General features: G+C 51.8%; 55 protein-coding genes, 2 tRNA genes and 1 riboswitch. Of the genes, 34 read left to right on the forward strand and 23 right to left on the reverse strand.

From position 1 onward, the window contains the following. The first annotated feature begins 5 nt into the window (after positions 1-5). Together NOS26_RS04830 and pta are read left to right on the forward strand one after the other, a co-directional pair. Positions 6-81 (forward strand) — tRNA-Val (locus NOS26_RS04830). A gap of 396 nt (positions 82-477) precedes the next feature. Beyond that, a complete protein-coding gene (gene pta, locus NOS26_RS04835; protein WP_014015634.1) occupies positions 478-1,515 on the forward strand; it encodes a phosphate acetyltransferase in 1,038 nt (345 codons plus the stop codon). A gap of 290 nt (positions 1,516-1,805) precedes the next feature. Here the strand turns inward: pta and NOS26_RS04840 are convergent, their stop codons facing one another. After that, positions 1,806-2,234, reverse strand: a complete 429-nt coding sequence (locus NOS26_RS04840) for a hypothetical protein (RefSeq protein WP_014015635.1) — start codon at positions 2,232-2,234, stop codon at positions 1,806-1,808. Between the two features lie 240 nt (positions 2,235-2,474). On the opposite strand from NOS26_RS04840, the gene NOS26_RS04845 reads away from it, so the two are divergent. Continuing rightward, positions 2,475-3,863 carry an NAD(P)/FAD-dependent oxidoreductase gene (locus tag NOS26_RS04845; RefSeq protein ID WP_014015636.1) on the forward strand — a complete coding sequence of 463 codons (1,389 nt, stop codon included), beginning with the start codon at positions 2,475-2,477 and terminating at the stop codon, positions 3,861-3,863. Between the two features lie 4 nt (positions 3,864-3,867). On the opposite strand, the gene NOS26_RS04850 is transcribed toward NOS26_RS04845, so the two are convergent. From NOS26_RS04850 to NOS26_RS04860, 3 genes are all read right to left on the reverse strand, one after another. Beyond that, a complete protein-coding gene (locus tag NOS26_RS04850) occupies positions 3,868-4,566 on the reverse strand; it encodes a response regulator transcription factor (RefSeq protein ID WP_014015637.1) in 699 nt (232 codons plus the stop codon). Next, positions 4,544-6,043 (reverse strand): HAMP domain-containing sensor histidine kinase, encoded by a 1,500-nt coding sequence (locus tag NOS26_RS04855; protein ID WP_014015638.1) that lies wholly within the window; start codon positions 6,041-6,043, stop codon positions 4,544-4,546. The genes NOS26_RS04850 and NOS26_RS04855 overlap by 23 nt, the downstream gene beginning before the upstream one ends. A 172-nt stretch (positions 6,044-6,215) precedes the next feature. Then, positions 6,216-6,932, reverse strand: a complete 717-nt coding sequence (locus NOS26_RS04860; protein ID WP_255917353.1) for a hypothetical protein — start codon at positions 6,930-6,932, stop codon at positions 6,216-6,218. Positions 6,933-7,169: 237 nt separating this feature from the next. Here NOS26_RS04860 and selD point away from each other — a divergent pair, with 237 nt between their 5' ends. After that, positions 7,170-8,207, forward strand: a complete 1,038-nt coding sequence (selD, locus tag NOS26_RS04865) for a selenide, water dikinase SelD (protein ID WP_080596482.1) — start codon at positions 7,170-7,172, stop codon at positions 8,205-8,207. Positions 8,208-8,310: 103 nt separating this feature from the next. Here selD and NOS26_RS04870 read toward each other — a convergent pair whose 3' ends face one another. After that, a complete protein-coding gene (locus NOS26_RS04870) occupies positions 8,311-9,276 on the reverse strand; it encodes a LysR family transcriptional regulator (RefSeq protein WP_014015641.1) in 966 nt (321 codons plus the stop codon). A 156-nt stretch (positions 9,277-9,432) separates the two neighbouring features. Here NOS26_RS04870 and NOS26_RS04875 point away from each other — a divergent pair, with 156 nt between their 5' ends. The 13 genes from NOS26_RS04875 (at position 9,433) to selA (ending at position 23,699) form a co-directional block, all read left to right on the forward strand. Beyond that, on the forward strand, positions 9,433-10,461 hold the full coding sequence (locus tag NOS26_RS04875; RefSeq protein ID WP_014015642.1) for a hydroxyacid dehydrogenase: 1,029 nt from the start codon (positions 9,433-9,435) through the stop codon (positions 10,459-10,461). A gap of 34 nt (positions 10,462-10,495) precedes the next feature. Further along, positions 10,496-11,908 (forward strand): DASS family sodium-coupled anion symporter, encoded by a 1,413-nt coding sequence (locus NOS26_RS04880; RefSeq protein ID WP_014015643.1) that lies wholly within the window; start codon positions 10,496-10,498, stop codon positions 11,906-11,908. 15 nt (positions 11,909-11,923) lie between these two features. Continuing rightward, complete coding sequence (locus NOS26_RS04885) at positions 11,924-13,072, forward strand: amidohydrolase family protein (protein ID WP_014015644.1); 1,149 nt, start codon at positions 11,924-11,926, stop codon at positions 13,070-13,072. 61 nt (positions 13,073-13,133) lie between these two features. After that, entirely contained in the window at positions 13,134-13,823 is a 690-nt protein-coding gene (locus NOS26_RS04890; RefSeq protein ID WP_014015645.1) for an RraA family protein, read from the forward strand. Positions 13,824-14,075: 252 nt separating this feature from the next. Further along, entirely contained in the window at positions 14,076-15,104 is a 1,029-nt protein-coding gene (locus NOS26_RS04895) for a hydroxyacid dehydrogenase (RefSeq protein WP_014015646.1), read from the forward strand. Between the two features lie 130 nt (positions 15,105-15,234). After that, complete coding sequence (locus tag NOS26_RS04900; RefSeq protein ID WP_014015647.1) at positions 15,235-16,539, forward strand: MFS transporter; 1,305 nt, start codon at positions 15,235-15,237, stop codon at positions 16,537-16,539. A gap of 295 nt (positions 16,540-16,834) precedes the next feature. Further along, complete coding sequence (gene purB / locus NOS26_RS04905) at positions 16,835-18,127, forward strand: adenylosuccinate lyase (protein ID WP_014015648.1); 1,293 nt, start codon at positions 16,835-16,837, stop codon at positions 18,125-18,127. A 131-nt stretch (positions 18,128-18,258) separates the two neighbouring features. Further along, a complete protein-coding gene (locus NOS26_RS04910; RefSeq protein WP_022498350.1) occupies positions 18,259-19,401 on the forward strand; it encodes an aminotransferase class V-fold PLP-dependent enzyme in 1,143 nt (380 codons plus the stop codon). 105 nt (positions 19,402-19,506) lie between these two features. Next, a complete protein-coding gene (trxA, locus tag NOS26_RS04915) occupies positions 19,507-19,827 on the forward strand; it encodes a thioredoxin (protein ID WP_014015650.1) in 321 nt (106 codons plus the stop codon). 25 nt (positions 19,828-19,852) lie between these two features. Beyond that, the gene (locus NOS26_RS04920) at positions 19,853-20,110 is read left to right on the forward strand and encodes a TIGR03905 family TSCPD domain-containing protein (protein WP_014015651.1); all 258 of its coding nucleotides are present in this window, start codon (positions 19,853-19,855) and stop codon (positions 20,108-20,110) included. Continuing rightward, the gene (locus tag NOS26_RS04925) at positions 20,110-20,382 is read left to right on the forward strand and encodes a DUF3343 domain-containing protein (RefSeq protein WP_014015652.1); all 273 of its coding nucleotides are present in this window, start codon (positions 20,110-20,112) and stop codon (positions 20,380-20,382) included. The genes NOS26_RS04920 and NOS26_RS04925 overlap by 1 nt, the downstream gene beginning before the upstream one ends. A 4-nt stretch (positions 20,383-20,386) precedes the next feature. Further along, entirely contained in the window at positions 20,387-22,309 is a 1,923-nt protein-coding gene (gene selB, locus NOS26_RS04930) for a selenocysteine-specific translation elongation factor (protein WP_014015653.1), read from the forward strand. Beyond that, entirely contained in the window at positions 22,302-23,699 is a 1,398-nt protein-coding gene (gene selA / locus NOS26_RS04935; RefSeq protein WP_014015654.1) for an L-seryl-tRNA(Sec) selenium transferase, read from the forward strand. Before selB ends, selA begins: the two co-directional genes overlap by 8 nt. Positions 23,700-23,853: 154 nt before the next feature. Here selA and NOS26_RS04940 read toward each other — a convergent pair whose 3' ends face one another. Together NOS26_RS04940 and NOS26_RS04945 are read right to left on the reverse strand one after the other, a co-directional pair. After that, positions 23,854-24,867 carry a LacI family DNA-binding transcriptional regulator gene (locus NOS26_RS04940; protein ID WP_014015655.1) on the reverse strand — a complete coding sequence of 338 codons (1,014 nt, stop codon included), beginning with the start codon at positions 24,865-24,867 and terminating at the stop codon, positions 23,854-23,856. A gap of 202 nt (positions 24,868-25,069) precedes the next feature. Then, positions 25,070-26,296, reverse strand: a complete 1,227-nt coding sequence (locus NOS26_RS04945) for an RNA-guided endonuclease TnpB family protein (protein ID WP_014015656.1) — start codon at positions 26,294-26,296, stop codon at positions 25,070-25,072. A 241-nt stretch (positions 26,297-26,537) separates the two neighbouring features. On the opposite strand from NOS26_RS04945, the gene NOS26_RS04950 reads away from it, so the two are divergent. The 3 genes from NOS26_RS04950 (at position 26,538) to NOS26_RS04960 (ending at position 29,162) form a co-directional block, all read left to right on the forward strand. Further along, the gene (locus NOS26_RS04950) at positions 26,538-27,599 is read left to right on the forward strand and encodes a nicotinate-nucleotide--dimethylbenzimidazole phosphoribosyltransferase (protein WP_014015657.1); all 1,062 of its coding nucleotides are present in this window, start codon (positions 26,538-26,540) and stop codon (positions 27,597-27,599) included. Next, complete coding sequence (locus NOS26_RS04955; protein ID WP_014015658.1) at positions 27,592-27,786, forward strand: type II toxin-antitoxin system RelB/DinJ family antitoxin; 195 nt, start codon at positions 27,592-27,594, stop codon at positions 27,784-27,786. Before NOS26_RS04950 ends, NOS26_RS04955 begins: the two co-directional genes overlap by 8 nt. 365 nt (positions 27,787-28,151) lie before the next feature. After that, positions 28,152-29,162 carry an NADH:flavin oxidoreductase gene (locus NOS26_RS04960; RefSeq protein ID WP_014015659.1) on the forward strand — a complete coding sequence of 337 codons (1,011 nt, stop codon included), beginning with the start codon at positions 28,152-28,154 and terminating at the stop codon, positions 29,160-29,162. Here NOS26_RS04960 and NOS26_RS04965 read toward each other — a convergent pair. From NOS26_RS04965 to NOS26_RS04975, 3 genes are all read right to left on the reverse strand, one after another. Continuing rightward, positions 29,154-30,569: an ATP-binding protein gene (locus NOS26_RS04965; RefSeq protein ID WP_014015660.1), complete on the reverse strand. Its 1,416-nt coding sequence runs from the start codon at positions 30,567-30,569 to the stop codon at positions 29,154-29,156. The two genes, NOS26_RS04960 and NOS26_RS04965, sit on opposite strands and share 9 nt — an antisense overlap. A gap of 254 nt (positions 30,570-30,823) precedes the next feature. Beyond that, positions 30,824-31,945 carry a hypothetical protein gene (locus tag NOS26_RS04970; protein ID WP_014015661.1) on the reverse strand — a complete coding sequence of 374 codons (1,122 nt, stop codon included), beginning with the start codon at positions 31,943-31,945 and terminating at the stop codon, positions 30,824-30,826. Between the two features lie 27 nt (positions 31,946-31,972). Next, positions 31,973-32,893, reverse strand: coding sequence for an NYN domain-containing protein (locus NOS26_RS04975; RefSeq protein ID WP_014015662.1), 921 nt, complete (start codon positions 32,891-32,893; stop codon positions 31,973-31,975). A 132-nt stretch (positions 32,894-33,025) separates the two neighbouring features. Here NOS26_RS04975 and NOS26_RS04980 point away from each other — a divergent pair, with 132 nt between their 5' ends. Continuing rightward, positions 33,026-33,907, forward strand: a complete 882-nt coding sequence (locus NOS26_RS04980; RefSeq protein WP_014015663.1) for a DMT family transporter — start codon at positions 33,026-33,028, stop codon at positions 33,905-33,907. On the opposite strand, the gene NOS26_RS04985 is transcribed toward NOS26_RS04980, so the two are convergent. Genes NOS26_RS04985 through murQ form a run of 3 tightly spaced genes read right to left on the reverse strand, consistent with a single transcriptional unit; the run spans position 33,897 to position 37,266 of the window. Continuing rightward, a complete protein-coding gene (locus tag NOS26_RS04985; RefSeq protein ID WP_074787071.1) occupies positions 33,897-34,979 on the reverse strand; it encodes a DUF871 domain-containing protein in 1,083 nt (360 codons plus the stop codon). The genes NOS26_RS04980 and NOS26_RS04985 overlap by 11 nt on opposite strands. Further along, a complete protein-coding gene (locus NOS26_RS04990; protein WP_014015665.1) occupies positions 34,980-36,365 on the reverse strand; it encodes a PTS transporter subunit EIIC in 1,386 nt (461 codons plus the stop codon). Next, complete coding sequence (gene murQ / locus NOS26_RS04995) at positions 36,355-37,266, reverse strand: N-acetylmuramic acid 6-phosphate etherase (protein WP_255917354.1); 912 nt, start codon at positions 37,264-37,266, stop codon at positions 36,355-36,357. The genes NOS26_RS04990 and murQ overlap by 11 nt, the downstream gene beginning before the upstream one ends. A gap of 182 nt (positions 37,267-37,448) precedes the next feature. Here murQ and NOS26_RS05000 point away from each other — a divergent pair. From NOS26_RS05000 to gmhA, 4 genes are all read left to right on the forward strand, one after another. Beyond that, positions 37,449-37,525: transfer RNA gene (locus tag NOS26_RS05000), tRNA-Arg, on the forward strand. A gap of 58 nt (positions 37,526-37,583) precedes the next feature. After that, positions 37,584-38,942, forward strand: a complete 1,359-nt coding sequence (locus NOS26_RS05005; RefSeq protein WP_255917355.1) for an NAD(P)-dependent oxidoreductase — start codon at positions 37,584-37,586, stop codon at positions 38,940-38,942. Positions 38,943-38,952: 10 nt separating this feature from the next. Further along, the gene (locus tag NOS26_RS05010) at positions 38,953-39,519 is read left to right on the forward strand and encodes a carbonic anhydrase (RefSeq protein WP_169013319.1); all 567 of its coding nucleotides are present in this window, start codon (positions 38,953-38,955) and stop codon (positions 39,517-39,519) included. Between the two features lie 8 nt (positions 39,520-39,527). After that, positions 39,528-40,085 (forward strand): D-sedoheptulose 7-phosphate isomerase, encoded by a 558-nt coding sequence (gene gmhA / locus NOS26_RS05015; RefSeq protein ID WP_169013318.1) that lies wholly within the window; start codon positions 39,528-39,530, stop codon positions 40,083-40,085. On the opposite strand, the gene NOS26_RS05020 is transcribed toward gmhA, so the two are convergent. After that, positions 40,086-40,736, reverse strand: a complete 651-nt coding sequence (locus NOS26_RS05020; protein ID WP_255917356.1) for a tetratricopeptide repeat protein — start codon at positions 40,734-40,736, stop codon at positions 40,086-40,088. Between the two features lie 33 nt (positions 40,737-40,769). On the opposite strand from NOS26_RS05020, the gene NOS26_RS05025 reads away from it, so the two are divergent. Together NOS26_RS05025 and NOS26_RS05030 are read left to right on the forward strand one after the other, a co-directional pair. Next, entirely contained in the window at positions 40,770-41,168 is a 399-nt protein-coding gene (locus NOS26_RS05025) for a NusG domain II-containing protein (protein WP_014015671.1), read from the forward strand. Positions 41,169-41,177: 9 nt separating this feature from the next. Beyond that, on the forward strand, positions 41,178-41,702 hold the full coding sequence (locus NOS26_RS05030; protein ID WP_014015672.1) for a Gx transporter family protein: 525 nt from the start codon (positions 41,178-41,180) through the stop codon (positions 41,700-41,702). On the opposite strand, the gene NOS26_RS05035 is transcribed toward NOS26_RS05030, so the two are convergent. The 4 genes from NOS26_RS05035 to NOS26_RS05050 form a co-directional block, all read right to left on the reverse strand. After that, a complete protein-coding gene (locus NOS26_RS05035) occupies positions 41,699-42,298 on the reverse strand; it encodes a hypothetical protein (protein WP_014015673.1) in 600 nt (199 codons plus the stop codon). The genes NOS26_RS05030 and NOS26_RS05035 overlap by 4 nt on opposite strands. 17 nt (positions 42,299-42,315) lie before the next feature. After that, positions 42,316-43,293, reverse strand: coding sequence for an AEC family transporter (locus NOS26_RS05040; RefSeq protein ID WP_014015674.1), 978 nt, complete (start codon positions 43,291-43,293; stop codon positions 42,316-42,318). A gap of 10 nt (positions 43,294-43,303) precedes the next feature. Continuing rightward, on the reverse strand, positions 43,304-43,969 hold the full coding sequence (locus tag NOS26_RS05045; protein WP_014015675.1) for a 3'-5' exonuclease: 666 nt from the start codon (positions 43,967-43,969) through the stop codon (positions 43,304-43,306). 141 nt (positions 43,970-44,110) lie between these two features. Beyond that, positions 44,111-44,935, reverse strand: coding sequence for a MetQ/NlpA family ABC transporter substrate-binding protein (locus NOS26_RS05050; protein WP_014015676.1), 825 nt, complete (start codon positions 44,933-44,935; stop codon positions 44,111-44,113). Between the two features lie 88 nt (positions 44,936-45,023). Next, positions 45,024-45,122: riboswitch (SAM riboswitch) on the reverse strand. A 266-nt stretch (positions 45,123-45,388) separates the two neighbouring features. On the opposite strand from NOS26_RS05050, the gene NOS26_RS05055 reads away from it, so the two are divergent. After that, positions 45,389-46,537 carry an MFS transporter gene (locus NOS26_RS05055; RefSeq protein ID WP_255917357.1) on the forward strand — a complete coding sequence of 383 codons (1,149 nt, stop codon included), beginning with the start codon at positions 45,389-45,391 and terminating at the stop codon, positions 46,535-46,537. 98 nt (positions 46,538-46,635) lie between these two features. On the opposite strand, the gene NOS26_RS05060 is transcribed toward NOS26_RS05055, so the two are convergent. The 3 genes from NOS26_RS05060 to NOS26_RS05070 all read right to left on the reverse strand — a co-directional run bounded on the left by NOS26_RS05060 (position 46,636) and on the right by NOS26_RS05070 (position 49,891). Continuing rightward, positions 46,636-48,036 (reverse strand): FAD-binding oxidoreductase, encoded by a 1,401-nt coding sequence (locus tag NOS26_RS05060; RefSeq protein WP_014015678.1) that lies wholly within the window; start codon positions 48,034-48,036, stop codon positions 46,636-46,638. Positions 48,037-48,099: 63 nt separating this feature from the next. Further along, positions 48,100-48,528, reverse strand: a complete 429-nt coding sequence (locus tag NOS26_RS05065) for a hypothetical protein (protein ID WP_014015679.1) — start codon at positions 48,526-48,528, stop codon at positions 48,100-48,102. Positions 48,529-48,544: 16 nt separating this feature from the next. Continuing rightward, a complete protein-coding gene (locus NOS26_RS05070) occupies positions 48,545-49,891 on the reverse strand; it encodes an MFS transporter (RefSeq protein WP_255917358.1) in 1,347 nt (448 codons plus the stop codon). Between the two features lie 250 nt (positions 49,892-50,141). Here NOS26_RS05070 and NOS26_RS05075 point away from each other — a divergent pair, with 250 nt between their 5' ends. From NOS26_RS05075 to NOS26_RS05100, 6 genes are all read left to right on the forward strand, one after another. After that, a complete protein-coding gene (locus NOS26_RS05075) occupies positions 50,142-50,912 on the forward strand; it encodes an SDR family NAD(P)-dependent oxidoreductase (protein WP_072983650.1) in 771 nt (256 codons plus the stop codon). Positions 50,913-51,313: 401 nt separating this feature from the next. Beyond that, positions 51,314-52,306: a uroporphyrinogen decarboxylase family protein gene (locus NOS26_RS05080; protein WP_169013312.1), complete on the forward strand. Its 993-nt coding sequence runs from the start codon at positions 51,314-51,316 to the stop codon at positions 52,304-52,306. Positions 52,307-52,329: 23 nt separating this feature from the next. Continuing rightward, the gene (locus NOS26_RS05085) at positions 52,330-53,202 is read left to right on the forward strand and encodes a transporter substrate-binding domain-containing protein (RefSeq protein WP_072983654.1); all 873 of its coding nucleotides are present in this window, start codon (positions 52,330-52,332) and stop codon (positions 53,200-53,202) included. A gap of 20 nt (positions 53,203-53,222) precedes the next feature. Further along, positions 53,223-53,972 carry an amino acid ABC transporter permease gene (locus NOS26_RS05090; RefSeq protein WP_169013311.1) on the forward strand — a complete coding sequence of 250 codons (750 nt, stop codon included), beginning with the start codon at positions 53,223-53,225 and terminating at the stop codon, positions 53,970-53,972. After that, the gene (locus NOS26_RS05095; protein ID WP_072983658.1) at positions 53,962-54,666 is read left to right on the forward strand and encodes an amino acid ABC transporter permease; all 705 of its coding nucleotides are present in this window, start codon (positions 53,962-53,964) and stop codon (positions 54,664-54,666) included. The genes NOS26_RS05090 and NOS26_RS05095 overlap by 11 nt, the downstream gene beginning before the upstream one ends. A 6-nt stretch (positions 54,667-54,672) precedes the next feature. Continuing rightward, entirely contained in the window at positions 54,673-55,434 is a 762-nt protein-coding gene (locus NOS26_RS05100) for an amino acid ABC transporter ATP-binding protein (RefSeq protein ID WP_353885133.1), read from the forward strand. 64 nt (positions 55,435-55,498) lie between these two features. Here NOS26_RS05100 and NOS26_RS05105 read toward each other — a convergent pair whose 3' ends face one another. Together NOS26_RS05105 and NOS26_RS05110 are read right to left on the reverse strand one after the other, a co-directional pair. Next, positions 55,499-56,221 (reverse strand): HAD family hydrolase, encoded by a 723-nt coding sequence (locus tag NOS26_RS05105; RefSeq protein ID WP_255917360.1) that lies wholly within the window; start codon positions 56,219-56,221, stop codon positions 55,499-55,501. A gap of 29 nt (positions 56,222-56,250) precedes the next feature. Then, a complete protein-coding gene (locus NOS26_RS05110) occupies positions 56,251-57,177 on the reverse strand; it encodes a metal ABC transporter substrate-binding protein (RefSeq protein ID WP_027895411.1) in 927 nt (308 codons plus the stop codon). Positions 57,178-57,303 lie beyond the last annotated feature (126 nt).

Genomic DNA, 57,303 nt, shown 5'->3' on the forward strand with positions numbered 1-57,303 from the left:
ACCATGGGCGATTAGCTCAGCTGGGAGAGCGCCTGCCTTACAAGCAGGATGTCAGCAGTTCGATCCTGTTATCGCCCACCAGAAAAAAAGACCTGTCACTTTGTGACAGGTCTTTTTGCGTTGTTAGTTGTTAGTGGCTAGTGGCTCCCCTGTGAAGGGGAGCTGGCGCCGCAGGCGTCTGAGGGGTTCTGCCCATGACGAGTGATTTGCCGCCACGGATTGCGACCTGCGGCCTGCGGTCTGCGGGCCGCCCTTTGGGCGTCCCCTACAGTGAACAATATAAAATACGTATCACATTAGCCTGCGGATTGCACAATTTGCATAATCTATTTCTTCTGCTCATTTTATATATGCGTAATAATATGTTTGATTCCTATAAGTTTTGTATTATAATGGATGGTAGCGATAGGATATTTTCCTTAGCCTAAGGACATATTCCTAATTATTTTCTAAGAACTTACAAGGAGTGGTACCCAAATGAGATTTACAGAAGATTTGAAAGCCCGCGTTTCCAAAGCACAGAAAAAAATCGTCCTTCCGGAAACGAACAGCCGTCGTGTATTGAAAGCTGCTGAACGCGTTTTGGCTGATGGTTTTGCTAAAATCGTTCTCGTAGGTAAACTGGAACAGATTAAGAAAGATGCTGCTAAATTCCAGATCGATCTCACCGGTGTCGAAGTTGTCGACCCTGAAACTTACTATCGTATGGACGAACTTTGCGCTTACTTCGCAAAACGTCGTGAAAAGAAAGGCATGACCCTGGAAAAAGCTCGTGAAATCATGCTCAACAACTACACCTTCTTCGCAGCTGGCCTCGTTGCTCTCGGTGAAGCTGACGGCTGCGTATCCGGTGCTGCTACGACTTCTGCTGAAGTTATCCGCGCTGGCCTTCAGGTCATCGGCCCCCGTCCTGGCAACAAAACCGTATCTTCCGCTTTCATTCTCTTGACCAACACTCCGCAGTATGGTGATAACGGTATCCTCGTACTCGGTGACTGCGGCGTTATCCCCAACCCGACGTCGGAACAGCTCGCTGATATCGCTTGCATCTGCGTAGAACGTGCTCGTCGTACCGTTCAGATCCTCAATCCGAAAGTTGCTTTCCTTTCCTACTCCACCAAAGGTTCTGGCGCTGGCGAATCCGTCGACAACGTACGCCATGCTGTTGAAATCCTGAAAGAACGCAACGTCGACTTCGACTTCGACGGCGAACTCCAGGCTGACGCTGCTCTCGTACCGGAAGTTGGCGAACACAAAGCACCGGGCTCCAAAGTTGCCGGCCATGCTAACGTCCTCATCTTCCCGAACCTCGATGCTGCTAACATCGGTTACAAGATGGTTCAGCGTTTCGCTAACGCAACGGCTCTTGGCCCCTTGGTCCAGGGCTTGGATAAACCTATCCTCGACTTGTCCCGTGGCTGCTCGTCTGAAGACGTTGCTGACGTCGTCGCTGTATGCTGCTCCGATGCCATCACAGCTGACCTCTACAAAAAAGAACGTGCTCAGCAGCAGTAATTGCTGGCTGAATTAAAAAAGGGGCTGTCGCATTAAGCGAACAGCCCCTTTTGTAGTTCGTTTGGCGTGGTCCGTTTGCCGAAAATTCTCGCAGCTGCAAGAAAAATGATATCTGCATACAGCAGATTGTTAAAAATTTTAAACCTTCACGGCAAACGAGCCACGACCCACGGCAAACGACGTGAACCAAGGGATTGTGCATGATGGCAAAAGCCTTCGTGTGACAATCCCTTTTTGTAGTGAAAGGCGCCCCCTACAGCGATGAACGATGAACGACCAACGACGAACGATCATTTATACCGTACGCGGCGGTTGCCGACGACCATGGTCGGGCTCAGGGTGCGGTAGACCATGTAGGTGAAGAACATGAAGCCGAAGAGGAAGACCAAGGCGTATTCGTCTGTGAGCGGGGCGTCTTTGGTGAAGTACCAGGCACAGGCCAGGGTCAGGATGAGGCTGGCGTACATGGAAATGGTGACGCACCACGTCCGCTGGCCGCGGTCGCGCATCTTATAGAAATCGTGGAATTTGACGTACATGGCGATGGTCCAGGTGACGAGGACGACAGCCAGTACGATGGGGACGATCAAGGGAAGGGGCAGATATGAGGATACGAGAACGAGGAGCATAAGGGCAAAGGTGCTGAGGAAAATCCCTTCCTGGCGTTTCAAATCCTGGCTGGAATCATCAGGGACAGCCGGGCGGTTACGACGAGACATGAGTCATCATCCTTTCTATAGCATTATGTCTCATTATAGCATAGGTTGACTTTCTTTCAACATTATGATAGCGTGAGGAGGTAAGGGCCGCCGTACAAAGGTGTTCGTCATTAACGATGGGACCTTTACTCTCTTTGTTTGATGTTTGACGTTTGATGTTTGGGAATACGGTTTTTTAATTTAAAACCATTTACATCAAACATCAAACTTTTAACTTCAAACGTAAAAGGATGTGTGATTATGCATGCAGTAAAGACATATGATGTCATTATCATCGGGGCTGGTCCGGCCGGTATTTTTACGGCCCTGGAACTGGCCGATAAAGGATTTAAGATTCTCATGGTCGAAAAGGGGCAGGACATACGGGAGCGCATTGCGACGAGCCTGAACAAGAAGGCCCTGCCCAAAGACCGGATGCGCAATGTCGTCTGTGGCTGGGGTGGTGCCGGTGCCTTCAGTGACGGAAAATTGACGCTGACGACGGAATACGGCGGCAACCTCGACGACTACATGTCCAAGGCCGACCTCATGGACAAGATTCGTTACGTCGATGACGTCTACTGCCGTTTCGGCGGTGCCGGCCGTAAAGTCTATGGCGATGAAAACAAAGACCACATCCGCGACATCAAGCGCAAAGCTGCCGCAGCGGACCTGCGTTTCATCCCGGCCCGTATCCGCCATCTCGGGACCGACGTCAACGCTCAGATCCTGACTAACATGCGCGATTTCCTGGAAGGGAAAGTCGACATCATGGCCGATACGGCTGTAGACCATATCGTGGAAGAGAAAGGCGAAATCAAAGGCGTCCTCATCGATGACCAGTTCTATGCCTGCCGTTATCTGGTCAGTGCTCCCGGCCGGGAAGGGTCGGAATGGTTTGTCCATGAAGTCGAAAAGATGGGCCTCAAACTGACGTCCAATGCCGTCGACATCGGCGTCCGCGTAGAAATGCCGGCAGAAGTCCTGGAAACGATTACCGACGTCGTCTATGAATCGAAGCTCATCTATTTCAGCAAATCCTTTGACGACCGGATCCGCACGTTCTGCATGAATCCCTATGGCTTCGTCGTCGAAGAGAATAACGATGGCCTGCTCACGGTCAACGGCCACAGTTATGCCCACAAGAAGAGTGAAAATACGAACTTCGCCATCCTCGTCTCCAAGAAGTTCACGGAACCCTTCCATGAACCGATTAAATACGGGAAGTACATCGCCAATCTGGCCAACATCCTCGGCGGCGGCGTCATCGTCCAGCGCCTGGGCGACTTCCTCGATGGCCGCCGGTCGACGCCGGAACGGATCCAGCGGGGCCTCGTCCGGCCGACCATGCCCGATGCGACACCAGGTGATTTATCGCTGGTCCTGCCGTACCGCCATATGCTGGACATCAAGGAAATGCTGGAAGCCCTCGATGCCGTCGCTCCTGGGGCCAACTCGCGCCATACCTTGTTGTACGGCGTAGAAGCCAAGTTCTATTCCAACCGCCTGGAATTGAGCCACGTCCTGGAAACGAAGATTCCCAATTTCTTTGCCATCGGCGACGGCGCCGGCATCACCCGCGGCCTGGTACAGGCGTCGGCAGCAGGTGTAACTGTCGGTCAGGAAATTTTGCGGCGGGAAGAAACGTAATCTGTCATTCTTTGAACCGGTATCCGGCACCCCAGACGGTCTCGATGTAGATCGGCTTGGCCGGGTCCGGTTCTATTTTTTCGCGGATGCGGTTGATGTGGACCATGACCGTCGCCGTATCGCCTTCGGCGTCGAGGCCCCAGACGCGTTCGAACAGGCGGTCCCGGCTGAAGACCAGGCCGGGATGCTTGGCCAGAAAGACGAGGAGCTCAAATTCGCGGTTGGTCAGGGAGATTTCCTGGCCTTTGACGTAGACCCGGTGTTTGTCGACGTAGATTTCCAGGTCGCCGCTGCGGAGGACTTCGCCGTCGGCCGCTTTCTGCTGGGCCTTTCCCGTCAGCCGTTCGTAGCGCGTGATGTGAGCCTTGACGCGGGCGACGAGCTCTGTCGGGCTGAAGGGCTTGATGATGTAGTCATCGGCACCGAGGCCGAGGCCGCGTATCTTGTCCATGTCTTCCCTTTTCGCCGATACCATCAGGATGGGGACTTCCTTTTCTTCACGGATGCGGCGGCAGATGTGGAAGCCATCGGTCCCAGGCAGCATGATATCCAGCAGGATGAGGTCGAAATCCTCCTGTAAAGCCCGTTCCAGCCCTTTCGTCCCGTCCGTTTCGATGACGCTTTCGATGGCGCTGGCTTCGAGGAAATCCCGTTCCAGTTCAGCAATTTCTATATTATCTTCAATGATCAAGATGCGTTTCATGATAGGCCTCCTCTATTTGTGGCAAGGTGATGACGACCGTCAGGCCCCCGCCTGGCGTTTCTTCTGCATGGATCTGGCCGTGCAGGGTCGTAATGATTTGTTTGACAATGGCCAGACCCAGACCGCTGCCTTTTTTGACATCCGTCCTGGCAGCATCGGTCCGGTAAAAACTGTCGAATAGGCGGGGCAGGTCGGCTGCCGGGACACCGGGCCCGTCGTCGGCAACGGTCAGGACGACGGAATGCCCTGTTTCGGCCAGGCGCAGGTCCAGGTTCACTGTAGGGCACTGCTTGTATTTCAATGCATTCTCCAGCAGATTGTCCAGGACCCGCTGGAACTGCATCCTGTCGATGGCTGTCCGGGCCGGCCCGGATGGCGGCGTGTAATGCAGGATGAGGCCCCGCTCGGCCAGGCGGGCTGTATTTTCAGCGGTGAAGTCGGCGAAATAATCGCGCAGTGAAACTGGTTCCATGGTAAAGGAAACCTGGCCTAAGTCGAGCTTGGAAAAGAGGAACAGCCTGTCGACGAGTTTTTCCAGGGTGCAGGCGTTCTGGTAGATGAGTTCGACATAATGATGGCGCTTTTCGGCGGTTTTGGCGATGCCGACCAGTATCCCGCTGGCATAGCCTTTGAGCAGGGTCAGCGGCGTCGACAGGTCATGGGAAATGCCGGCGATGAGTTCCTTGCGGTTCTGCTCATACTTTTCCTGGGCCAGGCGGGCCGAGCGCAGCTGGCGGCGCATGTGGTCGAAGGCTTCGCAGGTCCGGCCGAGCTCATCGCGCGATGACAGGGTGAGTTCATAGTCGAGGTTGCCTTTTTCGATTTCGGCTGCCGCCGTCCGCAGTGCCGCCAAAGGCGTCAGTATCTGACGGGACAGGACGCGGGACACGATGAGGCCACAGGCAATGATGATGGCACTGGCTGTGCCGACGATGAAGAGGAGCAGGGTCTGGATGACGCTTTTGGCCATGCCTTCACGGATGCCGCTCTTGGCGATGAACGGCGTGTTGCCGGCAGCGATGACCGTTGTCCCGCTGTGGGGGGACGTATAGCGGAAGAAGAAGCCGTCGCCGTCCCAGGTCATGACCGTCTGCTGGCCATGGGCCTTCCACAAGACCCGGTCGGCCAGGCTGCGGAAGTCGATGCCCGGCGTGACATAAGCGACCTGGTCGTTGCGGATGATGGCCGTGGCAATGCCCAGCTCCTCCAGGACCTGGCAGTCTTCACGCATATCCTTGACCTTTAACGGCCCGGGCCGTTCGGCTTTGACGCGCAGGGAACTGACCGTATATTGGATGGACAGGGCCGGCCCTTTTTCCGGCCACAACGTCGTCAAGTCATTGTGAGGCGAAGAGAAACGGAGACCCGAGATGAGCAGGAAACCCAGGACCGTCAAGATGGCGATGGGAACAAAGACCATCGTGAAATTGGCAACGAGCAGGCGGTGCCGCAGTGAAATGTCACGTATACGCAGCATAAGCAGGACATCCTTTCATAGTGATAGTTTTATTATAGAGTGATTCGTGGCTAGTGGCTAGTAGTTCGTGGCTCGTGGTTAAATTTAAAACCATCCGCTAACCACTAACTGCTAGCCCCTAACCACTTAAAAGGGCTTGTCGCACGTGCGACAAGCCCTTTTGAAAGGAGGCCTATTCTTCTATTTCTGTATGGATGACGGAGCCGTTGGTGGCGTCTACTAAGACGTCGTAGCGGACGGAACTCGATGTGACGCGGACTTTATACATGGGGTGGAAAGCGCGTTGCGGCATAGCGCCCTGCGGCATAGCGCCCTGCGGCGGCTGGCCTTTCATGTCAGGCTGGCCCTGGGGCGGTGCCATGGGGGGGACGCCTTGTGTATCGGCCTGGCCATTCGGAGCGGCTTTGGCCGTAGCCCCGGCAGCGGCATCGGTTTTTTCTTCACCCGGACGGCCGGGCTTCATGCCTTCCGGTCCCTGCGGGCGTCCTGCTTCATGGTCTTTGCGGTCTCTCTCTTTTACTTTGTCTTTGCGGTCGCCTTTGCGGCCGTCTTTAGGACCGTGCTTGGCGCTATTCATATCGAAGAGGGCCACTTCTTTGAAATCCAGGTCGCTTTCGTCCTTGCCGATGGCCTGGGCTGCGGCGGCACAGGCTTGGTCTTCGCTGATGAGGGAGACGTTGCGTTGTTCGGCCTGGGCTTTGGTCATCTGGGCCATGGCTTCGACCCGTTCGGCGTGACGGGCTGTGTGCTGGCGGTACAGGTAGTAGTGGCCGCCTGCCGTCGCCAGTACGCAGACGACGCAGAAAGCAGCGGCGATTTTGGCATTGCGGGCCGTGCGGACTTTATGTTTGATCGAAATGAGTGTATCTTGCCATTTTTCCTGGGTCATGATAAATTCCTCCTGTCTTCAATCACTGATTCTTGACTACGAAGACAGTATAAGGGATAAATCTAAAATCGAGCTAAACCAGGCCGTAAGAATTACATAAATGTTGTATAATGAGTTTGTAGTTTGTAGTTTGTAGTTTGTAGTTTGTAGTTTGTAGTTTGCAGGCTGTAGGGGCGCCCATGTGGGGCGCCCGCCGAGTCCGCCATGTTTTATATAATAGAGAGTGAGGTATCGATCATGAACGATGAACGTTTGAAATTGACTCAAATGGCGTCCTGCTCCGGTTGAGGCGCTAAGTTAGGGCCAGGGACACTGGCTCAATTGTTGGACGGGCTTCCAACACATAAAGATGACCGCCTCCTCGTTGGCTATGATAAGAGCGACGACGCGTCGGTCTACCAGGTGAGCGATGATCTGGCTGTCGTCCAAACGGTCGATTTCTTTCCGCCTATCGTCGACGATCCTTATTTATTCGGTCAGATTGCAGCGGCCAATGCCCTGAGCGACGTCTACGCCATGGGGGCCGAGGCGAAACTGGCCATGAACATCATGTGCGTCAATTTGTCCATGGGCCGCGAAGCCATCCGGGCTATCCTCGAAGGGGGATACCAAAAGGCCTATGAAGGCGGGGTCATCATCACCGGCGGCCATACCATCGAAGATAAGGAGCCGAAGTACGGCCTGTCCGTGACCGGTTTCGTTCATCCGCAGAAATTATTGCGCAATTCGTCGGCCCGGCCTGGCGACGTCCTCATCCTGACCAAGCCCTTAGGCGTGGGTATCTTGATGACAGCTGCCCAGGGCGATTTCGTCGAAGCGCCGCTCCTGCAGCAGCTCTATGACCAGATGGCCCAGCTCAATAAGACGGCCCGGGACATCATGGTCCGCTATGACGTCCACAGCTGTACCGACGTTACGGGCTTCGGCCTGTTGGGCCATGCCTGTGAAATGGCCGATGGCAGCGGGACGACGATTCATTTTCAAGGCGATGCCATTCCCTATCATAAAGAGGCCCTGGACATGGCGGCCATGGGGCTGATCCCGGCCGGAGCGTACCGCAACCGTGATTTCGTCGCCGGCCGGATTGATACGGGCAGCGCCGATAAGCGCTTCATGGATGTCCTCTATGACCCACAGACTTCGGGCGGCCTGCTCATCGCTGTCGCCGAAAAAGACGCAGCGAAGCTGGAACGGGCCCTGAAAGACACGATTCCCTGTGCGGCCGTCGTCGGCTATGTGACCGGGCGGGAGAACTACTCCATCGTCATCGATTGAATCTCTTACGCTTATAGTAGCGGGAGAGATTGGAGAACATTGCTGTTTAAAGACATAGCGATGGATTTCACAGGTATCGAACCTGCAAAATCCATCGCTATACTTATTTTATGGCGGTTAATTCTTCAATGTTCATAGATTCAATCTTTTTACCATATTGTAATAACAAATCCTTGAAATATAGACAAGCCTTAGATAAATAGCGATCTTTATGGTAGATAACCTGAAGATTTTGAACGAAAGGAGTACCTTTTACAATTAACGGAAAGGCGTTGACTGGCTCAGTAAAATTTTCTTTCTGGTTAATGAGACTGGCGCGGGTTGCAAAAAATGCGGCGACACCGCTGGCCCCGACTGCCGTAGCGATTTGTATATACTGGCTGGTCATATAGGTAATGGGAGTAATGCCTGCATCTTTAAAGATGTTTTGAATGGTTTCGCCAAGACGGTTCTGTAAAATGCAGAATGGCAATTGGGCAAAATCAGCCAGGTTTGCGCCTTGGAGAGACTTCTTTTTGATTTTTTCGCTATCCTCGTGAAATGTTTTTTTCAGGAGACTATCGGTGATGCAAAGATATACCTGGTCCCGCATCATGTGTTGTTTGACGAGGTTCGGATTTTCTGATTGAGATAAAGCAATGGCCAGATCTAAATCGCCATCCAGAACGAGTTTTTCCAAAACGGTTGTCGTCGCTTCTTTTAATTCAAGTTCAATCAGCGGGTATTTGGTGGTGAAAATTGGTAATATATAAGGCAGGCAGGCGTTTGAACGTAAAATACTGGCTCCAAAATAAATGAGGCCTCGCTTTGAATGTTTTATGTCAGCCAGGATGTCTTGTAAGTTTTCATTTTCCCGGATTAATTGCTGTGCATAACGAAGTACAAATGACCCGGCATAGGTAAGGGAAAGTTTGGGGTGCCGATTAAGTAGTTTAACACCGTAGTATTCCTCTAAACGAATAATGTGGTTGCTCAATGTTTGCTGAGAGATGTGGATGCGTTCAGCTGTGCGGGTTATATGTAGATCTTTAGCTAATTCTGCAAAATAGTACAGACTGTCTATGTTCATGGATATCATCTCCGTTACAAAAATATTTTGTAAAAAATAATAAATTTAATAGTTTTACTTGTGGAAAGTTTTGAAATATAATCTAGTTGTAAGCAAGAGAACAGGAAATACAAAATATGAACTGATTATACTAATTCATCAAAGGAGAGATTCATTATGGCATGGAAAATTTTATTACCTCAGGAAATCATGGAAGAAGGAGCGCAGTTGTTGAAAGATGCTGGCCATACACTGATCCGTGGCAGAGGTTTTGAAACAGCGGACGTCTTGGCAGATATGAAGGAATATAAACCGGATGCGATGATCGTACGTATTACCCCGATTACCCGCGAAGTCATTGAAGCGAATCCGAATCTGAAAGTTATTGCCCGTCACGGTGCCGGCTTTGATGCATTGGATGTCAAAGCTTGCCATGATAATGGGGTACAGACTTTATATGCTCCTGTAGCGAACAGTACCTCTGTTGCTGAAACAGCCATCATGCTTATGTTTGAATGTAGCCGCAATGTCTTGAAACTGCGTAAGACCTGGGTTCAAGACTATTATAAAGCAAAACTGAAGATTCACAAAACAACTCTTAATGGCAAGACCTTAGGCATCATTGGTTGTGGCAATATCGGCAGCCGTGTAGCAAAGCGGGCTTTAGGGCTGGAAATGAACGTCTTGGCATACGACCCGTATAAACGGGCAGCTGAATTTCCGGAAGGTGTCGAAGTCGTACGCGACTTGAACCGGATTTTTAAGGAAAGTGATTATGTATCTGTGCATACGCCGAATACGCCGCTTACCCGTCAGATGATTAACAAGGAAACACTGGCTATGATGAAATCTTCAGCCTTCCTGATTAACACGGCTCGTGGCGCTTGTGTCAATGAAATGGATTTGTATCAGGCCTGCAAAAATGGAATTATCGCAGGCGCCGGACTCGACGCTATTGCCCATGAACCAGTTGATCCTAACAATCCACTGCTGACATTGGATAATGTCATCATTTATCCGCACATCGGCGGTAACTCTGTGGAAGCGGCCCACCGGGCTTCGTACTTCTCTGCGATGGGCATCGAAGAAGTATATGAAGGCAAAGAACCGACCTGGCCGATTCATGATATTGATTATACGACAGCACCGACATACATGGATATCCGTGTTCCCGATAAGAAACCGGTCGGCATGTTTGATTTTTAATAGAGACGATTAATTTCAGAAATGAGGATATATCATGGATAAAGTACGATTGTTAAAAATAGCAGCTATTGCAGCTGTCATGATAGGCATATGGAATGGTCCTGTGCCGACAGGGTTGGAAGCCGAAACATGGCATATTGTTGCTTTGTATCTTGGATTGTTGATGGGGCTGGTATTCCGGCCCTTCTCGGAACCGGTTGTCACGTTGATCATCGTTGGTCTGGCTTCGATGTTTATGAAAAGCTCGATTCTCCTGCGCGGCTATGGCAATGATATGGCTTGGTTCATCGCTACGGTTACTATCGTTTGTACAGCGTTCATCAAGACCGGGTTGGGAAAACGAATTGCTTATAATTTGCTGATCCGGGCTGGTAACTCTACATTGGGGCTGGGATATATCATGGTCATCACAGACTTGCTCTTGAGTCCGGCAACTGGCTCTAATTCTTCACGTACCAGCATTATTTATCCGATTTTTCAGAATATTGCCCAAGGCATCGGCTCGACAGCTGAAAAAGCACCGCGCAAATTGGGAGCGTTCCTTGAAGTTTTGATGTATGCCAGCTCGCAAACAACATCGGCCCTGTTCCTTACGGGGATGGCTACTAACGCTATTACTGTAGCTCTTATGAGCGAAATGCTTGGTATCAATATGACCTGGGGAACCTGGGTACTGGCTTCAGCCGTTCCTGTTGGCTTGATCCTTTTACTAGCGCCGCTTGTTATCTATAAAATTTACCCACCGGAAATGAAATCTCTTTCCGAAGTGAAACCGTTGGCTCTTAAAGGATTGCAGGAATTAGGTCCCATGTCAACAGCTGAAAAAACGTTGTTAGGCCTCTTTATCCTGGCTATCCTTGGATGGATGTTTGGTCCGATGATTCCGTTTGTTAACTTGAAGATGCAGTATGTAGGTTTTGTCTTCTTGGCCCTGGTCCTGATTACTAAAGTCCTGGACTGGAATGATGTTATCGCTGCTAAAGGGGCTTGGAATATCTTTATCTGGTATGGCGCCTTCTATGGTATTGCCGCTTCCCTTTCTTCTGCTGGTTTTTACACCTGGCTGGCTGATTATATTGGTGGCATCATTGACTTGTCCGTATATAGCGGTATGACCGTTACAGCTGTTCTTGTATTCGTCAGCCTGGCTGTTCGTTATTTCTTCGTATCGAATAGTGCGTTTGTTGCCTCTTTTTACCCAGTATTGTTCATCCTGACCCTGGGAACTCAGGCAAACCCGATGGTTGTTGGACTGCTGCTCGCTTTCTGCTCGCCCCTGGGTGCTCTTCTCACGCATTATGGCAATGGTGCCGGTTTGATTACCTTTGCCTCTGGTTATGTACCGCAGAAAGATTTCTGGCGGGTTGGCACGACGATGGTGGCTATGTCCTTGGTTATTTTGTTCGGCATTGGTGTACCGTATTGGAAACTGGTTGGTCTGTGGTAGAAAGGATGAAAATCTATGTTGGATTATTTGATTACGAATGGACATGTCATCGACCCGGCTAATGGGGTAGATGAAGTTAAAGATATTGCAGTATATAATGGCAAGATTACGCGTTACGAAAAAGGCGAAGAAGCTAAACATGTGATTGATGCTCAGGGGCGATATGTATTTCCCGGTTTAATTGACTCCCATGCCCATATGTTTGCTGAAGGTACGGAAATTGGGATTTATCCAGATTTAGCCTATTTGCCGACCGGTGTAACCGCCGCCGTAGATGCCTCCTGTGGCGTAGCGAATTACAATTTATTTCGCAAGACTATTATTGCCCGTAGTAAAGTAACGATTAAGAGCTTTTTGCAAGTTTGTTCTGCTGGCTTGGTCACGACAAGCTATCATGAAAATATCAATCCTAAATATTTCAATCCTGAAAAAATGGATCGCATTTACCATGAAAATGAAGATAATATATTAGGTCTGAAAATCCGGCAAAGCGAAGAACTGGCTCAGGGTTTGGGAATTGAACCGTTGAAAGAGACCGTCCGCATTGCGAATAAAATTGGCTGCCCTGTAGAGGTCCATTGTACGAATATTCCGGTCCCGACGAAAGAAGTATTAGATGTACTTCGTCCCGGTGATATTTTTGAACACGTCTACCAAGGAGCTAAAAATACAATTCTTGATGATAATGGAAAGCTCTATGACTGTGTCATAGAAGCCAGGAAACGAGGTATTATCTTCGATACTGCTGAAGGCCGCAAACATGGTGACTTCACGATTATGAGGAAAGCTATGGAACAAGGATTCATCGCGGATATGTGCAGTACGGACCTGGTTCTCGGCAGCATGTACAGACGTTCTATTTTTTCCCTTCCTAATCTGATGTCCCGTTATATTTGCATGGGCATCCCGATGCAGAAAGTCGTAGAAATGTCGACAGCTCGCCCGGCTAAACTGATGAAGATGGAAGGTGTTATCGGTTGCCTTTCTGAAGGAGCCCATGCAGATATTGCTATCTTTGACTGGATAGATTTGCATCAAACTTATTTAGATTGGAAAGGTGAAAAATTTGTTGGCACGAAGCAGTTGAAGCCAGAGATGACCATCAAAGATGGACAGATTGTATATTGTGCGCCTGATTACATCTACGAACCAGATCGTAAATAAGAAATCAATTCCGCATATTTAGAAAATATAATCAATTATTGGTATATAGGAGGAACTCATCATGTGTGTAGGTTTTCGTATTTTCACTAAAATCAATCGTCCTGAAAAAGAACTCATAGAAGCATTCAAAGGACTTCCGGCAGCCAATGTTGCCGATGTTATGAGCCGTTTCTTCTGTGTGAATTCGGCGATTAAATCGTTCAATAACAAACCGTTGCTGGGGACTGCTTTTACTGTTCGTGCCCGCATTGGTGATAACTTATTACTGCATAAAGCCATCGCAATGGCTCAGCCAGGCGACGTTATCATCGTTGATGGCGATGGTGATATCTCCAATGCCTTTTGTGGCGATATCATGATGACGGAATGCCAGTCTTTGGGTATTGCTGGGGTCATCATTGATGGCGCCGTACGCGATAAAGCTGATCTGGAAAAACTGGATATGCCCGTTTATGCTCGTGGCGTCATGCCGAAAGGTCCCTTCAAAGATGGACCGGGTGAAATCAATGTGCCCATTTCCTGTGGTGGTGTTGTCGTAAACCCCGGTGATATTGTCATTGGTGACGCTGATGGTGTCGTCATTGTGCCACCTAAACAGGCTAAGGAAATCGCCGCTAAAGCGTGGAAGAAGCATGAGACTGAAGCAGCTAGTCTGGAACAAATTGCGAATGGCCGACGTGATAAATCCTGGGTTGATAAAGCCCTGGAAGCTAAAGGCTGTGAAATTATTGATGACTACTACCGTGCCTAACCGTAATCTATACAACGGATGATACAAAAATACCGATGAGTAACATGATGTTGCTTGTCGGTATTTTTGTTTATGTTGTTCATGGAAATATAAAATTAGAAAACACGTGCTCACAAAAATATTTTGTAAAAAATAATAAAATTCATAGTTTTACTTGTATATGATTTTAAAATATAATGTAGTTGTAAACAAAAGACATGATATACATTACATATAATTATTACAATTGATTTATAAAAGGAGAGACGCATTATGGCATGGAAAATTTTATTACCTCAGGAAATCATGGAAGAAGGAGCGCAGTTGTTGAAAGATGCTGGCCATACACTGATCCGTGGCAGAGGTTTTGAAACAGCGGACGTCTTGGCAGATATGAAGGAATATAAACCGGATGCGATGATCGTACGTATTACCCCGATTACCCGCGAAGTCATTGAAGCGAATCCGAATCTGAAAGTTATTGCCCGTCACGGTGCCGGCTTTGATGCATTGGATGTCAAAGCTTGCCATGATAATGGGGTACAGACTTTATATGCTCCTGTAGCGAACAGTACCTCTGTTGCTGAAACAGCCATCATGCTTATGTTTGAATGTAGCCGCAATGTCTTGAAACTGCGTAAGACCTGGGTTCAAGACTATTATAAAGCAAAACTGAAGATTCACAAAACAACTCTTAATGGCAAGACCTTAGGCATCATTGGTTGTGGCAATATCGGCAGCCGTGTAGCAAAGCGGGCTTTAGGGCTGGAAATGAACGTCTTGGCATACGACCCGTATAAACGGGCAGCTGAATTTCCGGAAGGTGTCGAAGTCGTACGCGACTTGAACCGGATTTTTAAGGAAAGTGATTATGTATCTGTGCATACGCCGAATACGCCGCTTACCCGTCAGATGATTAACAAGGAAACACTGGCTATGATGAAATCTTCAGCCTTCCTGATTAACACGGCTCGTGGCGCTTGTGTCAATGAAATGGATTTGTATCAGGCCTGCAAAAATGGAATTATCGCAGGCGCCGGACTCGACGCTATTGCCCATGAACCAGTTGATCCTAACAATCCACTGCTGACACTGGATAATGTCATCATTTATCCGCACATCGGCGGTAACTCTGTGGAAGCGGCCCACCGGGCTTCGTACTTCTCTGCGATGGGCATCGAAGAAGTATATGAAGGCAAAGAACCGACCTGGCCGATTCATGATATTGATTATACGACAGCACCGACATACACGGATGTCCGTGTTCCTGATAAGAAACCGGTCGGCATGTTTGATTTTTAATAGGCAATCCTAACATTATTTTTATGAACGGGATTGAAAGTAAGGCCGAGGACAACCGCCTTTTTTCAACAGAACGTGAAGGAGAATTCCTGCAGAATGATGGAATTGTCCTGGAGAGGAGTGCATCATTATGCAGGATGCTTCTAAAATAAAAACATATCGTGTAAAATTAATTGCTGTATTGTTTGTTTGTATGGTTGTCATGGGGTTGGATCGCAGCAGCATAAGTGTGGCGGCCCCAGTTATCATGGACGAACTGGACATTGCTCCCACTCAGATGGGATTGTTGTTATCGGCTTTCTTTTGGTCCTATACAATCTGCAATATTCCGGCTGGCCGGTTAGCTGACCGATTTGGTGCGAAAAAAGTACTAGGTGGTGCTGCCGCTATCTGGTCAGTGGCGTCTGCCCTTACCGGGGGTATGCCCCATCTTATTGGCCTGATGATAGCCCGTATGGGAGTTGGCGTTGGCGAAGCCGGCGTTTTTCCCACGATGGCTAAAATTGCTGCTGAACAGTTCCCCGGTCGGGAAAGAGCAACGGCGACAGGATGTTATCTGGCCGGCGCCCGCTTAGGATATGCATTGACTCCCGTAGTCATCGGTTTCCTGATTGCTCAGTTCAACTGGCGTCTGGCTTTCATTGTTACGGGTGTTGGCAGCTTGTTATTTTGTCTGTTTTGGTTCTTCTGGTATGATGAAAATGAAGGTCGTGTTATTGGCAAATCTGTGGAAAGCAAGGTGCAGATGGAAAAGCAGCCAGTTCCTTGGCTGCAATTAGTAACAAACCGCACGATCCTCGGGTTATTTGTTGCCAAGTTTGGCGCCAATTACTTGTACTTCATGTTTTTGACATGGATTCCAGCTTATCTGGTCATGGAACGGGGCTTCTCTGTATTAGAAATGGGTTTTTACGCATCCCTTCCTTTTGTCGTAGCGTTTATTACACAACCTTTGACCGGTTTTATCTCAGACTTCATTATCCGCAAAGGATTTAGTAAGACCATTGCCCGTAAAGGCGTACTTGTAGCTGCGCAGGCATTATCAGCCACCATTATTGCGGTAGCGTTTGTTGAAGACCCGATGATTGCTATGCTGATCCTGACCATTAATATAGCGGCGGCTTCTACGATTGGCGGTATGATGCAGACTATGGCTAGTGAAGTTTCTCCCTTAGGCATGTCGGCAACGGTTACCGGCGCTATGAATACTGTCGGCGCTATCGCTGGCGTTTTAGCACCCACAGTAACAGGCCTCATCGTGGAAATGACAGGCTCCTTCCAAATGGCCCTGGTCGTGGCGGGCGGCTTGATTGCAATTGCTGCAGCAATTATCCTGTTTGTTATCCAGAAAATAGAACCAATTAAATTGAATATTAAGACTGTAAAAAAAAACAATCCTGAAAAAATAGGCTGTGAAATAACAGAATCTCGATAAGAAAAAGCCGCGTTCTCCAATGAGTGACGCGGTTTTTGCTAATTTCTCGATATAATATTTTAAAAATCCCCGGCACATCAGTGCAGCTAAGAAGGACTGCTTAATGTTGATGGCATTGGTCGACAGAATACAGAAAAATACATAGGGAGATTCCCATGCCGAAGAGGAAGGGAGCTTCTGGCGAAATTACGATAAAACTTGTAAAAACGGCTACCTTCGGCGCCTCAGATAGTGTATAATAAAACTGGTGAGTTTTTTTACCGTACTCATGTCAACTACAAAGGAGAGATCAACTGTGATTGAACGCTATACGAAACCGGAAATGGGTCATATTTGGACAGAATACAATGAATGGGATACGATGAAACAGGTCGAAATCCTGGCTAGTGAAGCACAGGCCGAACTGGGCAACATCCCGAAAGAAGCGGCTAAAGAAATTCGCGAAAAAGCTGCTTTTTCTGTCGACCGTATCCATGAAATCGAAGCGGAAACACACCATGACATTGCGGCTTTCGTCTCGACGCTTTCGGAAAACATCGGTGAAGCCGGCAAATATGTACACCTCGGCCTGACTTCGACAGACGTCAAAGATACGGCTCTTGGCTACATGCTCAAACAGGCTTCGGATATCCTCATCAAGGACTTGGAAAACTTCCATGCCGTATTGCGCCGCCGTGCCGTTGAATTTAAGTACACGCCGTGCATCGGCCGTACTCATGGCATCCACGCCGAAGCCACGACGTTCGGCCTCAAGCTGTGCAACTGGATGGCTGAAATCGAACGCGACATCGACCGCATGAAACATGCTAAGGAAACGATTTCCGTCGGCAAGATTTCCGGTGCTGTCGGTACCTATGCCGACATTGATCCCTTTGTTGAAAAATATGTCTGCGAACACCTCGGCATCGCTCCTTCGCCGATTTCGTCCCAGACCTTGCAGCGTGACCGCCATGCCGAATACGTAACGACCCTGGCTGTCATCGCCAGCTCCATCGATAAAATGGCTACGGAAATCCGTCATCTCCAGCGCACGGAAGTCCGCGAAGCCGAAGAATATTTCAGCCCCAAGCAGAAAGGTTCTTCCATCATGCCTCACAAACGTAATCCTATCACTTGTGAACGCATGTGTGGCTTAGCCCGCGTCATCCGCGGCAATGCCCAGGCAGCCCTGGAAGACGTCGCCCTCTGGCACGAACGCGATATTTCCCATTCGTCTGTCGAACGCGTCATCCTGCCGGACAGCACGATCGCCCTGGATTACATGCTCCAGACCTTCACCCGCGTCATCGACAAGCTCCTGGTCTATCCGGACAAGATGATGAAAGACCTCAACCTCACAGGCGGCCTCATCTACAGCCCGATCATCCTCAACACACTCGTTGAAAAGGGCGCTGTCCGCGAACAGGCTTACCGCTGGGTACAGCGCAATGCCATGAAACGCTGGCTCGAAGGGGAAGACTTCCTGGAAAACCTGAAGAAAGACGAAGACGTCACGAAATACATGACGGCAGAAGAAATCGAAGGCTGCTTCGATGTCAAGAAGATGCTCAGCCACGTCGACACCATCTTCGCACGTTTCGGAATTTAAGTAAATGTTTGACGTTTGAAGTTTGACGTCGCATCAAACATCAAACATTCAACATCAAACTCATGAAGAGCTGTTGCATCCTATGTGACGGCTCTTTTTTATTGATAATAACCCCAAAAGGAGGTGATTTTATGTATTATTTCGATAATGCGGCGACGACGGCGCAGAAGCCGGATTGTGTTGCCAAGGCTGTTTACCAGGTCCTGTCTTCAGGGACTGTCGGCAACCCGTCCCGCGGGGCCCACGGATATGCCCTCAAGGCCTATGGCCTCATCTTGCAGGCCAAGGACGACGTGAAGGCCTTGTTTCACTGCGGGCCGGAATACGACGTCGCTTTCACGCACAACTCGACGGCGGCTTTGAACATGGTCCTCAAAGGACTCATCCGTCCGGGCGATGGCGTCTTGACGACGTCGTGGGAGCACAATGCCGTCTTGCGGCCGTTGTATCAGCTGGAAAAAGAAGGCGTATCCCTGGCTTTCATCGGCAGCGACCAGCCCAGCGGGGCCTTGCAGTACGATACGATGGAAGCTCTGCTGACGCCGCAGACAAAATGGTTCGTCTGCAACCACGCTTCCAATGTCACCGGCAATGTCCTCGATTTGCCCCGCATCAAGGCCTTTTGCCGGCGCCACCATCTGGGACTCATCGTCGATGTGTCCCAGACGGCCGGTGCCATTGACGTCGACTTGTCCGACGGCATCGTGACGGCGGCCTGTTTTACGGGCCACAAGTCGCTGTATGGTCCCGGCGGGACGGGAGGCATTGTCATCCGCCGCGATGCCGTCGTGACGCCGTACATCACCGGCGGCGACGGCGTCCATTCCTTTGAACGGGAACAACCAGGGGCTATCCCTGGCGTCTTTGAAGCGGGGACGGCCAATGTCGCCGGCATTGCCGGTCTCGATGCCGGGATTCGATATATCCTGGACAAAGGCGTCGCCGCTGCCGCCGCACATCAGCAGGAGCTGGCCCGGATTTTCGTCCCCGCCGTCCAGGCGATTTCCGGTATCCGCCTGTATGGCGATTTTTCCGGCCCCCGCGTCGGCGTCTACAGCCTCAATGTGGGCGAGGCAGAATCGGCTGTCGTCAGCGACGTCCTCTGGCAGACGTACCACATGGCGACGCGTCCGGCCTACCATTGTGCGCCCCTCATCCACCGTTCCCTGGGGACGGCCGTCCAGGGAACGGTGCGCTTTTCCTTTTCCCAATTCACGACGGAAGAAGATGTCCGGGCCGCTGTGCAGGCCTTGCAGGACATTTCAGAGCTGTAAGCTTTTTTCGCAATTTGCCGGGAAAACTTGACTGCTTTGGTATAGTAATATATAATGGAATTAGTCATAAAAGGCAAATAGTCAAAAGGAAAGGTGGAATCTCTTATGGAATATAAATTCACAGCCGATAATTTTCAGCAGGAAGTCTTGAACAGCAGTCAGCCGGTCATGGTCGACTTTTTCGCTAACTGGTGCGGCCCTTGCCAGATGATGGGACCGGTCATCGCCAACTTGGCCGAAGAATATGCCGGCAAAATCAAGATCGGCAAGATCAATGTCGATGAAAATCCGGGCGTAGCCCAGACGTATGATGTAGCCACGATTCCGAACCTGGTCTTTTTCAAAGATGGGAAAGTCGTCAACCGCGTCATCGGCGTCGTTCCGGATAATGTATTGAAAGAAAAGTTAGACGCTTTGCTCAGATAAGGAGCGGCGCCAGAGGAGGATTCTCATGAAAAATTATTCCTATACGACACAGGGAACCTGTGCCCGTCAGATTACCTTCAGCCTGGAAGATGGCAAATTGCATAACGTCCATTTCGCAGGCGGCTGTCCCGGCAATACCCTGGCCCTGAGCAAATTGCTGGAAGATACCGATGCGGCCCGGGCTGTGAAGCTCTTGAAAGGGAATCCCTGTGGCGATCGCGGGACCTCCTGCGCCGATCAGCTGGCCATCGCCGTAGAACAGGCCCTGAAACAGGGCGCCTGATGGCTGGGGAAACGTATGGCATCGCCCTGGTCCCGTCGACGCGGCAGGCCATGGAAGGTGAAGCGCTTGCCAAAGCCGCCGGACTAGCCGTGCGCATCATTCCGACGCCGGGGAAGCTCGACGCATCGTGCGGTTTTTCCCTGCGCTATGAACTGGCTGATGAAGCGGCCCTGACAGCCCTCCTCGATGAGAAGGGGCTGGCATGGGCCGCTTTATATCATGCCTGCCGCCGGGGGCTGCGCGTCACCTATACTAAATGTAAAGAGGGATGATAAGATGGCCAGACATATCGTTATCGGCACAGCCGGTCATGTCGATCATGGCAAGACGACGCTGGTCCGTGCCTTGACCGGAATCGAGACGGATACGACAGCCGAAGAAAAGAAACGGGGATTGACGATCAACCTGGGCTTTGCCTGGCTCGACCTGCCAGATGGTACGCGGGCCGGTATCGTCGATGTACCCGGTCATGAAAAGTTCATCAAGAATATGGTCGCCGGCCTGCCGGGCCTCAATCTGGTCCTGCTCGTCGTCGATGCTAACGAAGGGGTCATGCCGCAGACGAAAGAACATCTCGACATCTTGACCCTTCTTGGCGTACATCGATTCATCATCGTCGTCACTAAAGCCGATACCGTCGATGAAACCCTGCTCGGCCTGGCCCTGCAGGATATCCGCCAGAACCTGGCCGATACGGCAGCGGAAGACGCGCCTATCGTCGTCACTGATGCCATCAGCGGCCGCGGGCTGACAGAACTGGTCGCTGAAATCCAGGAAATGGCCGCGTCTTTACCCGGCGAGACAGCCCGGGGGACAGGGCGCCTCAATGTGGACCGGTCTTTTTCCATCAAGGGCTTCGGGACGATTGTCACGGGTACTCTCATCGACGGTCCCATGACTAATGGTGGTGAGGTCTGGCTCTATCCTGGCGGCCGTCGCCTGCGTATCCGCAACATGCAGGTCCATGATCGGGATGTATGGCAGGCAGAGCCGCCGCAGCGGACGGCCTTGAACCTGGCGGGCATTTCCAGCGGAGCCATCCATCGCGGCGATGTCCTCTGTACGGCAGCGGATTTTGCTGCGACGCGGATGATCGATGCCAAAGTGACCTGTCTGGCCGATGCAGAGCCACTCTTTTTATGGCAGCGCATGCGCCTCCTCGTAGGGACGCGGGAAGTCATGGCCCGTATCGTGCCCTTAGGGGCCGAACAGATTGCGCCTGGGACCGATGGCTTTTTACAGCTGCGCCTGGAAGCGGATGAAATCTATGTAAAGGCCGGGGACCGCTTCATTTTGCGGACTTTTTCGCCTATGCATACCGTAGCCGGCGGGGAAATCCTCGACGCCCACCCTAAAAAACACCGCCGCTTCAAAGATGACGTAGTGACCAGCCTGGAAGCTCGCGATGCTGGCCTGACAAATGATGTCGTCGCCGGTTTCCTGCGCCTGCGCCAGGTCCCCTTTACACAGGCCGGCGTCATTGCCGGAGCGGTGGACCTGCCTTTGGATAAGGTGGAAATCGCTCTGGACCATTTACGCCAAGCCGGGATAGTCCGCCGGACCCGTCAAGGCTATATCCATCGTGACGTCTATAAGGCCTGGCAGGCCAAGGCCTTGCAAGTCCTCTTGGCCTATCATAAAGAAAAACCGTTACAGCCGGGGATTCCCCAGCCGGTTTTCCGGAGCCGCCTGGGCCTCGATGAAAATGACGGGACGGCCTTGCTGCGGCTGTTGACGGCTGGCGGCGTCTGCCGCTTATCCCGACAATGCGTGGCGGCAAAACAATTCCGAATTACTTTTTCCCCGTCCCAGCGGAAATTGCAGTCGGCTATTGAAAAGAAGCTGGACCACAGCGGCTATGTACCGGTCCCTGTACGGGAAATCCTGGCGCTGGGCAAGGAAGCGCCTGCTGTTGCCGACGCCCTGAGTGGTAAGAGCCTCGTCTTTTTATCGAAAGATTTCGTCTTGTCCAAGCGGTTCCTGACGGAAGCTGCCCGAAAGGCCTGCCAGTCTTTGCAGACCGGGAATCTCCTGACTTTGGGTGATTTCCGCGATGCCCTGGCCATCAGCCGCAGCCAGGCCCTGCTCATCCTGGAGTATATGGACCGATGCGGAATCACCTGCCGCGTCCGTGACGGGCGCCTGGCCGGACCGCAGGCTCGGAGATATGAAGGGAAAGGGGAATCTGACCATGGATGAAACACGGCAGCAGCTGCTGCGTCAGCTGCCGGATGTAGATCATTTATTGCAGCGGCCGGCCTTACAGATCTGGCAGGAACGGAAGTCTCGTCAGGCCGTCCGCAATGCCGTCCGGGCTGAGCTGGATAAACGGCGCCAGGCCATCTTGACCGGCCAGTGGGACCAGCCGTTTTCCGGCGAAGTCTTCGACCAGGCTGTCGTTTCCCGCCTGCAGACTGAAGGACGGGGCCATCTGCGCCGGGTCATCAATGCGACGGGGACCATTCTGCATACGAACCTCGGGCGGTCTGTCTTCAGCCCGGAATTGGCCCGGCACATTGGCGAACTGGCCTGCCACTACAGTAACTTGGAATATGACCTGGCTTCGGGCAGGCGGGGGTCGCGGTACGACCATGTCCGGGGGCTCCTCTGTGACCTGACCGGCGCTGAAGATGCCCTGGTCGTCAATAATAATGCCGCTGCCGTCCTCTTGACTTTGTCCAGCCTCGCTGCGGGGAAGGAAGTCATCATCTCGCGGGGGGAACTCGTTGAAATCGGCGGGTCTTTCCGCATCCCCGACGTCATCGAGCAAAGTGGTGGCCGTATCCGTGAAGTCGGGACGACCAATAAGACCCACTTGGCCGACTACCAACGGGCCCTTGGCGAGGATACGGCGGCCCTCATGAAAGTCCACACCAGTAATTACCGTATCATCGGTTTTACGGAAAGCGTCTCGCCGGCAGCCTTGGCCGGACTGGCCCATGACCACGGCCTGCCCTGTCTCCACGATGCCGGCAGCGGCTTATTCGTGGACTTAGAAACCTTTGGCCTGCCTCATGAACCGACAGTTGGCGAAGTACTGGCGGCTGGCTGTGACGTCGTGACCTTTAGCGGCGACAAGCTCCTGGGCGGCCCTCAGGCGGGTATCATCGTCGGAAAAGCGGCCTATCTGGATGCCATGAAACACCATCCCTTACTGCGGGCCCTGCGCGTTGATAAGATGACCCTGGCCGGTTTAGAAGGGACGCTCCAGTCCTATCGCGACGGTACGGCGGCCCGTCAGATCCCGACCCTGCGCTGCCTGGCCCAGACAGAGGACGAGATAAAGGAACGGGCGGAACGGCTGTTACAATTCCTGCATACCGATGACCTGCCGGCCTGTGTCTCATTGCGTCCGATAGACGACTGCATCGGCGGCGGTGCCTGCCCGGATGTCGTCCTGCCGGGCTGGGCCCTGGCCATAGAAGCCGATGGCATGACCCCGGAAGAAATGGAACGCCGCCTGCGTCACGCCGACCTGCCCGTCATCGTCCGCGTCCAGTACAACGCCGTCGTTTTGTCCCTGCGCACCCTCGGCGATGACGAACTCCAGGACGCCTCTCGTATCGTGCGGGAAGCGTTGGGAGTTTAAGCGTCGCGTGAAGGTTTCAGCCATCATGTATGAGCGGGCCGTTGCTTTATTGTTTGTAGAAGAGGAATTTAAATTAAAAAACTTCACTACAAACTGTAAACTTAATACTCAAAAAGGCGCTGTCTTTATGCGACAGCGCCTTTTTACACCCCGCTTACCGCGGTGACGATTGGCCTATGATTTCTTTTCCTTCTACGAATTGGACTGTAGGGTTCGGTTTTTTCTTTTCAATGAGGTCGACCATGAGGTGCAGGCAGTGCTGGCCGATTTCACCCATGGGGATGTCGACGCGGGACAGCGAGGGAATTGCATAGTCGTTGAACTCGGCCATGTTGATCCCAATGGTAAAGACTTCCATGTCCTGCGGGATGGCTACGCCCAGTTCATGACAGGCGTAAAGCACGCCGTGGGCCAGGACGTCGGATTCACAGAACAGGGACCGGGGCATCCGCTTTTCTGCATAGAGTTTCTTCGTCGCTTCGACAGCACTTGAAGACGACGTATCGCAGAGAACGATGTTCGTTTCCGGAACAGGGTGTCCTGCCTTTGCGAACGTATCGAGGAAGCCCTGCATCCACGTGCGCATGATCGGGAACGACGTGTCATGAGTCAGGACGCCGGCATCGAAAATGCCCTTATCGATGAAGTGCTTGGCGACGTTGCAGCCGATTGTATAGTTGTCCATGGTGACGCTGCTGTACTTGTCCGATTCCCGGTTAAAGAGGACGACCGGGCAAGGGATATGGATGGAATTCAGGTAGTCCATATCTTTATTCGACATGTTTGCAATGATGATGCCGTTGAAAAATTCGTTTTGCATCGCGTCGAGCTGTTTTTGCAGTTGATCGACTTTATATGGGACGACGGTCAGATGGATCGCCTTATCTTGCTTCATGATTTCTTCCTGGATCCCAAGGGTGATACGGGCCAGGTAGTTGATACGGAAGTCCGTTGCCCAATAGAAGGCAATGGCATAGCTGTCCTTTTTAGCCGACCGCAGTTTTTTTGCCGACTGGTTGGGGACGTAGTTCAGGTCTTGTGCAATTTTGTATATACGCTGTTGTGTTTCCTGTGAGATTTTCCGTTCCCGGCCTTTACCGTTCAAGACGATGGAAACGGTGGCGATGGAAACGCCAGCAGCTTTGGCAATGTCTTTAATTGTGGACACGATGGCCACCTCCACTCTTGCTTTTATTTTGACATAAATTAAACGTTTTTTCAAGGAAATCTGTGTTACAGGGTCAACTACTCCCGACTAAAGTCGGGAACTTGTAAGTCGGAACTACATAGGTACTAACGGCATCAAAAGACGTCTCCCTAAATCCGCCTACATCATCGGGTGGCTGACAACACCCGCTTTGCTAAGGAGTTTACTCCAAAGCAGTTGTTATTCTTTTGTAACGAGGATGGTTATCTCCAGAAATCCACATAGTTCCGAGGAGCTGAATATTCATAGCTCCGATACGGTCATCGTTAGATCTGTAACCACACTGGCAACGATATAAGTGTTTGTGATGGTCACGATTTTCCTTGTGGATAGTACCGCATTTGGGACAACGTTGAGAGGTATACTTAGCAGATACCTTCAGAACTTCGGAACGATTTTCATGAGCTTTATAAGTCAAGAATTGTTCCAACTGATAGAACGCCCAGCTGCGCAGGTCGCAATTTTGTTTAGCAGTTTTTGAAAGATGGGACTCTTCGAAGCTAACACCGGTCAGATCTTCAAGCACAAACAGCGTATCTTTGCCGTATTTTTCAACGAGTGTCTTAGAAATCTGATGGTTTACATCAGACATCCAACGGTTCTCTCGTCCAGAAATGGCTTTGAGCCTACGCTTTGCTGATTTTGTACCTTTAGACTGGAGCTGACGGCGGACTTCCTGAAATTTATGGCGTTTAGTAGCCATCTTCTTACCAGAGACGAATTCAGTTTTGCCCTGTTCGTCGTAACTAACAGTAAGAAAACGTAATCCGCGGTCAATACCGACAACGTGACGGACGTTTTCTTTCTGAAAATCTTCGACAGCTTGGGTTACGGGAATATGGAGATACCATAACCCTTTGAGTTCGACCAGTTTTGCTGTTCCAAGGTCATAAGCGCCATCAAGGTATTCAGCGAAATGTTCGCCCTCAAAAGTGCATTTGGTTCTTTTTCCGAGTGTATTGATAGATAGGATTTGACCATCATCCACGAAACTGTAATCTCGGTTACGGACCAAATCAGCTTGCGGACGAGTAAAGAATATCGGCTTCCAAAGCCATTCCCATGTCTTGGCGATGCGTTGCCAGTTGCCATTCTCATCCTTATATCTGTAAGGATTTTGGAAGAGCTGTTGTTTTACCGTCTTATATCTGGCAATCGTCGTCTTGATAGAAGACTGGGCCAGCTGCGATTTCAGACCGAACTGGCTGCGCAGGTCCCTGTACAGTTCTCTGTTAAGACTTTGGTAGGCCATGTTAAATCGGTTGTCGAAGATGTACTGCGACACGAAGTTACAAGCCTGACGGTATTGTTCCGTCATCTGACGGAACAGAAACTCTTGTTCAGAAGTAGCATGTATACGAAGTTTTATCGTTTTAGTTAGGTTAGACACTATTTCTCACCTTCCTTTCTAAATATATATTACTTCATCAAAATTATTATAGAACTATTTTTACTAAAAATCTATTGTGTTTTATTGAAAGGAGGGGAGGTGCGGCTCCTCTCATGACTAAAGTCACGAGTCTCCACCGCACCATGAAGATGAACAAGTATTCTTCATTTTTAGTGTCATTCGCGAATCCTTGGCAATCATGGTACAATAGAATCGATTCAGACGAGGAAAGAGGGAGGGTATGACTGTGAGTTATGAAAATTACCGGCGCCAGGCCCTGCACCAGATCGACAATCTGGCTAAGCCGCCGGGCAGCCTGGGACTTTTGGAAAAGCAGGCCAAGCAGATTTTACTGGCCTGGGGGACTTTTCATCGGGAACTGCGGCCCAAACACATCATTTTTGCCGCCGACAATGGCGTTGTCCAAGCCGGTGTCGTCGCTCAGTTAGCGGATATAACCTATATGCAGAGCTGCCATATGGTCCAAGGAACGTCGGCTGTGACCTGTTTTTGCCGTAGCCAGGACATTCCTTATGAAGTCGTCGATGTCGGTATCGACAGTGCCGATGCCGTCGGCTTAGACCGTAAAATCGCCAGGGGAACGAAAAATTTCGCCGTCGAACCGGCTATGAGCCGGGAACAACTGGTACAAGCCATGGCGACGGGACGCGAACGGGTACAGGCAGCTGCCAAAGAGGGAATCAATCTCCTGTCGTTTGGCGAAATGGGCATTGGCAATACGACGACGTCAGCAGCTGTTCTCACCGCCTTGTCTCCGAAAAAGATGTCCTGGCTGACCGGTTTTGGTTCGGCCCGGGGTAATTATAAACTGCTCTTCCACAAGCGGCGCGTCATTGCTGCAGCTATCAAAGCCTATGAAAAAGAACTCCAGACACCGGCCGATGCCCTGCGCTGCGTCGGCGGCTTTGATTTGGCGTCACTCTGCGGTGCTATGATGGCCTGTGTTGATGAAAAAATACCTTTTTATATCGACGGCTTCATTACGGCGACGGCCCTGGCCTGTGCCATTGCCATGAAACCTGCTGTCCGCGATTATGCCTTGCCGTCCCATATTTCCCGGGAGCCCGGCATGGCTCAGGCCCTGCGCCTGTGCGGCATCGATGAATACGAAGTCCCCATCCAGGCGGGCCTCTCATTGGGGGAAGGGACAGGGGCCGTCTTAGGCGTCACTCTCATGAAGACTATGATGTATGCCGTCTGTCACATGGCGACCCTGGACGGCATCAACCAGGAAGCTCAGGACCGCTACGACCGCCGAAAAGGAGATGAAACGAATGGATGAAGAAACGAGAGAAAAAGCCCGGGCCATCTTTGAACGCCTGGGACTGACAGAAGAACAAGCGGTAGAACTCTTTTATAAGCGGACCATTGCCGCCGGAAAAATGCCCTTTGCCGCAGGCGAACCGGAAGCCAAGAAAATCAAGAAGAAACGCATGAACGAACGCTTCGCCGAATGGGATGCTTTTTGACGGCCATCGGCTTCTTGGCCCTTTGCGATGCCTTGCCCGCTATGACGCCATCTGCTGCGTTGTCGTCAGTCGCCATAGCCCCGCTATGACTCCTTCCTCCGCCTTGCATATGGTGCCATATCGAACAATGCCTTACGCAGAAGCCAAGAAGTCGATGGCCGTAGACGGTTTTACGAGCCACTAGCCACGAACCACGAGCCACTGTCTCTCCCGACCCGGCAAATCCGGCGCGGATCTGACCGCGTCATTGAGCTCCTGAGGTCCGAAAGGCTCTCCTGCGAAGGGGAGCTGGCCGCCGAAGGCGGACTGAGGGGTTCTTGAATGTACGAACCACTTTGAATTATTTTTATGAAAGAAGGGGTTTTATGAAGTATCCATTATTGCATGAAACGCTGAAAGTTGGCTCCATTGTTTTAAAGAACCGCCTGGTCATGCCGCCGATGGCGACGGAAAAGTCGGCGAAAGGCCAGGTAACGGATGGCCTGATTGCCTATTATGGCGACATGGCCCGCAGCGGCCCGGGGCTGATCATCCAGGAACACAGTTTCGTTTCGCCTGACGGCCGGGCCAGTGCCAACCAGGTGTCGCTGGCGGCTGATGCGGATATTCCCGGTCTGCAGCGCCTGACGGCGGCTGTCCATGCGCAGGGCGTGCCGATTCTGGCACAGATCAGCCATGCCGGCAGTGCAGCCCATCGGGCTATTACCGGCCAGGAAGTCATCAGTGCCAGTGCTGTTCCCAATCCGTCACGGGCCGCTGCGGTCCACGGTCAGCCAGAATTTCCCCGGGAAATGACGCAAGGCGATATCCAGTGCATCATCCAGGCCTTTGTCGATGCCGCTGCCCGGGCACAGCAGGCCGGTTACGATGGCGTGGAAATCCATTCAGCCCATGGCTATCTGCTGGACCAGTTCTATTCGCCGTTGACGAATCGGCGGACCGATGATTATACGGGCCGTACCCTGGAAGGGCGGACGCGGCTTCAGGTTGAAATCATTCAGGCTATCCGCCGTCGCCTGGGGAAAGATTTTGTCCTTTCCCTGCGCTTAGGCGGCAGTGATTACATGGATGGCGGCGCTGTCTGTGCAGAAGTCGGCCAAGCCGCGAAGCTTTTTGAAGCTGCCGGCCTCGATATGCTCAGCCTTTCTGGCGGCATGAGCTTCTTCTTCCGTCCAGGTCATACGGAAGCGGGATACTTTGCCGAACTGGCAGAAGCGGCTAAAACGGGGACGACCCTTCCCGTCATGCTGACTGGCGGCATTGCTGACGGCGCTGAAGCGGAAACCTTCCTGGAAAAAGGCCAGGCTGACCTCATCGGCATCGGACGGGCAGCACTCCGGGACCACCAGATTTACCAAAAAATCTTGTCAATGTGACGTATACATTTGCATTAAATCAATAGGCATGATAGCTTCTTCTTTTTGATGGGTCAGGATCCAATCAGAAAAACCACTTTTTGAAAAAAGCAGATACTGGACGGTTCGATAATGATGGTCTATAAGTCCTGTGCGGTTGCGCAAAGCTTCATAGACGGATTTGTCGAGCCGTTCATTTTTAAATTTACATTCTCCTAGAATGGCTTCTTTTTTTATGGTATCCAAGCCGACAACGTCAATATCCGTTTCTTCTTTCTTTCGGGGGTCCGTTCCCCACCATTTGCCCACACGGGTTATCATACAAGGAAGATTTCCTGTCAATCCCATATATAAAGTATAGTGGCGGCACATATCTTCAAAGACGTCGCCCATATAATCTGAAATACTTGGTTTTACGACATGTTGATAATATGCGTCGCCGTGACCGAGTTCAATGGCATCAATGCCATTTGGCAGAAAGCGGTACCAGAAGCGGAACATGTGATCGGCAAAAGTATAGCGGACTTTGCGCTTATTCCGTTCATCAGTAATAGCATATTCTTTTTTTAAGATTCCTGTTTTAATAAGATTTTGTATGGCATGACTTGTCGTAGATGGCTCTAAATGGGTGAGGTCTGCAATCGCATTTTGTTTCGTTCGTCCTGATGCAATAGCTTCGATAATGGCGTTATATGTCGTAATATTGCGAAATTCTTGTGTCAGCAGATTGGATGGCTCTTCATACATATAACCGGTTTTTGCGAAGAATAAGCTGACTATATTTTCGTCTAAAGATTTCGTATCCCGCAGTAAGGATAAGTATTTTGCGACACCACCCGTAATCCCGTAACATACGGCTTTTTCAGCGGGCGTATAGGAGGAAACGAAATCAGCAGCTTCGCGATAAGAAAACGGTTTGACCTGTAATTGGGCTGTCCGCCTGCCGAAAAGAGGACTTTTTTCGCTCAATACTTCTTCTTCCATGAAGCTGATAGAGGAGCCGCAAAGAATCAAATACATATTTCCTTGCATCCATTCGGTGTCGATATATTTTTGTAATATGGATAATAGTTCTGGAGCTTGTTCTGCAAGATAAGGGAACTCATCGATAATGAAAATAATGCGTTCTTCCTGGCATTTGTTGGAGAGAAAAGCGAATAACTCTTCATACGTTGAAAAGGTTAACGTATTTAAGTCAGGAGCCAAGACGTCAAGGACTCGCCGGCTCAAGAGTTGTAAATTCCGTTGGAGACCATTGCGGGCTGCCGTGTAAAAGATAGCTTTTTTTCCTCGGATAAAATGACTAAGTAACGTGGATTTACCAATGCGCCGACGTCCGTAAACGACCATCATTTGGAATCCCTCTGTTTCATATAGTTTTTCTAGAGCATCTAGCTCTTCTTTTCTGCCAATAAATGGTTGATACATAAAGATTCCCTCCTTTTTAATTGAAATATAATTCATTGAAACATAATTCATTGAATTATATTTCAATTAAATTATACCATAAAAATAGAGCCATCGCACGCTGTCATCATGCGAGACTCCTTTTTCTTAAATGTCTGAAGTTTGATGTATGATGTTTGAGGCGGTGGCTTTTAAATTTTGTCCCATCCACATCAAACTTTCAACTTCAAACTTCAAACTCAAAAAGGGCTTGTCGTCATGCGACAAGCCCTTTTTTATTTACTTATCATGTCATCCGGAGCGAATCCGGTGCGGTCGGCATAATCGCCTTCCAGGATTTGGATGGGGACGAAGCCGTTCTTGTCTTTGTCACCGGTGATCTGGATACGTGTCGGCTTGGCAAAGACCAGGATTTTATCGGACCGGACGAGGGACCGGATGGTTTCCATATCGCGGTCGTGGCTGGCCTTGAGGAAGGTGGGTATCGTCGTTTCGTCGGGGATGACGTAGGTCCCGCGCATCATGAGGTAGCGGCCGCTGCTCGAAGGCAGGCGCGTCTTTTCCTGCTGCGCTTCTTTTTCGGAATCGCTCAGTTCCGGGACGCCGCTCGTCGAATAGCGGGAGAAGTTGACATTGGACTGCGCGGCTTCACCATAACGGTGGACATAATAAATGGTGATGAACAGGCAGAAGATGACGAAGGGCAGGAATAGCATTTTGGTGTAATACGTCAGTTTGGCATATTTTGCCTCTTTCTGCTCCCGTGCTTCCCGTTCTTCCCGCGTCTCGACGACTTCTTCTGGCTGCCCTTGCAAGGCGCCAGCCAGGATAGCCGATAAAGGGATACCGTAGCTGGAAATGGGATAGAGGTTTTCCAGCCAGCTCAGACCACAGATGCAGGCCATAGCCCGGCTCAGGGCATTGTCCATATCGACGGGAATCTTCATGCGGTGCAGAATCGACGATAAGGAGTCGTTGGCCAAGTTGGGCATATACGTCGAAGCCAGGAATTTCAAGTCCCTGATGTAGACATCCTTCAGGGGCAGTTCCCGTCCTGATGCTTCGTAGCTGGCCTTGATGGCTGGGAAGAGCCGTTCCGAGCGGTAGGCAGAGAGGACGGCGTCTTTGAGGAGAAAGGCAATGTCTTCATCCCAGACGACGTCGAAAGGCTTGCTGTCAGCCAGCATGTCTTCGGTCAGGTTATGTGCTTGGACCGGCCCTTCGCGGGGCTTGATAAAATAGGAAATGCCGTGGACGTTGCCGTCACTGATCCAGGCCAATGCCAGGCGGCAGATACTGTTTAAGTTGTCGTTGGCCAGGTCGGCTGCGATGGCAATGGATGCATTGACTTTTCGCCGGCGCAGTGATTCCAGCGCCTTTTGTGTATTCGTATCCATGGCAGGTATCCTCCGTGAATCGACTGATTAACGGCCGCGCTGTTTATAATAAGGGCGGAAGGTGCGCCGCGGTCGTTTCGGTGCCTGTTTGAGCTTGAAGTAGTTGTGTTTGACTGTGCGGTTCTTTTCGTCCGTGAAGGTGTTGACGTCAAAGAGTTTCAGCGATTCGATGAAGGGGACGAATTTCTTATAGCCGAAATTGCGGACGTCGAAGTCGGAGAACTGCTTGCTCAGGAGATTTCCCAGGGTGCCCGAGAAAATCCAGCCGTTGTCATCGGAGTTTTCTTCGGTCAACTTGATCAAAGCCTGGCGGATCGTAGAAAAATCTTTGCCCGGCGTCTTGCCATGCGCCGTCGGTGATTCCGGCGGTGTCAACGTATGGATGGGAGCCGGTCCTACTGGATGGGCTGCCGGAGTTTCCCCTTTTTCTGCTTTATGGCTGGCCGTTTCCTGAGACGGTGTTTCGTCGTGCCCTTCGTTTTCCTGGACTTCGGATTCGTGTTCTTCTGCTTCTTCCCAAAGGACATCGAGATAGAGGAACTTATTGCATGCCGAGATGAAGGAACGGGGTGTCTTGCTTTCGCCCATGCCCAGGACGTATTTCTGCGATTCCCGCAGGCGCGAGGCCAGACGGGTGAAATCGCTGTCTGACGAAACGATGCAGAAGCCGTCGAGATTGCTCTGGTACAATAAATCCATCGTGTCGATGATGAGGGCCGAGTCCGACGAATTTTTGCGGATCGTGTTGCTGTACTGCTGGACGGGCTGGATGGCGTTATCTAAAATGGTGTTGCGCCACGACGCCATCTGGGGCGTCGTCCAGTTGCCGTAAATGCGTTTGTAGATGACATCGCCGAGATTGTTCGCTTCAGATAAGATGACGTCGATGTATTTGCTGGAAATATTTTCGGCGTCGATGAGGACGGCGAGTTTCATTTCTTGATTCATAATTTGATTACCTCTGTTTACATTACTTTTTTATTATATCATCAACTGCTGAGACTGTGCTATAATAAAACCAGGGCTCGAACGAAGGCGTTTATCCTTCGCCAGGCCTATTTTTTTTAGAAGGTGGTACAGATGAAAATAGAACGTATGGCGCCTCTTTGCGTCGTCGCAGCGGGTATCTGCTGGGGCATCATCGGCTTGTTTACCCGCCAGCTGTCGGCGTATGGATTGTCGCCGCTGCAGATTACTTTTGGCCGTTCCCTGGTGACGGCTGTCGTCATGACTGGCCTCATCCTCTGCCGGTATCCGGAGAGACTGCGCATTGCCTGGCGCGATGCCTGGATGTTCCTGGGGACCGGCCTGGGGAGCATCGTCTTCTTCAATATCTGCTATTTTACAGCCATCGAATTGACGACGTTGTCTGTCGCGGCCATTTTGCTCTATACCGCGCCGAGCATCGTCATGGTGTTTTCCATCTTCCTCTTTCATGAACGATTTACGCGGCGCAAGGGGTTATGCCTGGTCCTGGCCTTTGCCGGCTGTGTCCTGGTCAGCGGCCTGGGCCTGGGCCATGTCGAGGCCGCTGGCATCCTGGCCGGCCTGGGGAGCGGTTTCGGCTATGCCCTTTATTCCGTCTTCGGCCATTATGCGCTGGCCAAATATGAACCGCTGACGGTTACGGTCTGGACCTTCATCATCGCATCCCTGGGGCTCCTGCCCTTCTGTCATTTCGGCATGATGGCGTCCCTGGCCATATCGGTGCCTTATACGGGGCTTCTCTTTGCCCTCCTGGGGCTGATGTCGACGGCTTTGCCCTTTGGTCTCTATACGACCGGCCTCCAGCATATGGAAGCGGGCCGGGCCTCTATCCTGGCGTCTGTCGAACCCTTGACGTCGACGGTCGTGGGCATCGCCGTTTTCCATGAAGCTCTGACCTTGACGGGAGCCGCCGGCATCGTCTGTATTCTGGGAGCGGTCATACTCTTGGCGAAAAAAGAGAAGCCTAGCGGATAAATTCAAAGCGGAATTTCCGGCCCGGCGTGATGTAGTCCAGGAGAAATTCTTCGTTCGGAACGACTTTGGCGACGATATTGGTCCGTTCTTCTGGGGGCAGTTCGCATTTGACGATTTGGACTTCTCCCATATAACGCAGGAAATCGGCGTTATCCAGGGTGATATCGCCGCGGTGGAGGCTGCGGAAGATATCACTGTCCGGTTCGATGATGCGCCCGTCCAGATGGGCCCGGCTGCCGCTGGTGCGGATGACGTCCCGCGACGGGTCGGGCCGGGCCGTGAAGGTATAGGACAACAGGTCCTGGATGTGTGGCTCCCGGCTGAGGAGCTTGGCCTTGATGACGACGACGTCCGTTTCTTCCCGGCCGGTCCGGGCCAGGTCGCGCAGTTCCTTATCCGACGGCTTATCGTCGCCGATGAAGACGGACTGGACGCCTAAGGCCGCCAAATGGCGTGCAGCCAGGCTGACATCCTGATGGCGGTGGTCTTCCAGTGTCGGCAGGCCTTCATACAGCGGCGCCCGCTGGCCGGACTGGCTGGGTACGAAGGCACCGACGGACAGGCCATAGGCGTGGAGCAGGTCGGTTTGGGCCTTGAAATAATCCAAGTCCAGGCCCGTGTGAGGACGGGGATAGAAGTTGTGCAGGCCGTCGATGTAATCCATTTGGGCTTCGTTTTTTTGGAGATCTTCTAAATCGGACTGCCTCAGCGTCGACGCATTGACCTGGACGCGGACGAGGTGGCTGTACATGGCAAGCTTGGCCGCATCGAAACCGTCGTCAAAGCGGACAGTCGTAATGCCCAGTTTGGCGATGGCTTCCGGGTCGAACCGGTCCATGCCCAGGCAGGCTGCCGAGGCTGGTGATACGTCGGCGACGATGTCGAACTGAAATTGCCGGGCCGTTTCCAAGACGGCCTGCAGCTCTTTGCGAAAGGCCGCCGGGTCCGTTTCCGGGATGTGGAATGACGTGAAGAGACGCGTCATCCCCAGGGCGGCAGCCCGTTCGATGCGGGCCGTCTTTTCTTGAATCGTCCCGCCCAGACCGGGATAGACAGAAATACCCGTTTCCATTTATTCTCCCTCCTTCGGGTCGTCAAAGCCTAAGAGCCAGGTTGCGATGAAGCCGGCAGCGTAGGCCGTAACGAGTCCTAATAAATACATGGGGATGTTGTCCGTGCTGGCTGCCAGGGGCAGGCCGGAAATACCGATTGTCGCGGCACCGACCATGTAAGCCGCCTGGACAGCGCCGCCAAAGGCTCCGCCGATACAGGCGCCGATGAACGGCTTGCCCAGGGGCAGGGTGACGCCGTAGATGAGCGGTTCGCCGACGCCCATGAGGCCGACGGGCAGGGCCGAGGCGATGGTCTTGCGCAGGGCCTTGTTCCTGGTCTTGGCATAGACGGCGATGGCGGCGCCGACCTGACCGCCGCCGGCCATGGCCAGGATGGGCAGGAGAATGGTCACGCCGTAGCGCGACAGGAGCTCTGCATGGATCGGCGTCAGGCCCTGATGGATGCCGACCATGACCATAGGCAGGAAGGTCCCGCCCAGGATGAAGCCCGTCACAGCGCCGCCGGTGCCGATGGATTCCGTCGCGGCATAGCCGATGGCTTCCGACAGATAGCCACCCACGGGCTGGCAGAGGAAGAGGGCGACAAAAGTCGAAATGACGACGACTAGAAACGGCGTGACGAAGAGGTCGAGCATATCCGGTACGATGCGGTGGAGTTTCTTTTCCAGCCACGACGAGAAGAAGACGACCAGGAGAACGGCGATGATGCCGCCCCGGCCAGGGACCAGGGGATCGCCGAAAAGATTGATCTGAGCCAGGTTGGGGTGGCTGAGGATGGCCGCCATGACGCCGCCCAGCATGGGCGAGCCGCCAAATTCCTTGGCCGCGTTGATGCCGACGAAGATGTTCAGGCCATAGAAGGCGGCGTTGCCGGCAATGGCCAGGACCTGCAGGAGCGGCTGGGCCGCCAGGGATGGGTCCATCTTGAAAGCGACATTGAGCAGGCCCGTAATCAGGCCACAGGCGATGAAGGCCGGGATGATGGGTACGAAGATGTGGGCGATCTTTTTTAAGGCCAGCTTGGCTGGCGTTGCATTCTTGCGCCGTATTTCTTCATGCAGGGCCTGGCCGTCGAAAGGACCCTGGCTGTCATCGTTGCTGTCAGGCCTAGCTGATGGTGCCGGATTTTCCTTGCTGCCGCCTTCGACTAGCGGTGCAAAGGCCTGGTACAGTTTCGTCGCCTTGCCAGGGCCGACGACGATCTGCCATTCGTCGCCGGATTTATTGATGCCCATGACGCCAGGAAGTTTGGCCAGGTCTTCTTTGGTAAAGTGTTCGTCCTTTACCGTCAGGCGAAGACGGGTCATACAGTTGTAAGCCTTTTCGATATTGGCCGCCGGGCCGGTGATGTCGTAGATGGCCTTGGCCAGTTTATCATAATCCATGGGCAGCCTCCTTGAGGACGGCAGCAACGTATCCCTGGGCGGCTGCCAGGCGGTCTTCGGCTTCGTTGGCAGGCAGGTTCAGGAGAATCATGACGATAGCCGTCTTGGCTCGTCCCTGACTTTCGGCCAGGGCCTTTACGGCTTCCTGGCGGCTGCAGCCTGTCGCCGTCATGACGATGCGCCGTGCCCGTTCTTCCAGTTTCTGGTTAGACGACTTGACGTCGACCATGAGGTTGCCATAGACTTTGCCCAGGCGGATCATGGCGCCTGTGGACAGCATGTTGGCAATCATCTTCTGGGCCGTGCCCGCTTTCATGCGCGTCGATCCGGTGACGACTTCCGGGCCGACGATGGCGCAGAGGTCGATGTCGGCACAAGCGCCGATGGCTGAATGAGGCGAGCAGTCGATGGCAATCGTCGCCGCGCCGACTGAAGCGGCATAGGTCAGGCCGCCGACGACATACGGCGTCCGTCCCGAGGCACTGAGGCCGACGACGACGTCGTCGGCGGTCAGATTTTTGGCTATCAGGTCCTGACGGCCCAGTTCCGGCGAGTCTTCCGCCCCTTCTTTGGCACGGAAAATGGCTTCATAACCGCCGGCGATGAGGCCCTGGATGCGTTCCGGGTCGGTGCTGTATGTCGGCGGACATTCGACGGCGTCGAGGATGCCCAGGCGGCCGGACGTACCGGAGCCCATGTAGAACAGGCGGCCGCCGTGGCGCAGCCTGTCGGCGATGGTGTCGACGGCCTTGGCGATGTCCGGGATGATGGCGCCGACGGCATCGGCGACTTTATGGTCTTCGTCATTTATGATGCGCAGCATGTCTTCCGTAGACACGCTGTCGATATGCTGGCTGTGGCTGTTCTGCTGTTCCGTAGCCAGAGTTTCTAAGTTGATCATGGTTGATTCCTTTCTTTCCTTGCAGTCGTGATTCTCGTTCGTTGGGAACAATATACACATCTCTAATTATAGAGAGTGTTTGCAGGACTTGCAATAGGCCTTTTTTTCATGAGCCATGACCTTTATTTTTTTGCCATTTCATGGTATGATTAAGCTGCACGCAGCAGACCTGTGTGCCCTGTGCGCCCATAGCTCAGCTGGATAGAGCAGCAGTTTCCTAAACTGCGTGTCGGATGTTCGAGTCATCTTGGGCGCACCATTTTTTTATCTACATAATCTAATCATTAAATTATCAGTCCGGAAAGGTGGGTTCCTTCATGTCCGATACTAAGAACCAGCTGGCTTCTTTCCACGAAGAAGTCATGCATGATGCCGATTATACCTTGGCCGAAGCCGTCGCCGAAGCCAAGCGCTGCCTGAATTGCAAAGTACCGCAATGCCGCAAAGGCTGCCCCATTGAAAACGAAATCCCCCAGTTCATCCATGCCATGACCCAGGGGGATTTCGGGGCTGCTGCGGACCACATCTACCATCGCAGCGACCTGCCGGCCATCTGCGGCCGCATCTGTCCGAGAGAAAAGCAGTGCGAAGGTCACTGCGTCCTCGGCAAAAAGGGAAAGCCTGTTGAAATCGGCAAATTGGAACGGTTCGTAGCGGATATGGCCCTGGACGGCGGCTTCCTCCCGCAGCCTGTCAGCCGCAAGACCGCCGGCCGCGTGGCCATCATCGGCTGTGGCCCGGCCGGCATGGCAGCTGCGCGGGAACTGGCCGGCCTCGATTACGATGTGACCATCTTTGAAGCCGCTTCCCAGCCAGGCGGTACCATGACCTATGGCATCCCGACTTTCCGGCTCCATAAAGAATTATTGCAGCGCGAAGCCCAGGCCCTGACGGCCATGGGCGTCACTATCGAATACAATGTCAAAATCGGTGTCGATAAGTCTTTGGCCGAACTGAAGGAAGCTTTCGATGCCGTCTTCATCGCCATTGGGACGATGAATGCCTGGAATCTCGGCGTCGATAACGATACTATCGATGGCGTCGTCGATGCCGAACAGTTCCTGCGCGACGTCCAGCGCGTCCAGAACGGGGAAGTGGCCTTGGAAGACCTGCCCGTCCAGAAGGGCGACCAGGTCATCGTCGTCGGTGCCGGCAACGTCGCTATCGATGCCGCCCGCACATCGCTGCGCCTAGGGGCAGACGTCAAAATCGTCTATCGCCGGGCCGAAAAGAACATGAAATGCCTGCCGTCGGAATATGAAGAAGCCAAGGCTGATGGCGTCCAGTTCCAGTTCTACTCGGCACCGAAAGCCGTCGTCGGGACGGACCATGTAGAAGGCCTGAAATATGAAAAACAGCAGATTCTCGAAGATGCCACCATGGTGCCGACGGGCGAATTTGGCGTCGTTCCGGCCAATAAGATTATCGCCGCTATCGGCAACAAACCGGAACTGCCCATCGTCAAAGCCCTCGGTGTCGACGCCAATGACGATGGCTACATCGCCGTCAAGGACCTGCCTTACGGCATGACCAGCCAAGAAGGTGTCTTTGCCGCCGGTGATATCGTCCACAAACCGCAGACCGTCGTCCTGGCTATGCGCGAAGGGCGTAAGACGGCTGCCGGTATTGACCAGTACTTGAAGGCCAAAAAGGTCATGAACGCTGCGAAAGCATGAGGAGGCCGCCATGAGTGAATTGACACAACAGATCTTAAAAGCCAATGAACGTTTCGTCAAACAGTCCCTGTCCCAGGGCGGCTTCGATGAGGTCAGCAAGTATCCCAGCCGCAACCTGGCCGTTCTGACCTGTATGGATACGCGTCTTCTGAGCTTCCTCGAACCGGCTATGGGCCTCATCCGGGGCGAAGCCAAACTCATCAAGGTCGCCGGCAATACGGCCTTTGAAGATTTTGACAGCGTCATCGGCAGCCTCATGGTCGCCGTTTACGAATTACATGTCCACGACATCATCGTCATGGGCCACGACGACTGCGGCATGCTCAAGACGACGGCAGACAGCCTGTGCCGTCACATGGCAGAAGAAGGCATCGATGATGCGGCCATCGCCGCCGTCCGGCCCAAGCTGGAACAATGGGCCGACCCCATTACCGACATCGATGCGTCCGTCTGTGATACGGTCCGCCGCCTGCGGGCCAATCCCTACTTGCCTTCATCCCTTACGATTTATGGTATGGTCATCCATCCGCACACCGGTGAAATCCGAGTCGTCGACGATGGAGAAGGCCAGAAATAGGAGGTATTATGAGTCTTGTCACACAACGAATGAAAGACCATGCCGCTGTTCTCGAAGCGACGATGGATTTGATTCCGGATATTGAAAAAGCCGGGACCTTGTTCAAAGAGGCCCTGGCTTCGGGCCACAAAATCCTATTTTGTGGCAATGGCGGCAGTGCTGCCGATTCTCAGCATTTAGCCGCAGAAATCGTCGGCCGCTTCCAGAAAGAACGGCGGCCGTTCCCGGCTCTGGCTTTGACTGTCGATACGTCGATTTTGACGGCTGTCGGCAATGATTACGGCTTCGACACGGTCTTTGCCCGTCAGGTCCGGGCTTTAGGTGAAAAGGGCGATATCCTGGTCGGCATTTCTACGTCCGGCAACAGCCAGAATGTCTTGGAAGCCATCGAGGCAGCCCGCGAAAAAGGCCTCACTGTCATCGGCATGACCGCCTATGGCGGCGGTAAGATGAAGGAGGCCTGTGATATCTGCCTGTCTGTACCGGCAAAAGTGACGGCACGGGCTCAGGAAATGCATATTATGATCGGTCATATCCTCTGCGAAATCGCTGAAGAAGATATGTAATCAGCCGACAATCTGCTGGAACTGTTTGTTGTTCCGGATTTTATCGAAATGGCTCTGTGTCCGGGCTGCCTGACGGACGTCTTCGCCGCCCAGGTCGATGGCCTGTTTCAGATAAGGCAGAGCCTGGTCGGCTTTGCCCAGGTCGCCGTAGATGGTGGCGATACCGTAGTAACTCCAGGTATTGCCCGGGTCGGCGGCGATGACGTTCTTGAAATACGTCAGGGCTTTATCGTATTGGCCGTCTATTTTATAGGCCAAGGCCAGGTTGTAGAACGAAGCGACGTCTTTCGGGGCTATTTTCAGCGCTTTTTCAATGAGCTCGATGCCCTGGGCGACGTCGTTTTTGTTACCCGTACTGTTGCCGCGCATGGCCAGGGTGACGCCTTTATTGCTCAAGGCCTGGTAATTATGGGCGTCCATAGAAAGGGCTTTGTCGAAGTCGCTGATGGCTCCGGCATAATCGCCGGCCTGGTATTTTTTCAGTCCTGCGTCGCTGTAGGCCTGCGAATCGGCCTGGATAGCCGGTGCCGTCGAAGTCTGTACTTCTTGTGCCGCCGGTGCCGGCTGAGACGATGATGGCTGCGTACTGCATCCGCCGCTCCCGGCAGCTAATGCCAGCAGGAGCAGGATGGCCAAGTGTTTGTTCTTCATGTTCGTTCTCCTGTTCGTCAAATGGAAAATCCTATGAAACATATCATCAAAAAAGGGGACATCATCCTCATCATCACGCTGCTCGTCTTATCTTTCATCCCGGAAGGCATCTTTTACCTGACCGGCAATGATGCGTCGATAGACCGGACGTATGCCGTCATCCAAGTCGATGGCAAAGTCTATAAGGAAGTACCCTTGTCAGGCCACCATGGGACCGATATGATTTCTATCGATACCGATAAAGGCCACAACCTGGTCGTCATCCAGGACGAGAGCGTCGGCATTACCGAAGCCGATTGTCCCGATAAAATCTGCATCAGTGAAGGTTTTGTCAGCAAGCCCGGTGCGACCGTCGTCTGCCTGCCGCACAAGGTGTTAGTCGAAGTGAAGTCTGCCGGCGGGGACGAACCCGATGTCATTCCGGCCCATTAGAGGTAGCTTATGAAAAAGACATTCCACATCATTATCCTGGGCTTGTTCATCGCCCAGTCCCTGGTCTTATATATCGTCGAAGGGATGTTGCCCGTGCCTTTCATCGCGCCAGGGGCGAAACTGGGGCTGGCCAATCTGATTACGGTCATCGCCCTCTATGCCCTGCCGCGCAAGCGCGACGTCTGCCTCATCCTGCTCGTGCGCATCATCCTGGCTACGGCCTTTGGCGGCGGTATCAACGCTTTCCTGTACAGTGTCTCCGGGGCCGCTTTCAGCCTGGGGGCCATGATGGTCCTGCAGAAGACAGGGAAATTCTCTATCATCGGCGTCAGCACAGCCGGCGGTATTTTCCATAACCTGGGGCAGGTCATCGTGGCATCCCTGGTCGTAGAAAATATCAAGATCATGCTTTATCTGCCGGTCCTGGCCGTCGCCGGTACCGGTACGGGCATCCTCATCGGCATTACGGCCATCTTCACCTTGCGCCATCTGAAGAAACTGCCCATTTACCGTCGCATGCAGGAAGGTGATTAATTAATCCGGATAGAGTCCAAGACTTCGTCGGCCAGTTTTACTTTATCTTCTTTGCTGCCATCGCAGGCTACGACGACGATCCACGTGGCCGGTCCGTCGGCAAAGCCGATGAGGCGGGCGCGCATGGATTTATCTTCGTACGTGAAGGTAAAGTCCTGGACGACGGCGTGCTGGCCGCTGACCGTCGTCGTGTCCTGGCTGACCGAGACGTTCTTAGCGTCGATTTTCGACAATACGGCGCCGGCTGCGGCTTCAGCCGTCTGATTGAGGCGCTGGCTGATGGCCTGACCCTGGCTGATGTGCAGGTCGTCGTACATCTGCTGGGTATCGATGCTGTTGGTATAGATGGCGACATACAGGCCGCTGTCTATTTCCCCGTACAGACGGCTGCCCTTGAAATAGCGCTGCGTAAGCGGGTCGACAGGGACGGGGAAGTCGAGTTTTTGCGGATTTCCGGGAAGTTTCACCGTAATGGACGAGCCCATGCCGTCGATGCGCTTTTCTTTCAGGGTAATCGTATAGCAGGCCGTCAGGCTCAAGGTCAGGATGACCAGGAAGAGGGCCAATAAAAAGGAACGGATTCGGGTATGAGTCATAATACACCTCGCTAGTGTTATTTAAAAGGTAAATATCCCCAGGATACGAGCAGATAAAATGCCGGATAGAGGATAAGGATATATAGAATTTGTGTCGTAATGAAAGGCGCCATGGCCAGATTGACATTTAAATCGTAGAGCCGCTCTGTAATCAAGGCATTGATGGCACAAGGCGTGCCCATGACGATGATGATGGTCCCAAGGAGGACCGGGTCTGACGTAAAGCAGAGAGCCAGGCCATACGATGCCAACGGCGTCAGAATCATCTTTATCGGGATGAGGTCTAACGTCTTTCGGGCGTAGTCCTTGAAATGGGAAAAATCAATGAGATACCCGACGGGAATGAGGGCTACCCAGGCGCTGACATGGATGAGGGCCTGGAAAATCGTCGTTCCCGCAGCGGGTCTGGGAATCCCGGCAGCATGCAAGGCTGTGCCGATAACTAAGGCTACGACGGACAGCTGGTTCCAGTTGATGAAGATGGATTTCCAATTATCTTTGAAAAAGACGAAAAAGTTATGGTCTTTCCCGCTGTGCTGATAGTAGTATCCCATAGGGAAAAGGACGAAGAACATGAGCAGGTTCTGGAATACGCCGATAATCTGGACGTAGGCATAGGACATTTCCCCGTAGAGAATGTAACTGCACAGGCCGCCGAGCGTCCCGGTATTGGCCGGGATGGCGGCGATGAGATAGCTGCCGCGGTCGACAAAGGATGAGAATTTGCGCTGCCGCCCCAGTAAGAGGACGACCGCCAAGGGCAGGAGGCCGTTGAAAAAGGCAAAGAACGGCAGACTCAGTAAATCGGTCCGCATGGGCAGGACCCAGAAGCTGAGCAGGGTCAGGGCGGTCATGATGACGATGATGTTGAAGCGGATGAGCCAGTTCGACTGTTCCGGCGTCAGCCAGCGCCGCTGTTTGGCGGCATAGCCGGCTAGCATGGGCAGGATGATGTCTGTAAAAATATAAATCATCCGGAGTGTCGTATCTTCCATGGTGTCCTCGTTACTTGCGGGCAGCGCGGAAGGCGTCGGCCAGGGAGAACGTCAGCGGTTCTGCCGGCTTGGTGGCGTCGATGATAGGCTGCATGATGTCGCGAAACTCTTCTTTCTTCTTCGATAAGACATAGAGCTTGGATGTGTTGCGGGCGTCCCAGAGGGCGTCGTGCATCTGGCCGTCGAAGGTTTCGCCCAGGGTACTGACAGCCTTGTCCAGGGAAATGACTTTGTCCAGGCCCAGGAGATTGCAGTAAATCTGCTGGAAATTCTGCCAGTGGTCGAGCATCCAGCGGACGCGGTCGTCGTGTTCGTCGATTTCCTTGAGGCGGAGTTCGCAGTCCAGCTGGCGCCAGTCGTTTTCGCTCCAGGCGAACATTTCGTAGGCATTGGGGCAGCCTTCGTTGCACCAGGTCAGGAAATGGTCGAAGGCCTGGCGGAAATGGGGCTTCCCGGCCAGCATTTCCATGGTGATGCCTGTCAGTTCCTGACAGGTCTGGTTCATGGCTGTCGTATATTCGGGCAGCACATATTCTTTATACGACGAGATTTCCTTCCCGTCTTCGTCTATCTTGACAGCACCGATTTCGATGATTTCACCCTTGCAGATGCGGCGCGCTTCCTTCTGGTCCCGGCCGATAGGGTTCATCTCGAAATCGACAAATACGGCTTTCATAATAAAAAAGTGTCTCCTTTCTGAATCTGATGGACAATCTTTATTATACCATAAGTAAAGGGCTTGTCGCACGTGCGACAAGCCCTTTTGAGATGAATCAGGCGGGCCGCCCTTTGGGCGGCCCCTACAAGTCATGAGCCATTAAAATGCCGGCAGGATAGTTCCCTGGAAATGTTCTTCGATGAATTTCTTGATCGGTTCCGACTGGTAGATTTCTAAGACTTTCTTGTATGTTTCGTTGTTTTCGTCGCCCTGACGGACTGCCATGACGTTGGCATACGGCGAATCCTTCGATTCGACGAGGATCGAATCCTTCTGCGGATTCAAGCCAGCCGGGATGGCGTAGTTGGTGTTGACGCAAGCCAGGTCCGTGTCGTCGAGGGAACGGGGAATCTGAGCGGCATCGAGTTCGACGAACTGGAGGTTCTTTGGATTTTCTGTGATATCCGTAACCGAAGCGTCGACGGAGTTGCCGTTCTTCAACTTGATCAGGCCGGCCTGCTGGATCAGGAGCAGGGCGCGGGCCCCGTTGGTCGGGTCGTTCGGGATGGTGACTTTGGCACCGTCGGCGACATCTTTGATGTCTTTATATTTGTGCGAGTAAACAGCCATGGGCAGGATGATGGTCTTGCCGATAGACGTGATCTTCAGGCCTTGTTTCTTGACGACGTTGTCCATGTACGGCTGGTGCTGCATGGAGTTCATGTCCAGGTCGCCTTCGGCCAGGGCCTTGTTCGGTTGGACATAGTCGTTAAATTCGACGACTTTGATGGTGATACCCTGTTTAGCTGCTTCTTTTGCGACTTCTTCCATGACTTCAGCGTGGGGACCGGCAGTGACGCCCATCTTGATTTCTTTTTTATCACCGGAAGCACCGGAATTGGAAGACGAACCGCAGCCGGCGGCAAAGAGGCACGTCGTCGTGATGAGGACGGCGGCGAAGAGTTTTTTTACTGTTGCATTCATGTAATCATTTCCTTTCTGGATGACGAATATAAGGGTTTGCCGGTCAAAAAGAAAAGCCGTCATACAGATGACGGCTCAATTTGCGATTCGTTCATCTGCCGGTATATACCGCTGGACTTGGCACCTATCCCGATAGGGGGTTGCCGCAGCGTCATCGGGCCATTCCCTCGACTGCTCTTGATGAAAGACAATGTTTTGTTGTTGGTGTACATGTTATCATCTGGCGGGGAATCTGTCAAGAAATTTTTGACAATCCTGCGCTTCTTGAGAAAAATTTCTTTTTATGTTATAATAAGAAAACTCATCGGAGGCTTATACTCGTATGGTATAGAACCGGATAAGATGTCACTTCAGCCCTGTAGCGGAGGAAGGGCGTGTACGTAAACACGTTCTTCGATAAAGGTGCAGGCCTGGGTGGTTTCTTATCCGGCTTTTTTTTGTGAGGTGATAGAAATGCTGAATAAACGAGATATCCTTTGGCAGATTTACAGTGCCAAAGCTTTTTATTTCCTTGGCGGCTTCGGCTTTACGTCATGGGCGTCGCTTATTCCTTTCTTAAAACGGAAACTGCAGATTCCCGACGACCATCTGGGCTTCCTTTTGCTGGCCGTCGGCTTGGGAGCCCTGATCATGATGATGCTGGCCGGCTCTATTGCCGGGCGTTTAGGCTGCCGCCGCTCTTTGACTGCTGCCGGCCTGGCCATTGCCGTCGTCTTGAACGTTCTCTGCTATGTGCCGGCTTACACTGCGGCGCTGCTGGTGGCAGTTCTCCTCGGTTCCTCCCTGGGGCTGCTCGATGTCGTCGTCAACATCAACGGCATCTTCATTGAACGGAAAGTCCGCAAGCGCCTCATGTCGGGAATGCAGGCCATGTGGTCTTTGGGGAACTTTGCTGGCGCTGCCTTTTTCGCCCTGATGCTGCAATTTCGGTTGCCCTGGCAAGGCGTTGCCCTGGCCGGTGCCGTCCTGATTGCCGCCTGTGTCTTCTTCTTTTCGCCCCATCTTCACAGTGAGCGGAATGAAAGCCGTGGCGGCAGCCATTTCGTGCGGCCCAAAGGAACGATTGTCTTCATTGGGCTGATTTGTACGATATCTTTCCTCGTCGAAGGCTCTATCAACGATTGGAGTGGCGTCTTCATGACGACGGAAAAGGGCATCGACATTTCCCAATCCGGCCTGGGGCTGACCCTGTTCACAGCTTCGGCCTTCCTGTCCCGCCTGACTGGTGATTCCCTGACCATGCATATCGGGCCGCGGCGTCTCCTGGCTTTTTCCCTGCCCATCGCCTTTGTCGGCTTTTTGGGAATCCTGCTCATCGGCGGCGGCCCGTTACTGTTCGCGTCATACGTCCTCATCGGTATCGGCTGCGCCAATACGGTCCCCGTTTTTTACTCCCTCTTGGGGACGCAAAAAGAAATGCCCATCGCCGATGCCGTCGCCGCAGTCAGTACCATCGGCTACGTCGGCATCCTCCTGGCACCGGCCGTACTGGGCTTCATCGGCCGTGTCTTCAGCCTGACCATTTCCTTTACCCTGGTCACAGTCCTCTTAATCATCATGACCGTCATGGCCATGCGGCTGTTGGGGAAGTTTGAGGTTTGATGTTTGAAGTTTGATGTAAGTAGGGATAAATTTGAAACCATCACGTCAAACATCAAACGTCAAACTAAAAAAGCCTGCCGCAGGGGCAGGCTTTTTTCTTACGCATCAATCACTTTCCCCGGATTGAGGATGTCTTTCGGGTCCATGGCCCGCTTGATGGTTTTCATGATTTTCAGTTCGCCTTTTGGTGTGAACTGTTCCATGTATTTTAATTTCTTGGCTCCGATGCCGTGTTCGCCGGCCAGGCGGCCGCCGACGCTGTAGGCATAGGCGTAGACTTGCTGATGAAATTCTTCGACGTTCTTTTCCCATTCTTCGTCGCTCATGTCCATCTTACAGAGGACGATGTGCAGGTTGCCGTCGCCGATGTGGGCATTGATCTTGACTTCAAAGGGATAGTCCTTGCCGATATCCATGATTTTTTCGATGGTCCCGGCAATTTTATGGACCGGCACGACGACGTCGTCTGTGAGGAAGACCTTGCTTTGCAGTTCAACCGAGGTCTGGCAGTTGCGGCGCATGTTCCAGACGCGGTCATCCGCTTCCAGGACTTCGGCGGCGCCTGATTCTTCACAGATCGTGCAGACGGCGTCCATCTTGGTGTCCAGTTCATCTTCGTGGAAGGTTTCGACGGTGATGATGACGTAGATACCGTCGTCGTAGTGGGGCATATCCTTGTAATGGCAGTAGTCTGCACAGCCGCGGACGTAGGAATTGTCCATGTATTCGACGCTGGTCGGATCGATGCCGGCTTTCATCAATTTCGGTACCATGTGCAAAGCCTGGCGCGGATCTGTATAGATGGCCAGGACGTCGAAGCGGTACGGCGGCAGGGGAATCAGTTTGACTGTGACTTTGGTGATGATGCCCAACGTCCCTTCACTGCCGATGATGAGCTGTTCCAGGTCGTAGCCGGTCGAGCATTTCTTGAGGATACGGCCACATTCGACGATATCGCCAGTAGGGGTGACGACTTCCAGGCAGTAGACCTGGTCGCGGGTGACGCCGTAGCGGACGGCGCGCAGGCCGCCGGCATTGGTAGCCAGGTTGCCGCCGATGAGGCTGCTTTCGGCGCTGGACGGGTCACCGGCATACATGAGGCCGACTTTCTTGGCGGCATTCTGCAAGTCTACCGTGCGGACACCGGCTTCGACGGTCATGTACATGCCTTCTTCATTCAGTTCGAGAATCTTGTTGAGACGGTCCATGCAGAGAACCAGGCCGCCGCAGACCGGGATGGCCCCGTCGGCCAGGCTGGTGCCGCCGCTGCGGACGGTAATGGGGAAGTCGTATTCGTTGGCTAATTTGACGATTTCCGAGATTTCCTGGGCGTTCGCCGGCGATACGGCAGCGTCAGGAACGTGGAACATGGCCGGGTTGGTTTCATAGTCGGTCTGATACTGTAAGAGCATGTCTCTATCGGTCTTGACATAAGTCGGACCGGTAATGGCTTTTAATTTTTCAATGATTTCTGGCGTAATGGGCTGATAAGTTTTCAAGCAAAGGGCCTCCTTTTCATTTGTTGTCTTATTCTACCACGCTCGCCGCCCCTAGGGAAGGCATCAGAACTTGAAATCAATCGTTGCCGAGACGCCGACGCCCTGGACTCGATTGAGATTGCTGACATTCGTCGTCGCCATAGGGATGAGGGCATTGGCCCGGGCGATGCCGTTAAATTCGCCTTCCAGCTGGGCGACGGCTTTGACCTTTTCGACTTGGGCCGACGGGCCGATGACCTGGACGGCGCCGATATATTTACCCGTACCGACGCTGACGATAGGCACGACTTTGGTGGCATAATCCGTGCCGACGCCATTTTTCATGAGCAGTTTGTTGAGAAAGTCGTTGATGGAATCGCCATACTTGGAGACGAGGATGGAAATGCCGCCGACTTTCAAGATAGAACCGAGGTTGAAGGCCTGGACGGCTGTGCCGCCGGCGAAACCGAGAAGTGACGCAATCGTAACGGCTGCAATGAGTTGTTTTTTCATGGAAATACCTCCTGAATCAAGCTTTTTTTTGATGATGGCCGCGGGCTAGCGAGGCCGCAACGGCAAGGAAACAGAGGACGGCTAAGATGACGAACGAGGCATGCAGGGCCGCCAGGACGCCGTCGGTATAAGATGGCTGTTTAGCCGTTTCCGTCGTCATGATAAAGGTGACGACAGCCATGCTCAGGGCCTGGCCGAGATTGCGCGACAAGGCCAAAATGCTCGAGGCGATACCGTGGTGCATCTTTTTGACAGACCCCATGATGGCGCTGTTGTTGGGAGCGCCGAACAGGGCTGCCCCCAATCCGATGAAGACCAGGAAGATGGCAGCACCGCTGACGGGGACGCGCGGGAACAAGGCGAAGGCCGTCAGTCCCAGGGCCGTCAGGACGAGGCCGATAGAGGCGATGCCCCGCGGACCATACTTATCCGATAAGTCACCGGCCCGGGGCGATAAGAACGCCATGATGATGGGCTGCACCAGCAGGATGGCCCCGGACACAGCCGGCGGCAGGCCGAGAATGACCTGGAAATAGAGGGATAATAAAAAGGAAACGGCATAGGTAGCACTGTATTGGATGAGGGCTGCCAGGTTGGACATGGAAAAAGTCAGGTTACGGAATAAATAGAGTGGCAGCAGGGGGTGGAAGGACTTGCCTTCGTGGATGACGAAGACGACCAGCAAGACCAGGCCGATCCAGAAAGAAGCACTGTAATCTTCAAAGGATGATAGCCCGTACAACGCGCAGAGGATACCGGTGATGGACAGGCCCGAACTGACGAGGTTGACGAAGGGCGCGCCGTTGGCATACCATTCTTCTTTGATGGGACGGATGAAGGCGTACGAAATGACGATGGCCAGGGCAGACAAGAGGAAGATACAGCGCCAGCCGACGAACTGCGTCAGGGCCCCGCCGATGACCGGCCCCAGGGACAGGCCGAGATAGGTCAGGGCGACAGCCTGGCCCAGGATATGGCCCTGATGGGCTTCATCCGTCGTCGCCAGGAGCAGGGGCATATAGGACACATAGACGCCGGATAGGGCGATGCCCTGGATGGCCCGCAAGATGATGAGCATCGTCAGGGTCTGGGCGAAGGCCGCCGCCGCTGTCGCCATGGCAAAGACGATGAGCGACAGGGCATAAGTCCGCCGCCGTCCATGGACATCGGAAACCTTTCCCAAGGGCAGGAGAAAAGCAGCCGTCGTCATCAAGAAAATCGTCACGACCCAGCTCATGCGGTCCGGCGCGACGCCGAATTGACCGGCCATGACGGGAATGGCGATATTGATGGACGTAGAAAGAAAAGGCCCGACAAAACTGACCAGGCAAATCGAGTAAAAGATCCGTTTTTCCGTCGACATATCCGCACCTCACAAAGTCAATATCTTACGTCTATTATACCAGATAACCAAGTATGTGGACTTGCTGATTTACAAAAATATGAGCGAATAATAAGGAGAAATTCACATTTTATGAGTAAATAATTAGAGCTTATTTACCTTTTACGAGAAAATATAAGGAGTTATTTCCGATTTTTGTGATTTTTTTGCTTATAGTTTGTTTCATATCATGAGTAAATTTGTGGTATAGTAAATGAAAGGGGGGATTTTTATGGATTTAGGACTTAAAGGAAAAGTGGCTGTTGTTACAGGGGGTACAGCTGGGATTGGTTTGGCTACGGCGCAGGCTTTTATTGATGAAGGAGCTTATGTAGCTGTTTGTGGCCGCCATTTGGATTTACTCAAGACCGCTTTGAAGCAGCTGGGGAATAATGCCTTTGGCTGCCAGACGGACATGACGAATGAAAATGAAGTATATGGATTTGCACGCCAAGTCAATGACCATTTTGGTCACATCGATATTTGGGTCAACAATGTAGGTGCGTCTTTTGCCCGTAAGGATACGTGGTATACAGGCAAAGAAATTGATGCGCATTATGCTGTCAATTTCAAGTCCGTTGTCATGGGAAGCCAGGCGGCGATTCCTTATCTGGAAAAACAAGGAGGCGTCATCATCAATGTATCTTCCTTGGCTGCCCGGTGTGCAACGTCTGGGCGGGCTACTTTATATGGTCCGATGAAGGCGGCTGTCGTTAATTATACGAATACATTAGCAGGAGAAGTTGCCGCTAAAGGAATACGAGTGTTGTGTATTATGCCTGGCTTTACCTTGACTCCTTTAGTAGCCCAGACCATTGCGCCTGAAGAATTGAACAAACAAGTGAAATCCTGTTTGTTGCGTCGGCCGGCTCAGCCGGAAGAAATTGCCGGGCCCATTGTTTTTTTGGCGAGCCAGCAGGCCGCTTATATGGATGCTGCGACTATCGAAGTATCGGGTGGAAGGAATGTGACTTTAAATCCTGGCTATTCGTATAACGATTAAGTAAAAATGTTTTGAAAAATAAAGAAAAATCACGTAAATATAAAACTATACTTGACAAGTGCTGTTTTAAAGTGCTAGTATATTCGTAAACATTGAAAATGCAATGACCAAAACAAGTACACATAGGATGAGACAACAGAGAGGATGGGCCACCGGCTGAAAGCCCGTCTAGCCGAAGAATATGATGGAATGCCTTTGGGAGCAGGATGAAGGAATCGAGTATGTCATCCCGTTTGACCTGCGTTATAGGTTTCGAGTGGCAGCTGTGCTGCAATTCAGAGTGGAACCACGGGCCACCGTCTCTGTTAGAATGAGACGGTGGTTTTTTGTATACGTGGGCAATCAATGTTTTTCTTTGTCTTCATATAAATAATCCGTAGAGGATAACAGGGGGAGTTATAATGACACAGAGCAAAAAAGAATTAGTGTTGGCAGCAATGGACAATAAACCCGTTGACCGTGTACCATCTGGATTTTGGTTTCACTTTTTAGATGATGAAATCCATTCCGATTCGTTCCAGCATCCTGAGTTGATGGATAAAGTCTTTGCAGGTCAGACACGATATATTGATGCGGCCAAACCGGATTTTGTCAAAATCATGACAGATGGATTCTTCCCGTATGAAAATGAAACGGCCATGAATCTTAAGACGGCTGCTGATTTTAAGAAAATCAAACCCTTAGCTGATGATGATAAATGGTTTACTCAGCAGATTGATTATGCGAAACGGTTGACTGACCGTTATGGTGATGAAATAGCCATGTTCTTCAATGTCTTTTGTGCAGGGACGACAGTTAAATTCATGCAAGCCGATATTTCTAAAAGCGAAGAATTTTTGGCAAATGCTGTAAAAGAAGACCCTCAAGCTGTACGACAGGGGTTGGACGTCATTTCTCATGATTTGGCAAAACTGGCTAAACGTCTGATTACTGAAGGTGGGGTTACTGGTATTTATTTCAGCCTGCAGAGCTTATTAGGTATTTCGCCGGAAACATATAAAGAAGTTTTGGAACCGGGAGAAAAAGAAATCTTGGCAGCAGCCAATAGTGTCAGTGACTATAATATTTTGCATATCTGCGGATATGCGGGACATCATAATGATTTGACTTTGTATAAAGATTATAATGTCAAGACGATCAATTGGGCTGTTGTCGTAGAAGGCGTATCCATTCCGGAAGGACGTAAAATTTTTGGGAACCGGGCAGCATTAGGCGGATTTGGCAATCTGGATTCCGAATTATTGTATAAAGGCTCGAAAGAAGAAATCCAAGCTGAAACTAAACGCATTTTGGCCGAAGCTGGACGGCAGGGTGTTATTCTCGGCGCAGATTGCACCGTACCGCGCGATACTGATTGGCAGCATTTTGAATGGGTCCGCGAAGCGGCAAAGTAAATCGTTTTGAGGGGGTATGAACCATGAAACTTACAATGAAAAAATTGGGGAAAGTCGTTTTAACTGCAGCTTTAGTTGGTATTGTAGCAGCCGCATTGACAGGTTGCAGCAAGAAGGGGGATTCATCGGCTAGTGGTGGCGATGGACAGAAAAAGGTTGTCAATGTTGCTTATACGAATTACTATGTACCTTATGACTTTGTCAACGATAAGGGTGAAGCAGATGGCTTTGAAGTAGCCGTTATGAAGGAAGTCGCGAAAAAACTGCCACAATATGACTGGAAGTTTACACCGACTTCCGATGATGATTTGCTCATTGGTGTAGAATCCGGGAAGTATGATATTGGGACTAAAGGTATCTGGAAAACTGCAGCTCGCGAAAAGAAATATATTTTTACGAAAAACTATATCGGTGCCAGCGTCATCGGCTTAGTTATCCGGAAGGATGAAGCCGATAAAGTAAAAGATATGGATTCTTTTGCTCAGTATAGTGGCAAACTGGTCCCGATTGCACCGCAGGATGCCCGCTATATGGTTATCGATACATACAATAAGGAACATCCGGACAAACCGATTCAGTTGCAGTCTTCGGAAGCTTTCCAGATTGCCGATGCCTATAGCTGGGTCATGGAAGGTCGCTACGACGGGTATTTGGAAGTTGAATTGAGCTATAAGAACAATATCGTCAAGGATGATGCCCCGTATCATCAGTTCAATGATAGCTTGACCTATATCCGTTATAAAGGGATTCCGACCTATCCTCTGATCAACAAGAAGGAACAGAAGCTGGCAGACCAAGTGGATCAGGCTATTAAGGAACTGCGCGATGAAGGCAAGATTGCCGAACTGGAACAGAAGTATTTTGGTGAAAGCCTTTCGCAGTATATTAGTCAGTAAGTTCAAGGGAGGACTCTTCGATGGATACACGCGTGTTTAATCCGTCCGTCATCTTCTCGGTCATGCCGGATTTGTTGCCTTATTTATCGGTGACACTGCTAGTGGCTGTTTCGAGCATTGTATTGGGTTCCTTCCTGGGAATGGTGTTAGCATGGGCAAAACTCGGTCATCACCGGGTTTTGCGCTGGCTGGCCCATGGATACACTTATATCATGCGGTGTACGCCATCCATTGTTTTACTGTTCATCGTCTTTTATGGACTGCCAAAACTGATTGAAGCAACGACGGATTATGATATTAATGATACAAATAGGGCTGTTTTTGCCATCATTACTTTTACCCTTTTATTTGGGGCCTATATTTCAGAAGTGTTCCGGGCTGCTTATGAAGCAGTGCCAAAAGGTCAGTATGAAGCGGGTGTCAGCATTGGCTTGACGCCTTTCCAGACATTTTGCCAAGTTTTGTTTCCCCAGGCGGCGCTGATTGCTTTGCCGAATTTTGGTAACTCCGTCATTAACCTGCTTAAAGAAGGTGCCTTGGCTTATACGATTGGGCTGATTGACCTGATTGGTAAAGGGAATTTGATTATTGCCCAGAATTTTGGAGCCTACAGTATTGAAATCTATTTAGCGTGTATGATTATTTATTGGATTATGACAACAATCATTGAAAAAGGCTTTTTGAAGCTTGAACGCGTTTTAGATAAAGGTCAGAATCTAGGCCATACACAGGCTAAGAAAGAGGAAGGTGATCCGTGCTATGGAGCTTGATTATGGGTTCATGATAGATACCTTTTATAAGGTATGGAGCGGGATCGGCGTCACGCTCAGCTTGACTGCATTGTCACTGATCATTGCCTTGCCCATTGCTTTTTATATGGCTGTCATCCGCATCCGGGGTCATAAAATTGGTACAGGGATTACGCGCTTCTATATTTCCTTTGTACGAGGGACTCCATTGGTCCTGCAGATTTTGCTTATGTATAGCCTGTTGCCGAGTTTCATCAACTTCGCTTTGAAATCGATGGGGTCTAGCTTCAATGTATTTGATAATGTAAACCCCTTCTGGTATGCAGTCATTGTTTTTTCCCTGAATACCATTGCGTTGCTGGCAGAAGTTTTCCGTTCGGCTTTGATGAGTATCAATAAGGGCCAATTAGAAGCCGGTGTATCTGTTGGCTTGACAGAATGGCAAACCTATCGCCACGTCATCATCCCACAAGCTATGGTTGTAGCTTTGCCGGCAGTCTGCAATATTACGGTAAACCTGATTAAAGGTACGTCATTGGCCTTTCTCATGACTGTCAAAGATGTCCTGGCTATTGGGAAAATCGCAGCCTCTTATGGCTATAATTATATTGAAGCTTATTTGGATGTATTCATTGTTTATATCATCGTTTGCACTATAGTACAGATCGCTTACAAACTGGCAGAACAACGCCTGAGCGTTTTCCGTGCAGCGTAAGGAGTAATGCATATGTTAATGTCTATTAAAAACGTGCGTAAGCATTTTGGGAAACTAGAGGTCTTGAAAGACGTCAATGTGGATATACACAAGGGCGACGTCGTCGTCATTTTGGGACCTAGCGGTTCTGGTAAAACCACTTTTCTACGGTGCCTTAACTTTTTGGAACAGGCTGATAGCGGGGAAATGGATTTTGCTGGCATGCACCTTGATTTGAGTCATGCATCACAGAAAGAGATTGCGACAGTCCGTAAAAAAACAGCCTTTGTTTTCCAGGGATATAATCTTTTTGCGAATAAGACCGCTTTAGAAAATGTAATGCTTGGTCTGACGACCGGACGGGGAATCCCTAAGGCAGACGCAGAGAAGACTGCGCGGGAAGCCCTTCAGCGTGTTGGCATGTTGGACCGGGCTGATTATTATCCGTCTCAGTTGTCCGGGGGCCAGCAACAGCGTGTCGGAATTGCCCGGGCTATTGCCGTAAAACCAGATGTTATCCTCTTTGATGAACCGACATCTGCTTTGGATCCGGAATTAGTTGGGGAAGTTTTGAAAGTCATGCGGGATTTGGCCAAAGATGGCACGACGATGATTGTCGTCACCCATGAAATGAAATTTGCCGAAGATGTAGCTACTCACGTTATTTTTATGGCGGATGGTGTCATCGTGGAAGAAGGGACATCGGAGGATATTTTCCAACATCCTAAAGAAGAACGGACTAAAAAATTCTTGCATCGCATTTTAACCCATGATTACGAAGAAGCGTAACAATCTCTCCGGCCTTTCGGGCACCCCTATTAGGGGTGGCTTTGCGGCCTGTGGCTAGCGACTTTTAGAAAAATGCGGCAATTTCTTCCGGCGTATCGACGAGGAAGCGGGCACCGTGGTTTTGTAAGAAGGTTTTGGAACGGAAGCCCCAGGTGACGCTGAGGCAGTCCAGTCCGGCGTTCTCTGCCGTCTGGATGTCGATTTCGGAATCACCGATGTAAACGGCCTGTTCCGGCGTGAGTCCTAAGTCTTTCAAGGCTTTGAGGACCATGTCCGGCGCAGGCTTTCGCCGTATCTGGGGCTGTTCGCCCAAGGCGAGGTCGAAGAGGCCCTGGAAGTAGTCCGCTGTCAGTTTCTGCACGGCCGGGTCGGGTTTATTGGAGACGACGGCCGTCTGGATGCCGGTAGCCCGGAGCTGGCGGAGGAGCGGGCTGATGCCGGCATATTCACCGGTCTGGATGGCGCAGTGAGCGGCATAGTAGGGACGGAAGATGTCCTGGATGCGGCGGACTTCCTGGGCGTCGACACGCGGCGTAATCGTATCGCCGTCCTGACCGACATATTCCAGCTGTTCGTAAGAGGCAATTCCTTTTTCAATGACCAAGGCGCGGGTAATGGCGACTTGTACGCCGCTGCCGAAGAATTGGCGGACTTGGGCTATCCCATAGTCATGGTCATGCCCCGTTTCGGCTAAGACATGGTTCAAGGCGCTGGCCAGGTCTTCCAGGGTATTGAGGACAGTCCCATCCATATCGAAAATCGCGGCTTTATATGTTTTATGTTGCATGTTATTCCTCCAGTTTATATTCTGAAATCTTAGTACAGGCTGCTGGCGTAGATTTTTTCCAGGTTGTCGCGCATACGGTCCAGGTAGGATTCGTCGTCTTCGCTCGTTTCGATGGTGTGAATCGTTTCGACACGGGCGCCGACTTCACGGGCCAGGGTTTCCGACGTCTTCGGGCTGACCATGTCTTCCACGAAAATCGTCCGCACGTCGTTGGCCCGGCAATAGTCGGCCAGGCGGGCCAGCTGGCGGGCACTGGGCTCGCCGCTGGAAAAGACGGATTCGACGCTGTGCTGGGTCAGGCCGAAGTCGCGGCAGAGGTAGGCAAAGGCTGCATGGCCTGTGACGAAATCCTTGCGGGGGACGCTGGCGAATTTGCGGGCATATTCATCTTGCAGGGATTGGAGCTGCTTTTTGTAGTTCCCGGCATTGTTGCGGTAATAGTCGGCGTTGGCCGGATCGGCTTCAGCCAGGGCGGCGGCGATATTGGAAACTTCTATCTGGGCGTTTACCAGACTCAACCAGATGTGCGGGTCATAAGCGCCGTGCTCCTTGATGTCTTCTTCATCGGTCAGGGCAATCGGCGTGACACCTTGGGACGCATTGACCGTGTGGAGTGCCGTATTCTTGGCGGCCTCGACGACTTTGGGAGCCCACGGTTCCATGCCCAGACCGCTGTAAACGAAGAGCTGGGATTTGCCGAGGTGTTTAATGGTCTGCGTCGTCGGCTGAAATTCATGGGGTTCTGTCCCATCGGGGATGAGTGTGTAGACATCGACTTTATCGCCGCCTACGGCCTGTGTAAATTCTTTCAGGGCGTCGAAAGTGACAGCGACTTTTAATTTTCCGTCATCGGGGACGTCGGCGGCGGGGCCGCAGCCAGCCAGGCTGATGACGCATAAGCAGGCCGCCAGGACCGTGATGTAACGGGCGAGGCGGCTGAGGGTATGAAACAACATAATGAGGACCTCCTATGGCGTCCATCGTATCACGGACGCCTTTTTTTGTCAATTATTTGCAAATGCCTTGCATTTTCGTTTATACAGGGCTATAATAAAATCTCGATGTACGACAAGGGAGGAACA

Origin of the sequence: Megasphaera sp. SC8-1, from assembly GCF_024436295.1 — a bacterium.
Taxonomy (GTDB): domain Bacteria; phylum Bacillota; class Negativicutes; order Veillonellales; family Megasphaeraceae; genus Megasphaera; species Megasphaera elsdenii.

Coding starts and splice junctions, on each gene's coding strand:
- NOS26_RS04970 (WP_014015661.1), bottom strand. CDS start 31,945: ATGGATACGAATACACAAAAGGCGCTGGAATCACTGCGCCGGCGAAAA.
- NOS26_RS04920 (WP_014015651.1), top strand. CDS start 19,853: ATGAAAAATTATTCCTATACGACACAGGGAACCTGTGCCCGTCAGATT.
- NOS26_RS04870 (WP_014015641.1), bottom strand. CDS start 9,276: ATGAACATAGACAGTCTGTACTATTTTGCAGAATTAGCTAAAGATCTA.
- NOS26_RS05010 (WP_169013319.1), top strand. CDS start 38,953: ATGAGTGAATTGACACAACAGATCTTAAAAGCCAATGAACGTTTCGTC.
- NOS26_RS04985 (WP_074787071.1), bottom strand. CDS start 34,979: ATGGAAACGGGTATTTCTGTCTATCCCGGTCTGGGCGGGACGATTCAA.
- NOS26_RS04840 (WP_014015635.1), bottom strand. CDS start 2,234: ATGTCTCGTCGTAACCGCCCGGCTGTCCCTGATGATTCCAGCCAGGAT.
- gmhA (WP_169013318.1), top strand. CDS start 39,528: ATGAGTCTTGTCACACAACGAATGAAAGACCATGCCGCTGTTCTCGAA.
- NOS26_RS05055 (WP_255917357.1), top strand. CDS start 45,389: ATGCTGAATAAACGAGATATCCTTTGGCAGATTTACAGTGCCAAAGCT.
- pta (WP_014015634.1), top strand. CDS start 478: ATGAGATTTACAGAAGATTTGAAAGCCCGCGTTTCCAAAGCACAGAAA.
- NOS26_RS04880 (WP_014015643.1), top strand. CDS start 10,496: ATGGATAAAGTACGATTGTTAAAAATAGCAGCTATTGCAGCTGTCATG.
- NOS26_RS05110 (WP_027895411.1), bottom strand. CDS start 57,177: ATGTTGTTTCATACCCTCAGCCGCCTCGCCCGTTACATCACGGTCCTG.
- NOS26_RS05005 (WP_255917355.1), top strand. CDS start 37,584: ATGTCCGATACTAAGAACCAGCTGGCTTCTTTCCACGAAGAAGTCATG.
- NOS26_RS05105 (WP_255917360.1), bottom strand. CDS start 56,221: ATGCAACATAAAACATATAAAGCCGCGATTTTCGATATGGATGGGACT.
- NOS26_RS04900 (WP_014015647.1), top strand. CDS start 15,235: ATGCAGGATGCTTCTAAAATAAAAACATATCGTGTAAAATTAATTGCT.
- NOS26_RS04955 (WP_014015658.1), top strand. CDS start 27,592: ATGGATGAAGAAACGAGAGAAAAAGCCCGGGCCATCTTTGAACGCCTG.
- NOS26_RS05020 (WP_255917356.1), bottom strand. CDS start 40,736: ATGAAGAACAAACACTTGGCCATCCTGCTCCTGCTGGCATTAGCTGCC.
- selA (WP_014015654.1), top strand. CDS start 22,302: ATGGATGAAACACGGCAGCAGCTGCTGCGTCAGCTGCCGGATGTAGAT.
- NOS26_RS05030 (WP_014015672.1), top strand. CDS start 41,178: ATGAAAAAGACATTCCACATCATTATCCTGGGCTTGTTCATCGCCCAG.
- NOS26_RS04990 (WP_014015665.1), bottom strand. CDS start 36,365: ATGGATTATGATAAACTGGCCAAGGCCATCTACGACATCACCGGCCCG.
- NOS26_RS05050 (WP_014015676.1), bottom strand. CDS start 44,935: ATGAATGCAACAGTAAAAAAACTCTTCGCCGCCGTCCTCATCACGACG.
- NOS26_RS05065 (WP_014015679.1), bottom strand. CDS start 48,528: ATGAAAAAACAACTCATTGCAGCCGTTACGATTGCGTCACTTCTCGGT.
- NOS26_RS05045 (WP_014015675.1), bottom strand. CDS start 43,969: ATGAAAGCCGTATTTGTCGATTTCGAGATGAACCCTATCGGCCGGGAC.
- trxA (WP_014015650.1), top strand. CDS start 19,507: ATGGAATATAAATTCACAGCCGATAATTTTCAGCAGGAAGTCTTGAAC.
- NOS26_RS04885 (WP_014015644.1), top strand. CDS start 11,924: ATGTTGGATTATTTGATTACGAATGGACATGTCATCGACCCGGCTAAT.
- NOS26_RS05075 (WP_072983650.1), top strand. CDS start 50,142: ATGGATTTAGGACTTAAAGGAAAAGTGGCTGTTGTTACAGGGGGTACA.
- NOS26_RS04980 (WP_014015663.1), top strand. CDS start 33,026: ATGAAAATAGAACGTATGGCGCCTCTTTGCGTCGTCGCAGCGGGTATC.
- NOS26_RS05070 (WP_255917358.1), bottom strand. CDS start 49,891: ATGTCGACGGAAAAACGGATCTTTTACTCGATTTGCCTGGTCAGTTTT.
- NOS26_RS04845 (WP_014015636.1), top strand. CDS start 2,475: ATGCATGCAGTAAAGACATATGATGTCATTATCATCGGGGCTGGTCCG.
- NOS26_RS04860 (WP_255917353.1), bottom strand. CDS start 6,932: ATGACCCAGGAAAAATGGCAAGATACACTCATTTCGATCAAACATAAA.
- NOS26_RS05080 (WP_169013312.1), top strand. CDS start 51,314: ATGACACAGAGCAAAAAAGAATTAGTGTTGGCAGCAATGGACAATAAA.
- NOS26_RS04965 (WP_014015660.1), bottom strand. CDS start 30,569: ATGTATCAACCATTTATTGGCAGAAAAGAAGAGCTAGATGCTCTAGAA.
- NOS26_RS05090 (WP_169013311.1), top strand. CDS start 53,223: ATGGATACACGCGTGTTTAATCCGTCCGTCATCTTCTCGGTCATGCCG.
- NOS26_RS05035 (WP_014015673.1), bottom strand. CDS start 42,298: ATGACTCATACCCGAATCCGTTCCTTTTTATTGGCCCTCTTCCTGGTC.
- NOS26_RS04895 (WP_014015646.1), top strand. CDS start 14,076: ATGGCATGGAAAATTTTATTACCTCAGGAAATCATGGAAGAAGGAGCG.
- NOS26_RS05025 (WP_014015671.1), top strand. CDS start 40,770: ATGAAACATATCATCAAAAAAGGGGACATCATCCTCATCATCACGCTG.
- NOS26_RS04875 (WP_014015642.1), top strand. CDS start 9,433: ATGGCATGGAAAATTTTATTACCTCAGGAAATCATGGAAGAAGGAGCG.
- murQ (WP_255917354.1), bottom strand. CDS start 37,266: ATGATCAACTTAGAAACTCTGGCTACGGAACAGCAGAACAGCCACAGC.
- NOS26_RS04960 (WP_014015659.1), top strand. CDS start 28,152: ATGAAGTATCCATTATTGCATGAAACGCTGAAAGTTGGCTCCATTGTT.
- NOS26_RS05100 (WP_353885133.1), top strand. CDS start 54,673: ATGCATATGTTAATGTCTATTAAAAACGTGCGTAAGCATTTTGGGAAA.
- NOS26_RS05085 (WP_072983654.1), top strand. CDS start 52,330: ATGAAACTTACAATGAAAAAATTGGGGAAAGTCGTTTTAACTGCAGCT.
- NOS26_RS05040 (WP_014015674.1), bottom strand. CDS start 43,293: ATGGAAGATACGACACTCCGGATGATTTATATTTTTACAGACATCATC.
- NOS26_RS04910 (WP_022498350.1), top strand. CDS start 18,259: ATGTATTATTTCGATAATGCGGCGACGACGGCGCAGAAGCCGGATTGT.
- NOS26_RS04925 (WP_014015652.1), top strand. CDS start 20,110: ATGGCTGGGGAAACGTATGGCATCGCCCTGGTCCCGTCGACGCGGCAG.
- NOS26_RS04855 (WP_014015638.1), bottom strand. CDS start 6,043: ATGCTGCGTATACGTGACATTTCACTGCGGCACCGCCTGCTCGTTGCC.
- NOS26_RS04850 (WP_014015637.1), bottom strand. CDS start 4,566: ATGAAACGCATCTTGATCATTGAAGATAATATAGAAATTGCTGAACTG.
- NOS26_RS04950 (WP_014015657.1), top strand. CDS start 26,538: ATGACTGTGAGTTATGAAAATTACCGGCGCCAGGCCCTGCACCAGATC.
- selB (WP_014015653.1), top strand. CDS start 20,387: ATGGCCAGACATATCGTTATCGGCACAGCCGGTCATGTCGATCATGGC.
- NOS26_RS04975 (WP_014015662.1), bottom strand. CDS start 32,893: ATGAATCAAGAAATGAAACTCGCCGTCCTCATCGACGCCGAAAATATT.
- NOS26_RS05095 (WP_072983658.1), top strand. CDS start 53,962: ATGGAGCTTGATTATGGGTTCATGATAGATACCTTTTATAAGGTATGG.
- NOS26_RS04890 (WP_014015645.1), top strand. CDS start 13,134: ATGTGTGTAGGTTTTCGTATTTTCACTAAAATCAATCGTCCTGAAAAA.